This window comes from Paenibacillus zeisoli, from assembly GCF_003994465.1.
In the GTDB taxonomy this organism is placed as follows: Bacteria; Bacillota; Bacilli; order Paenibacillales; family Paenibacillaceae; genus Fontibacillus; species Fontibacillus zeisoli.
This window is the reverse complement of the sequence record NZ_RZNX01000006.1, coordinates 1-57671: the sequence shown is the minus strand read 5'-3', so window position 1 is coordinate 57671 and position 57671 is coordinate 1. Positions and strand designations below refer to the sequence as shown.

Below are 57671 nucleotides of genomic sequence, written 5' to 3'. Positions count from 1 at the left end.
CGATTAATTTCTCCATCCAGTAATCCTCAAAATAAAGGTGACCCGAACAAAATATACACACCTTACCTCTGGCTATCTCCGCACCGCGGTTTCTGGCCTCTGCCGGCCCAATGCTGCCAGTCCTGATATAATGAACCGGTGCCGAAATACGGTACCCATACAGAAACTCACAACAGCTGTCAATCGACCCATCATCAACAATAATAATTTCATAGGGGAGCGCGGTCTTGGACACTTTCAGTGACTCTAGCGTGGTTAGAAGGTTCATACCTTCATTTCGCACAGCAATAATAAGCGATACGATGGGTTGTTCCGCTGTCATAACGTTTATCCTCTCTTACTTTGGTCATACTTATAGCATTACTTTCTGATCCGTTTTCCATTTTAAACCAAATAAAACTATAAGTAAATATATATAAAACTTACAGTATATTAAATTCACCTCTCATATTATCTACTTTTATACTAGGAGGGGTTATATGAATTATGATTCGCTCGGCAAAAGATTGCGGCAGGAACGCCGCAAGATGCACTGGACCCAAGAAAAGCTGGCAGAGAGAATCGATGTCTCCGACGCATACATAGGACAAATTGAGAGAGGAGAGCGCAGTCTATCTCTGGATACTCTAATCAGACTGGCTAATGAACTCGGGGTCACCGTTGATTATTTGCTTCACGATTCCATTGAGATCACGGATGATCAATTCGTGGATCAAATTCGCCAGATCATGATGAACCGTTCCGCCAAAGAGAAACAGATGGCTCTGGATATGATCAAACTGATGTTCACTCATCTGGACGATCTCTCGAAGACCAAAGAATAAGTAATGCAAGCAGCCCTCTTCCGGTAGAATCAGCCAAGATTCTGCCAGAAGGGGGCTTTAAGCTTCAAGCCAAGCTGTTGAATGAAATTAAAGTTTTAGACTGAGTATGTTGGCCCCACGCTGCTTGTCGAATAATAAAACCGTAAGATAATGTAAATAAGTATCAGACTTGGCCCAACTATAAAAACAGCGGTAGCCTTTGACGAGAAAATAAAGTCCTAGACTACCGCTGTTTTGTTGACCTATCCGTTCAACTAACGTTCTCCGTTAGTTGAACGAAACTATTGTTAATCTTCACTTTTGATTACTCTTCTACCTGTCCCAAAATGACCACTAAAATAATCAAAGTTAAATAATTTTCCAGGACTATTAGTTTCGAACTTAGTTTCGCTTAATTGTGCACGCTTAATACTGCTTGGACTTGTAAAATCATAAGGAAGTGCTTCGTCAGAATTAAAGGTTAATGTAATCTTGGGGTTACTTTCAGTAACAATAAAGACCGATGCGTAAAAATCGGCTAGAAATGAAAGATAGCCTCCACATATGCATACTACATTTCCTTCACTGAGTGTATACGGCCACGTATAATATTGCTCCCGAACAGCTCGGTTATTTATTTCTTCTAACAGCTTAATATCTGCTCCCTTCACCCTTGTTATTAGCACCTGCATTTTCCCAAAAACAAAGAGTGAATCACTATCAAATTGAAGCCCTTGTGAGGCTAAGTGGTCTTTAAAATCGAAAATATTAATGGTTGAATTCATGAATTCAAACTTATACTCGCCTTTAATTTCACTTTGAAAACTAAGAAATATCGTTTGTTTAAGATGAGGCTCTTCGCCAACTATACCATCAAACTCTTTACTACTTATATCAAGTGTAATTTTCATTTGTAGCGGCACTCCCATTCAATAGCTTTTACACATATTTAGTTACTTGGTTCAATTATCCTGCCCTTAAGCTTAACGAAGCTGCCGTACATATTCGCGGCAGCTTCGTTAACTTCCTTTATTTCACTGTCGTATCCCGATAGCTTAATGATCTATGCTTGTCTTTGTGTTCTAATCCATTCACTTGTCTAATTGTCTCTCCATGACGATCCAACCAAGAGGAAGGTCAGAGAGTTGAGCCAAGCTGGGATCAATATTGACCATTTCTTTTAACGACAATAGACGCACATAATCTTCCTTTACTTCCTCGCCATCAAGAAATTGCCACATTCCATCGTCTTCGTCATGTGTTACATATAAAATCGTGCTTTCACGCTTCAGGATTCTATCGATGGTTAGGACAGCTACATTTTCTGCATCTTCAAATGGCCATAGTTATTTCGACATATTTCCACCTTTTTCTTAAGACTATCGTATCCCGTTAGCTCAATGGAGCGGCAGCTAAATTTAACTCTGAACTGTACAGTTTGTTTTCTTTAAGAAAGGACTTCAAATTGTGGTATCGAATATGGACGGCAACAAAACGATTATTCTTAGTAAATACGAGCAGGGTTGGATAATAGTTTTTGGACTTGCCGACAAACATAATTACTTCGGTCACAGTTCCGTTAATCCAATTATTTGTAATACTAAACGGGGGGGTGAGTGGTATCTTAATCGCAATCCCTTCGGTCGGCTCAATTTTGAACGAACCAACAATACCAATTATTGAGGAGAGCCAATGCTTGGCTTGGTTTTGTAATATATTTGAATTGGGAATTAATTGTACGACTTCGCCTTTTCTAATATCGAATACTTCTGCTCCCTCAGTTGCCACAACTGTTTGAGGAGTAGAAAGACTAATTGCCCCGAATACAAGCAACAAACAAATAAAAATCTTCAAGCTGAACCCTCCCCTTTTGATGAAGGTATTGTTTCCCAACTGAATAAATTAAACGCATGCAACCTAAACATCACACGAAACTACCCGTTTAGTAAAATGAGCAGGCTGCGATAGCCTGCTCAACATTAAGTCTTATTCAACAGGGTTTCCCGTTATAATTCTCTTACCGTTGTCACAACAAATCCTGATTCGTAATTATGATTGAATGTGATTGTATACTTCTTGACCTTCTTGTCTCTTTTATTTTCAATAACTCCTTGGACCGTTGCCAATACATCTAATTCGTAAAAACCACCCTCGACTTCTCTCATACCCGTTACTTGAAATGGGTCAAACCAGTAGACGTATTCCTTTCCTCTCTTCAAGTAACCTTTTTCTTGTAGGGCTAGTAGTGCTCTTCTTTGCAACTCTGTTGTTAACATACGTTCCAGTTGTTCTTCTCTTGTTTGAGGAAATCCCCATAAATGGACCCATTCAATTGAATCTTTTTCTTTAGACACTTCGCCATTCGGTTTAGCAGCGGTTACTGACTGTATGGATAGTATAGTCCCAATGGAAAGGACCAGAATGGACATAAATTTTCTATTCATATCATCACCTACCCATAGTTTCCCACTGTTGAATTTGTTTTATGTATCCAATATATTGTTACGTTATCCTGCCCTTTAGCTTAACAAGGCTGCCATATATATTCTTGGCAGCCTCGTTAATTTCCTTATTCAATTATCCTTCACAGTTAGTTTCATCTCACCGTTTAACTGCTTTAAGAAATGCTTCCTCCGTTTTTATTGCATCGTTTCCTTCACGTCTAGTCCTTTTATTTGATGAAATTGAGAAAGGGACTGTTCGTGGCTGCATTGGGGCAGTAACCCCTGCCCCCTTCCTATGATAGTCAAGCGGAAGGGGCTTTCCCTTTTGGCGGGAATCCGAGGTCAATCGTCCGAGGAATGAGGATGCCGGCTTGCTCGTTCATTGTAAAGCTCGCCCCATTCTTTCATCAGCAAAATAATTGGGTTCAAAGTTTTACCAAATTCGGTTAGAGAGTATTCTACCTTTGGCGGCACCTGATTGTACGTTTTGCGCTCAATGATCCCTTCACGTTCGAGTTCCCGCAATTGCAAGGTAAGAATATGATGCGTGACCTGAGGGTAAATTCTGCGAAGCTCGCCGAACCGCTTCGTTCCGCTCATTAAGTGATAAAGAATCACCCCTTTCCACTTTCCACCAATAACATCAAACGTCGTTTCGACTGGACACTTTTTTTCTGGAGCATTTGCCATCCCATTATCCCTCTGCATAGTATTATTTTTGATACTAGGTATTATTAATTTGCGTACTATAAGTATATTACTAACTTAAATATAATGAAATAGTCAAGGCATCCAATATGTGAAGGGAATGATTTCAGTGGGGAGAGCGGAAGACATAAAGAAATTTGAGGGTCAGACAGCGATTGTTACTGGAGGCGGCACCGGAATGGGCCGTGCTGCAGCGCTAAGGCTCGGCAGGGAAGGCGCCAATGTCGTCATAGCGGGTCGACGAACGAAAGAGCTTCAAGAAGTTTATGAAGAAATTGTCTCTCAGGGAGGTAGTGCCCTCGCTGTTCAAACTGACGTTGCCGATCCTCGTCAGGTCGAAGCGCTTGTAAATAAGACGCTGGATGTGTTTGGAAGTTTGGATATCGCTTGGAACAACGCCGGCATTCTTGGTGCTTTTTCACCTTTACACCAACTATCCTTTGAAGATTTTGATACTCTGATGTCGGTCAATCTGCGTGGTGTGTTCGCCTGTCTGAAATACGAGATCGCAGCAATGCTCGACCTTGGAATCCGGGGCTCGATCGTTAACACATCTTCGTGGACAGCGCATGGAGCAATGCCGGGTACTTCAGGCTATGCAGCCTCCAAGGGTGCACTCGATGCAATGATGAGAACCGTGGCGTTGGAGGTTGGTCCTAGTAACATTCGAGTGAACAATGTCAGTCCTGGAATGATTGCAACCCCAATGTCACAGGAGGTTCTAAGTGACGAGGCTACGGCGCGTCCCTTTATCAAGCAAACACCCTTACAGCGGGTGGGCCAATCCGAAGACGTGGCGGATGTCGTAGTCTGGCTTCTCTCCGACGACGCTCGTTTCGTTACTGGCCAGAGCATACTCGTAGATGGAGGTTACACGATCGGCGGATTACGCCCGTGACTGAACGAAGCGATATATTGAAGCCAAACGGCAGCCAAATGATTAATTCCCGGCTGCCGTTTGGTCGTTCATAGATCCATATACATCATGGCTGTTGTACAAGTAGTTGATGGACTGTGAGTTTTCTTACAAACAGCACTAATTGAATTGTGATGCCCGTTAAATCAACTTCTAATCTCTAACGTCTTAACCTTCTTGTTCTCTTACACCTAAACTACAATTGAGAAAAACTGAAGAAAACTGCCCGTTAGCTTAATGAAATACCGTCAGCCTAATACTTATTTTCTCAGTTTAACACTTAATTTTTCTAGTCCAAGACTTTATTTTCTTCTGATACCAGCGACTCAAAAAAGCTGCATCCCCAAATCTGGAGATACAGCTTTATGTATAATGGAGCTTAGATTACAGTATTGAAGACCATGAAGTACACGATAACGACAATAATTATAGCAAGCACGGAGCTGAGTGTACGAACTTTTCCGATATGATCGGTAACTTCGTTCTTGGCACGAATGCCTTCCACAGCCAATCGAAGCGGCTTGCCGATAATTCCACTAAGCGCTCCCGCCGCAAGGAAGAGTACGATAACAACAACTATCCAGGGCATGGAGTAATTCCCCTTGCTGATTAAGTAACCTCCTGTCAGGAACTGAAGAATCAGTCCGTATTGACCGAAACGGTTAAGCGTTCTCACTGCAGAGACGGTTCCTTCCTGTGCGGAAAGAGACAGGCTGCCAAGACGTCCCAGCACAAAAGGCAGCAGGATGTAAAAGCCGAGTGCCAAGGAACCCAGAACGTGCAAAAAAATCATTGCGTTTGTCACAACTGAACCACCTTTCATTATTTAGATTAATTACAATCTATTATATCCATAATTTTGATTAAAGAAAAGGAAAGCTAGCTATCATTCACGGTAATTTAACCAATTCATAGGTAGAAAGCATACCTACTTACAAAAAAGCCGGCCTCTACGCTGCGATTCACAGGTAAAGACCGGTTTTATTCCAGCAGATTGCCATTTAATTAACCTTTAACAACCTTGATTACACTTCGTACGGATTCAGCGGATTTATCAAGAGCCGCCTTCTCCTCAGCCGTTAATTCAAGTTCAAATAACTTCTCAATCCCGTTGCCGCCCAGAACAGCCGGGACACCCAGGAACAAATCATTGTACCCGTATTCGCCCTCTAGCAGTGCGATAACCGGAATAATGCGTTTCTTGTCCTTTAACACGGCCTCTGCCATCTGTACAAGGGAAGCTGCCGGAGCATAATAGGCACTGCCGTTACCAAGCAGGTTAACGATCTCGCCTCCGCCTACACGGGTACGCTGGACGATCGCGTCAATACGTTCTTGTGGAATCAAAGTATCGATAGGAATCCCGCCTACGCTGGAGTAGCGTACCAAGGGCACCATGTCATCCCCATGTCCACCCAGAACGAAGCCGCGGACATCTTCTACAGATACATTAAGCTCTTGAGCGATAAAGGTGCAATAACGCGCTGTATCAAGCACACCCGACTGGCCGATCACCCGATTCTTGGGGAAGCCGAGCGCCTGATAGGCCGCATAAGTCATCGCGTCAACCGGGTTGCTCAAGATGATCACAATAGAGTCCGGGCAATATTTCTTCACATTCTCACAGACGGAAGCAACAATCCCCGCATTTGTACTCACAAGGTCATCCCGGCTCATGCCCGGCTTCCTAGCAATTCCTGCTGTAATAATTACAATATCAGAGCCTGCAGCATCCTCATAGCTGGAAGTTCCTACAATGCTGCTGTCAAAGCCTTGAACCGGGCTTGCTTCGAGCATGTCCAGAGCCTTACCTTTAGTTGGGTTCTCAAGTTGTGGGATGTCAAGCAGGACAACATCGCCAAGTTCCTTTTGCGCAAGCATCAAAGCGGTAGTCGCACCTGTAAAGCCGGCGCCAACCACAGTAATCTTTTTGCGTTGGATTCCCACTATAGATAGCCTCCTACATGTTTTTAATAACTTGATCCGCGAACTCCGAGCATTTCACTTCAGTAGCGCCTTCCATCAGGCGGGCAAAGTCATAAGTAACGGTCTTGTTATTGATGGAGGTCTCGAGACCTTTGTAGATCAGGTCAGCAGCTTCCTGCCAGCCAAGGTGTTCAAGCAGCATTACGCCGGACAGAATAACAGAACCCGGGTTAACTACGTCAAGATCCGCATATTTAGGCGCTGTACCATGGGTTGCTTCGAAGATCGCATGACCTGTCAGATAGTTGATGTTCGCGCCCGGTGCAATACCGATACCGCCAACTTGAGCCGCCAATGCGTCAGACAGATAGTCCCCGTTCAGGTTCAGGGTAGCGATCACATCAAAGTCTGTCGGACGAGTAAGTACTTGCTGCAGAGCAATGTCAGCAATTGCATCCTTGATCAGGATTTTGCCTGCATCCAAAGCTTCTTTCTGAGCTGCATTTGCCGCATCCGCACCGGATTGTTCCTTGATCTGGTCATACTGTGCCCAAGTGAATACTTTATCGCCGAACTCCTGTTCAGCTACTTCGTAACCCCAGTTCTTGAAGGCTCCTTCTGTAAACTTCATGATATTGCCTTTGTGCACAAGCGTTACGCTCTTGCGTCCATGATCAATGGCGTATTGAACAGCCGCACGAACCAGACGCTTGGAGCCCTCTTCGGATACAGGCTTGATGCCGATACCGGACGTTTCCGGGAAGCGGATCTTCTTAACGCCCATCTCATTCTGCAGGAAGGAGAGAACCTTCTTCACTTCCTCCGTACCCTCTTGATATTCAATACCTGCATAAATATCTTCTGTGTTCTCACGGAAAATAACCATATCCACCAGCTCCGGACGCTTCACTGGAGAAGGAACGCCGTCGAAGTAGCGCACAGGACGAAGACACACGTACAGATCCAGCTCTTGACGCAGGGCTACGTTAAGAGAGCGGATACCGCCGCCGATTGGCGTAGTCAAAGGCCCTTTGATGGCTACGATATATTCACGAATCGCTGTAAGCGTATCCGCTGGAAGCCACTCGCCGTATGTATTGAACGCTTTCTCTCCCGCGAAGACTTCATACCATGCGATCTTCTTCTCTCCGCTGTATGCTTTCTCAACAGCAGCATCAAGAACACGTACGGATGCTTTCCAGATGTCGCGGCCTGTACCGTCACCTTCGATAAATGGAATAATAGGACGGTTAGGCACATTAAGCTTACCGTCTTGAATTTCGATTTTATCACCCTCGGTAGGCAGGTTAAATTTCTCAAAGTTCGGCATAATTACATGTTCCTCCTTAATAATTATAGGTCCGTTTCCGGTATGCATACATGAAGAGGGGGACGACCGCTAAAGCTCCCGGGTCCACCTCTTCCGCTTATTCTATCATAACTTGCCAGACTATCTTAATTCAATCGGGATATATCTTTGATTGTAAAGACCCGTATACTCTGCACGAGGACGGATGATCCGGTTGTTATCCAGCTGCTCCACAATGTGGGCCGTCCACCCGGACAGGCGGCTGATCGCAAAGATTGGTGTGAACAGATCTTTCTCGATCCCGAGAAGGGTGTATACAGAAGCTGAATAGAAATCCACGTTCGGCTTGAGGCCCTTTTGTGAAGTAACCAGGGATTCGATCATGACAGACATCTCATAGAGCGAAGAGTCGCCTTTCAGCTCACTCAGCTCTCTGGACATTTGCTGCAGGTGTTTGGCACGCGGATCGCCATTCTTGTATACGCGGTGGCCAAAGCCCATAATCTTGTCTTTGTTATCCAGCTTCTGCTGAATGTACTCCTCTGTCTTCTCCAAGGAACCAATCTCCGTAAGCATCTGCATAACCGCCTCATTAGCACCGCCATGCAGAGGTCCCTTCAGAGTTCCGATTGCCGAAGTCACCCCGGAGTAAATGTCAGACAGAGTTGCTACGGTAACCCGTGCAGAGAACGTGGACGCATTAAGCTCATGATCTGCATGAAGAACCAGAGCGGTGTCCAGCGCTTTAACGGCAACCGGATCCGGCTCATCCCCAGAGAGCATATACAGGAAATTGTAAGCCAGACTTACTCCCTGCTTAGGTGCTACTGGCTCCTGACCTTTACGGATGCGGTCAAAGGCTGCAATAAGTGTCGGAATCTGTGCTTGCAGCTTAATCGCTTTGTTCTGGGTAGAATCGTGGCTGATATCGCCTGCAGTCTCATCATACAAAGCGAGTGCAGACACACCGGTACGAAGTGCAGCCATTGTGTTCGTATTCTTAGGAAACAGCTTAAGCTGCTCCACAACCTCGGAAGGGATGGCAGCATATTCACTGAGTTGTTGCTGCAGAGCACCAAGCTCAGACTGCGTCGGCAGCTTGCCATACCAGAGCAAATAAGCCACTTCTTCAAAACTGGCATGCTGGGCGAGCTCATCGATATTAATTCCACGGTAAGCTAGCACGCCATCTTCAATGGAACTGATAGAAGAAGTCGCAGCCACAATACCTTCCAGGCCTTTGGTAGCTGTCATAGTACATCTCTCCTTTATTGGACATAATTAAGGCAGAATAAAGCCAATGTAAACATTTACATTTTGAAAGATTGGAAGAGTAACGGTGTGCAATGATAGATGTTACACCTGATGAAACCTTATTTCATCATACTGGATTTTGGGGAGCAAGGGAACATCTTAGCGCCTACTGTCTAAATCAAATTGTTTTATCGGAATCATAAAGATTTTTTTGGAAGCGATTTCAGGTGTGGTTAATTCGGCCTTCTATTGCCTTTACACGGTCTTTTCCCGCATACTATAACATAATTAATAGATGAGGATGAGCTGCGGTCCATAGTCTCCCAGTTCATTCGTAGAATACTCGACATCACATGGAGGAGATTGATTTCTTGGACAATATTGTGGTCAAAAGGTTACTTCGAGGGATTTGGGTCATTGCCGTTCTCATTCTTATCGGACTAGCATTCTACTGGCTTATTCCGCTGGTATACCCTTTCCTGATTGCCTGGCTGATTGCCTATGCTATGAATCCATTCACACATTTTCTTCAAAAGAAACTTAAGATGCCAAGATGGCTGGCTGTCACGCTAGGCCTTCTGGTGTACTTCGGCGGAGCCTTTATTATCCTATCCGCAGTGGTTACCCGATCGGTGAAAGAATTGATTCATCTTACCCAGTCGTTCGATCTGCATATCGAAAAGTGGAAGTTGTTCTTCACCAATTGGGCTCAAAGTGATGGAATCCAGAATATCATCGGAGAGATCAACAAGTTCATTCAGAATAATCCGGATTACCAGCATACCATTAATCAGAATATCAATCGGACCACGGAGACGATCAGCTCCATGGTGACCCGAATCGTCACCGGCTTCCTGAATGGGATTGTGAACCTGCTAACCTCACTCCCTAACCTGGGTGTTATCCTCATCGTGATCATGCTGGCTACGTTCTTCATCGGTAAGAACTGGGAACGTCATATGCGCACCATGACAGGTTGGGTCCCGCTTCCGTTCCGCAAGACAGCGAAGGACGTATGGGGGGATCTTCAAAAAGCCCTGTTCGGCTACCTGCGTGCCCAGTTCATCATGATCTCCATAACCGCTGTAATCGTGCTTATAGGGCTGCTTATTCTAGGTGTAGACTCTGCATTTACCTTTGCCTTGTTAATAGGCTTTGTTGATCTACTGCCTTATCTCGGGGTTGGAACGATTATGGTTCCCTGGCTCGTATATGCTTATCTTTCAGGAGATATCCGGCTTGGAATCGGCCTATCCATCCTTTATGGAATTATCTTAATAGCCCGCCAATTGATTGAGCCAAAGGTATTGGCCAGCAGTGTGGGGCTGGATCCGCTGCCTACGCTTATTGGGATGTTTGTAGGCCTTAAGCTCTTCGGAGTGCTGGGACTCATTATCGGGCCTGTCACTTTTGTCGTGATTTCGGCTGTGAACCGCGCGAATGTATTCCGGGATTTAAGAAATTATATTGTGAATGGCCGTCTCCATTGATGGATGTCCATCAAGCTCATTACACAAAAGCCCTCAGCTTCTACCTAACCGGGAAGCTGAGGGCTTTTCTCTTAGCGCCGAAAAAATGTTATAGTACCATCCTTCATTTTCTTGGCGACCCATTTGACTAAAAATATTTTATACAAAGGCCGGGTTAATGGAAATACCATCGTGAAGCCAATTGCATCCGTTATGAATCCAGGAATCAGCAGCAGCAGGCCTCCGATTAATATACAAAGTCCATCAACAACCGTTCTTCCGGGAATCTGTCCATTGTTCATCTGTCCTTTAACCGACTCAAGTACCTTCCGGCCCTCAAACTGAACCATAAGTCCGCCGATAATGGACGTAGCGAGAGTCAGAAATAGGGTTTTGCCCACGCCAATCCGCTCTCCTACCTGTGAATAGACCCAAGTTTCAACAAACAACAGAACTACAATCCATAGGAATACCCATTTACGCATGAGATTGCTCCTTCTCCTGAAAGCCATACTCCTTACATGAGTTATACCTCATCTCTGAAGCTTATGCTCTTAATAATATGCTATCAAGAGCATTGTACAGGTTCGGAAGCTTTTTATCCAGCCTTACCGGCTTCCAGTCCTTCGTGACCCAGACGTGACTCGTAGAACCCGTCACAAGCAGTTCACCAGGCAGCGGTTCTGAACCGTCGATGGCCCCCTCTATGTCGTTCTCAGCAGGCAGGATGCGTCTAATTTCATAAGCGTAGCCCAGCCTCAGTGGAGAGAATGAGGTTACCCGAGTAAAGACGGTGATCTGATCATCATAGTGGGCAGGCAGCTTGAACTGCAGATTCGCATCAATAACCGGAAGAAGAACACCTTCCTGCTCAATCGCCCTGTAATCAAATCCCAGCTGACGAATCATCTCCGTCCTTCCCATCTCGAACCAGCCCAGATAGTTGCTGTGATAGACGACAGCCATCTGGTCCGTCTCCTGATACCGTACCCGAAGTTCTGCCTTGAACCAGCTGCTGCTTCTTCCCTCGCCTCGATGTTGTGTACCCATATGCGCGCTCCTATCTGATTGATCTTAGATTTCAGGTCCATCGTATCATAACAAAAAGCAATGGTTCGCCGCTGCCGGTTGCTCCATTGCTTTGTGTAAGTTCCAAATTCAAAATATAAGATTAGCCCCGGATTTGACTGATTTTCACCAGATTGGTTGAACCGGAACGACCCAGTGGAACACCTGCAGTAATGACTACCAGATCTCCCTCTTTAACTAGACCGGATTCTACTCCGCCCTTCATAGCGCAATCGAACAGCTCATCTGTAGAAGAAGCTTGTTCGCCTTTAACTGGTGTTACGCCCCATGCCAGTGCAAGACGACGCAATGTTTGGTCAACCGTTGTCACTGCAATAATTGGAGATTGCGGACGATATTTGGATACCATGCGAGCTGTGTATCCTGTTTCGGTTGAAGTGATGATCGCTTTCGCGTTCAAGTCGAGAGCAGAATTCGCTACCGCTTGGCTGATTGCTTCAGTCACTGTAGTCTGTTGAGCATGGCTTTGTTTCTCGAAAATTTCGCGGTATTTCAAAGCGGACTCAGCCTTCTCAGCAATACGGGACATGGTAAGTACAGATTCAACCGGATATTTACCGGCAGCTGTCTCACCAGACAACATGATGGCATCCGTGCCATCAAAGATTGCATTGGCCACGTCACTCGCTTCTGCGCGTGTTGGTCTTGGGTTGCGCTGCATGGAATCCAGCATTTGAGTTGCAGTAATTACCGGCTTGCCTACGCGATTACATTTCTCAATCATAGTCTTCTGAGCCAAAGGTACATCTTCAGCCGGGATTTCAACACCGAGGTCACCACGGGCTACCATCAGTCCGTCGGACACTTCCAATATTTCATCCAAGTTATCGACACCCTGCTGGTTCTCGATTTTGGAGATGATTTGAATATAAGTCGCGTTGTGCTTCTCAAGAAGCTCACGAATTTCAAGAACGTCACTTGCTTTACGTACGAAAGAAGCCGCGATAAAGTCAATGCCTTGCTCGATACCGAAGATGATATCGTTCGCATCCTTCTCTGTAATACCCGGCAGGGAAATATGTACGCCCGGTACATTAACACCCTTCTTGCTCTTGATTGTTCCGCCGTTAACAATGCGGCATTTGATCTCAGTACCTTGAATGTCTACTACGGTAAGGCCGATCAGACCATCATCGATAAGAATCGTGGACCCTACTTCTACGTCATTTGGAAGCTCACTGTAAGTTACTGAAATACGGTCCTTGTCGCCAAGAATTTCTTCAGTAGTCAGAGTGATGAACTCGTCTTGTACCAATTCAATCGGTTCAACTGCCAATTTGCCGGTACGGATCTCAGGACCTTTGGTATCAAGCAGAATTGCAACAGACTTTCCAAGCTCCTTGCTGGCTTGACGAATCGTCTTGATTCGGTTGCCGTGCTCTTCAAAATCTCCATGAGAGAAGTTGAGACGGGCTACGTTCATTCCCGCAAGAATCAGTTTCTTCGTGTTCTCCAAAGACTCACTGGAAGGACCGATAGTACATACAATTTTCGTTTTACGCATTTGGGTTTCCTCCGTTTTAGGGTTTCTCTCTTTATCTTCTTTTTCCAACAATTAAATCTACTACAGAATCAAGAATTTGTATAGGAACTTTGTCATATTAAATCATTACCCAGCTGGACAAAATCTATAATGATTTTTGCTTTATTTCTTGGCGACGCCAAATTTCCCGATTTTACGGAACTTCTGGTAGCGTTCTTCGCGAAGCTCATCCGCAGTTTTAGAACTTAATTCATTCAGATGACGGACCACCGAAGATTTAATGCTCTCGGCAGCAGCTTCGTAATCTTTATGAGCACCGCCCTTGGGTTCAGGAACAATTTCTTCAATCACTTCCATCTCAAGCAGATCCTGCGCGGTAATCTTCATCGCTTCTGCCGCCTGATCGGCCTTAGAAGCATCCTTCCACAGAATAGAAGCAGCTCCATTAGGAGAGATGGCGGAATAGATGGCATTCTCAAGCATCAGTACGCGGTTGCCTACGCCCAGAGCAAGTGCACCGCCGCTTCCGCCTTCACCAATGACCACACAGATCACAGGCACACGAAGGGAAGCCATATCCCGAAGGTTGCGGGCGATCGCTTCAGACTGGCCTCTTTCTTCTGCCGTAATTCCGGGATAAGCTCCTTTGGTGTCGATAAAGGTAATAATTGGACGACCAAATTTCTCGGCCTGCTGCATCAGACGCAGCGCTTTACGGAACCCTTCCGGATGCGGACTGCCGAAGAAACGGGCAATGTTATCTTTGGTGTCCTTCCCGCGCTGTTGGCCCAGAACGGTAACGGGAGTGTCATTCAGCTTGGCAATGCCGCCTACAATGGCAAGGTCATCCCCGAATAGCCGGTCTCCATGAAGCTCAATGAAATCAGTGAAGATCAATTGAATGAAGTCAAGTGAAGTCGGACGCTGATGATTTCTGGCCAGATGCATCTTCTGGGAAGGGGAAATTGCACTATAAATCCCCTCTTCGAGCTCGCGGTATCGTTCTTCCAGACGGGTGATCTCATCACTGAAATCAATCCCTTTCTCGTCTCCGAACTGCTTCAGCTCGTCTATCTTCTTGCGCATCTCTACCAGAGGTGTTTCAAAGGGCATTTCTCCCGCCACTTAATCTCCTCCTTTCACTGTGTGCAGCTCCAGCAGCTTGGCTAATACACTCTTCATTTCCTTGCGGTGCACAACCAGATCCAGCTGGCCGTGCTGCAGATTGAATTCCGCTGTCTGGAAGTCATCCGGCAGCTTCTGGCGGATGGTCTGCTCGATGACAATTCGTCCGGCGAAGCCAAATACGGCTCCCGGCTCGGCGATAATAATATCTCCAAGCATAGCAAAGCTGGCGGAAACGCCTCCGGTAGTCGGATCCGTAATCACCGAGATATATAGACCGCCCTGCTCGTTGAAACGGGCGAGTGCTGCACTTGTCTTCGCCATCTGCATAAGACTGAGTATACTTTCCTGCATCCGGGCACCGCCCGAAGTGGAGAAAATAATAAGCGGAAGTCGGCTTTCTGTTGCAGCTTCAATAGCTCGGGTGATCTTCTCCCCAACAACAGAACCCATACTTCCGGTGAAAAAGTCAAAGCTCATGACAGCCACAATAACAGGAAGTTCCGATATTGTGCCCTGTCCGGTTACTACGGCTTCACGCAGTCCTGACTTGAGGGTCTGCTGCTCCAGCTTCGTTGCATATCCCGGGAACCCAAGCGGGTCTTCAGACACAAGATCTTCATCGTATTCTACGAAACTGTCTTCATCCAGAAGATAACGAATCCGTTCCATGGCATTTAGGCGCATATGATAACCACAGTTAGGACATACCTTCAGGTTCTTGTCCAGTTCTTTGCTGTATTGAATAGCTCCGCAGCTGCCGCATTTGTTCATCAGCCCTTCGGGAATCTCACGCCTCGGGCGATCTGCTTGATCTGCGGTCATATCACGACCATGTCTTTCTGACGGAAGGGTCGCGTACTTCCTTTTTTTCTGGAATAAGTCTTTAAACACAACTACACCTCTCCAGCCATTAATTTGCTCTGCCGTGTCTTGCACAGTTAATCCTATATAGCATCATCCTGCTTCACCCTGATCTCATGGATGCAAGATGGAATTCAGTACTTCTTGTACCTCTTCAAGTTCTCCGGAAGGTACCAGAATTTCAAACTGCTGTTTGGATAAATTGACAGGACGTGTTTGGACAAGAAAGCCTTCTTCCATAAGCTTGTGCTTAATCCTGTCCGCAATTCTTGCGGTAGGCGCAATATAGATTACTGTCCACATGTCCTATTCCAAAGCCCCCTAACCTTCAGTTTCGAGCCCGTATAATAGAGTAATGATAACATAATCTTCAATTTTCCCGCAACAGAGGGAGATAGCGGCGGAGCCAAGGGAGCATAGGCTTTCGCCGCTATATGCAGGTACACGAACATTCTATGTTGGCTTGACTGGAATTATATTCCTTAATGATGCCAATCCAGGAGAGTCTCTTATTTGGTAATATACCCTAAACCTACCTTACTCTTACAGTCTCCGGGCCGAGCAGCCGCTCAATTTCACGGAACAGCTCTGGCGAGGGCTTGATCCGGTAACGATCGCTCAGCGCCAGCAGCTTCTGGGAGCTCTCATAGAACAGCACCGTGGTCATGGACCCGGGGTGCTTCTGGAGCAGCTCCTTCAGCTGCTCCAGCATGGCCGCATGCTCCGCCGCGGCCGCAATCTTGATGAAGACCCGCTGCCCTGCAGGGGTCTTCCCGGCACTGCCCGGCGCCCCCGAAGCGGCGCCGGGTGAACCTGCCGCTGCCGCGCTGCTGCGCTGCGGCTGCGGAGGTTCCGGGCGCCGCGCTGGCTTCGCTGCGGCGCTGCCCTGCGCGGACGCGTTGCCCGGCCCGCGGCCTGCGGCTGCGCTGCTGCGTGCGTTCGCCGGCGCGTTGCCCGGCTGACGTGCGCCCTGCGGCGCGCGCGTGCGCCGGGCAAGGCGCAGCTGCCCGAGGGCTTCTTCGCTCAGCGGGGCGACTTCGTCGGCCAGCAGCTTGAAGCCCTCGTCCTGCTGCTGCACGGTGGCACGCAGGGCTAGCAGCGCGCCCTTCTCGACCAGGGCGCGGCTGCGGTTCCACACTTCCGGGAACAGCACGACCTCGCTGCGCTCGATCTGATCCTCCAGTTCCATGAAGGCCATGGCTTTGCCCTGCTTGGTCGTGATGGTCTTGATCGACACGACCATCCCGGCAACCACTGTCTTGCTCTCATCCGGGGCTTCCGCAAGGTTCATCAGCCGGTCGATCCCGTCTGCGTCCAGCAGATGATCATAATCATCCAGCGGGTGACCCGACAGGTAGAGACCCAGCAGCTCACGCTCGAAATCCAGCTGCTGCACTGCACTGAACTTTGGAATATCCGGATACTCAATTTCCCAGTTGGGTGTCTCTACGAAGTCAAATAACTGAATTTGCAGATCATCGCGCTCTTTACGCCACTTGAGTGCGGCCTCTACCGTCTCGTCCAGCATGGCCAGCAGCTGCGCCCGGTGACCCGGAAGCGCATCGAAAGCGCCGCCCTGAATCAGAGACTCAATGACACGCTTGTTGCAGACTCTAAGATCTACCCGGCGGCAGAAATCAAGCAGGCTGTCGAAGGGACGCTCCTTGCGGACGCGAAGAATGCTCTCCATCGCCTGGGTACCTACGTTCTTGATAGCTGCAAGGCCGAACCGGATGACCCCGGGAGCCCCCGGCTCATCGGCGGGCTGCGGAGTGAACAGCACTCCGCTGTAGTTCACGTCAGGAGGCAGCACTTTAATCTCCATTCGCCGGCATTCGACGATATACTCTGCCACCTTCCTGTGGCTGCCCATCACGGCGGTAAGCATGGAAGCCATGAAATGAACGGGATAATGGGCCTTCAGGTAAGCGGTCTGGAAGGCAAGTACGCCATAAGCCGCCGCATGGGCACGAGGAAATCCATAGTCCGCAAAACGGACGATCATATCGTAGACCGCATTTGCGTCTTCCTGATTGTATCCTTGCTTCAAACTTCCGGATACAAAGTGTTCCCGCTGCTCGTCCAGCACTTCCCGCTTCTTCTTCGAGACAGCCCTGCGAAGCAGATCCGCTTCCCCGAGAGAAAAGCCGGCCATAGACGAGGCGATCTTCATAATCTGTTCCTGATATACAATAATCCCGTACGTATCGGCGAGCAGCGGTTCAAGATCTGGATGCGGATACTCCACTTCCACAAGGCCATGCTTCCCTCCAATGTATTTGGGGATAAACTCCATAGGACCAGGACGATACAGAGCCAGTACCGAAATAATATCTTCAAATTCGGATGGCTTCAGGTCCCTGAGCACACGCCGCATCCCGGCAGATTCCAGCTGGAACACCCCGGTCGTCTCTCCGCGGCCAAGCAGCTCGTAGGTGAGTGGATCATGATCGGAAATGTGATGGAAATCCAGCTGCTCTCCGGTCTGCTCCTGAATCCAGCGCAGGCACCGCTCGATAATCGATAAGGTGCGCAGTCCCAAAAAGTCCATTTTCAGAAGGCCTATCGACTCCAGACTTTCCATCGTGTACTGCGTCAGCGCCGTCGTCTCGCTGCCTTCCTGCAGCGGAACGGCATCGGTCAGCGGATCACGGGAGATCACTACACCTGCCGCATGGGTTGAAGCATGGCGCGGCATGCCTTCAACCTTCTTCGCCATGTCCAGAAGCCCTCTTACCCGGGGCTGCGATTCATACATGGCTTTCAGATCCGGACTGAGCTCCAGAGCACGCTGGATGCTGATTCCAAGGCTTCCTGGTATGAGCTTGGCCGCCTTGTCCACATCTCCGAACGGCACATTCAGAGCCCTTCCGACATCCCGAACCGCTGCACGGGCCGCCATCGTACCGAAGGTAATAATCTGGGCCACATGCTCCGTACCGTATTTGTCCACGACGTAAGCGATGACCTCATCCCGCCGTTCATCACTGAAATCAATATCGATATCCGGCATGGTTACCCGCTCCGGATTGAGAAAGCGTTCAAAGAGCAAATGATACTTCATCGGATCCACATCTGTAATCTTGAGAACATAAGCCACCAGACTGCCCGCTGAAGATCCGCGGCCCGGTCCTGTAGCAATTCCGGTTCGGTGCGCATAAGCAATGAAATCCCATACGATCAGGAAATAATCGGAGAACCCCATTCGTTCAATAACACCAAGCTCATACTCCAGCCTCTCTTCGAGCTCTTTCCTAAGCTCTGCGTCAGTCCAGCGAGGAGAGCTGCTGTAGCGGGCGGACAGCCCTTCCCGGCAGAGCTCGGCCAGATAACTTCCTGCGCTCTTTCCTTCCGGGATCGGCTGATAGGCAGGAAGAATATGACGGCCAAATTCAAGCTCAAGATTACATTTATCCGCGATAACCGAAGTGTTGGCAATCGCGTCCGGGATATGCGGGAACAAAGCTTGCATTCCCTGTGCGTCTTTTAGATACAGCTGATCCGTAGGAATCCTGAACCGCTCTTCATCCTCTACGGTCTTCCCCGTACCGATGCAGATTAGCACATCCTGGACCTCGGCATCCTTCTTCTCCAAATAATGAACATCATTCGTGGCGACCAGACTGACGCCCGTCTCTTCAGCCAGCTGCACAAGCAGCGGATTGACCTTCTTCTGCTCAGTTAGTCCGTGATCCTGAAGCTCCAGGTAGAAGTCTTCCCCGAAGGCGGACTTATACCGAAGCGCCGCTCTCTTGGCCTCTTCATATCTTCCATGCAGCAGATGCTGGGGAACTTCTCCGCCAAGACAAGCGCTTAGCGCGATGATACCCTCGCTGTATTGATTCAGAACCTCCCAATCGATTCTCGGTTTATAATGAAAGCCTTCCAGATGGCCGATCGAGCACAGCTTCATCAGATTCTTGTAGCCGGTCATATTCTTGGCAAGCAGGATCAAATGATAGATAGGCTGATCTTTGCGGCTGCCCCGCTCCTTGCGTGAGCCTGCCGTAAAGTACATCTCACATCCCAGGATTGGCTTGATCCCGTGTGCCTTGCATAATTTATAAAAGGGCACTGCCCCATACATCACCCCATGATCGGTAAGCGCAAGTGCATTCATCCCAAATCCGGCTGCTGTTTTGACCAGATCTTCCACTCTGGCCGCTCCATCCAGCAGGCTGTATTCACTATGCACATGCAGGTGAACAAAGTTGTCCATATGCAGGTTCCTTCCTCCGTCACATCAGGGCGGGTTCTCTTCTTAAAAAATTAATATTTATAATCAATATTTTATCATAGACGGCTTCGAAGCGCCCATACAATGGTATAGGAGCGGCCGGACAAGCGAAGCTTGGGACAGCCCCCGGAATGTATACAAGAAAGCGAGGGGCAGGGGCATGAGCACCTTTATAAGCAAAGCACTGCTGGACTTTTTTATAGCATTCGGAATTGTACTGGGGGGGTCGCTGCTGGGAGGCATCGGGGCAGTCGTCTCGCTTCAGCCGCCAACCCAGACGATGCTGGATGTATCCGATCGCATCAAGATCTGGGCGCTTGCTGCAGCCATCGGCGGAACCATTGACCCGATGAGGGTCATAGAAAGCAATTTTTTTGACGGAAATCTGTCTCCGGTAATCAAGCAGATCCTCTTTCTGCTGTTTGCCTTTATCGGGGCCCATCTTGGATCAGAGCTTGTGAAATGGGTCTGCGGCGGAGGGAAAGGGTGACGGATACGATGAGCAAGAGCCCCCGCGAACGGGTTCGTTCCTTCGCCCAGCTTACTTCTATTTTTATTATCGGCATGGTCATTGGCGCAGTCATCTATAACAGCATCTTTCATCTAAGCTACAATCAGCTCTGGATCGAGAACAAGGATCTTCAAATCGAGCTGAGCCAGTCTCAGGACGAACTGAAGACCATGAAGAAATTCAGCAAACGCCAGACGATTATCAAGTCGATCAAAATCCGGGTTGAGGAGGGTGATCATACGCTCGATCCCGTAGCCTCCAAAGAAATCGTCCATAAATTGCAGCAGGAGCTGCTGGTTCTCCGTGGTCGCAGCATGTTCGAAATTGACTCGGATGCCAAGATGGCAAGAACTTTCCTTAACCGCAAAATCTATATCGTCCGCGACAAGGAATACGCCGTACAGATCAAGACGATGCTCGTCAGCGAGGGGATTCTCCAGATCTGGATCGAGGTGAAGCCTTACATCCGCAGCTAAATGATGAAATCCGGAGACAAAGCAATCTTATGTTCATTCCCTATCCGCATTCATGTTACAATCAGAACAGAATGTCCATGGATAAAGGAGCTGCTCTTCTAAAATGATTCAAGCCATTGAATACGTACTTTATGCTGTATTGATCATTGCTTGTGTATGTTCTGTATATTTCAGCTTTCGGTCCCGGCGCTCCATCGACCCCGCTGTACGCGGAATGAATGCAGCCAAGAACAACGTCAGTATGGGTGTAATGCTTATTGTGCTGGCGGTCATCCAGATGTTCATGTTCACCGGATCATCGCTGCGCGTCGTCATCGGTGCTTTGTTCATGGTTCTCGGAGCTTTTAATATTTTTGCCGGGCTGCGCAATATCGGTTTCTACACCCGCAGACAATCCTAGAGCCTTACGCATGATCAATAGACTGGAGCGTCATTACCGCCTTGGCGACAAGACTGTCCTGATGGGTCATGGCGATTTCCAGCTTGCATGCGCGCCTGCTAACCTCAAGAACGACCGGTGAGATGACAACCGGGTACTCAATCTGAACCGGCCGCACGAAGTAGGTGGTCAGATTGTCCACAATATGGTCATTGCCGTTCACATCCTTTGCTGCACTAAGGCCTGCCTGACTTAGCAGCGCTGTTAGTACCCCCTGCGAGATCGTCCCCAGATTCGTAGACATTTGGGGCGTAATCATCCCGTGAAAAAATAACCGTCCGTCCTCTCCCCGCTCTTCTGCAAATCCATTCCACATCAAATGCTCAAATGTCTCGCCCAGTTGGGGCTGATTCTGTGCATCACGCATCGCCTGCAGGACTTCCTTGCGGGTCACCGAAGAGATCAGCTTGCGATTGCGGTCCACAATTGGCAGGAAATCAATGCCTTCCCACGTCATAATCTGTGCAGCTGAAGCCAACGAGGTATGCATGCCCGCTGTGATCGGGTGACGTGTGAGCAGCTTCTCAATGCTTGATTCCGCCGGAATGTCTTCAACATCCTTGCGGCTGATAATGCCGATAACCCGATTCCACTCATCCACGACCGGAAAGCGCTGGTAGCCCGTCTCTCTGGCCAGCTCTTCGAAATCAGACACATTGCTGTTGACCTTCAGCGTGCTGACCCTGACTCTTGAAGAAATAATATCTTCTACCAGCATGATCTTCTTCTTGATCAGACGGTCGAAGATCGCTCTATTAATCATGGAAGCTACCGTGAACGTGTCGTGTCTGGAAGAGATAATGGGCAGCGACAGCTTGTCAGCCAGCTGCTTCACCTCCCGGCTGGTCCCAAAGCCTCCCGTAATCAGCACCCCCGCTCCCTGCTCCAACGCCAGAAAGTGGGCGTCCTCCCGGTTCCCGACGATCAGCAGGCTCCCAGCATCGATATAACGGGCCATAGCGTCAATCTTCATGGCGCCGATCACATACTTATGCAGCGTCTTCTGCAGGCCCTGCTCTGCTCCTCCAAGTACGTGACCTTCAACAATATCCACTACGTCCCCGAATGAAAGCTGATCTGTAATGTTCCGGGGTTTCTTCTCCACACGAACTGTACCGATCCGCTCCTTGGTGATTACAATCCCCAAGTTCTCAGCTTCCTTCACCGCCCGGTAGGCGGTCCCTTCACTCACCCCAAGATTCTTGGCCAGCTTGCGGACCGAGATTTTGGTCCCTATCTTTAGCCCTTCGATATGCTGAAGCAGCTGTTCATGCTTAGTAATTGACTCTTCATGCCCTTCCAACTGTTATACCCTCCGATCAAATCTGTACTATTCTGTATCTATTATACATCGTTGTTTTATAAAATACACATCGCAGTCTTCAAAACAAAAAGGATGGCCCGCGGGAGCCATCCTTCTTCGTCTATGAACCTCATTACGCAATTACAAGCCTTGACTCTCTTTCTTCTCACCAGCCCACTTCCGCTGCCAGTCCATCAGCTTCGCCTTGCGGATCTGGTCCAGCGCCCGCTGCTTCTCCGCATCGACACCGAGCAGGAAATGCAGATGGGCGCCGATAATCAGAAAGGCGAACGCCGCCCAGACCATGCCGAACACGGATACCCAGCCCGCACCGGGCTTAAATGAAATCATGGGCAGGGCATAGATAAGCATTGCCAAAGCGATCAACATATAAATCACATTTTTCCATTTGCTCTGTCTCATCATTACAGCAGCATCTCCTTCGCTCTCTTAATCTATATTTCTACTCTATGAAGGAGATGCCCGAAATATGAGACAAGCGGCACAAAAATATTTTACATTTGAGCGCCGTACAAATGCTGAAGGCTGTCCGCAATAATTTTGTTCACGTCCTGGATAATCACGCTCAGACGACGCTCAGCGTCGAACAACCGGCGGATGTTCAGGTTGAGGCTAAGCACTTCGAACTGCTTCTCCATGTTCTCCATCTCTTCAGGCGAAGGCATGTCACCGGACATCATCCGCTGCTGAAGCTCATTCTGACGATTGCGGAATTCATCCAGCATTCTCTTGCTATCTGAGTCGGCATCAATAAGCTTCACTGCCGCAGTGATCTCCTGTACCTCCTGGCTGTCCTTCAGAGCTTGTGCCAATTCATGAGCCTTATCGTAAATATTCATCTGTTCATTCCTCCTGATTTGTCTTCAATGATTTCATGCAAAACAGTTTGTCCTTTGAAAAAGGGGCAATCACCAAGGGGTTTATGTCCTCATATAGTGAATTACATGCATTCCGCAGATACCCTTCTCCGGCAGAATGATTGCGATATCCCTTCATTCTGCACGTTCATCTACCCGTTGCGGTTGGAAGGAGATCCACTTCATGTCCTCCAAAAAAGTATCGGTACAGATCATGAATCCAGGATTACTGGACGAAGATACCATAATCCTCGGGGAAATGATGGTTAAGCGGTGGAAGATTCCAACAAACCGCTATCTTCAGCTTTCTTTTGGATCGTTCAAGCAAAACGTCAAGGTTCTATCTCTCCCCAGGTATGCCGGTATCCGAATCAGTCAAGGAATGGCGCATAAAATGGGCCTTGCACCAAGGTCCTCCCTGCATCTTTCCTTCAAGCGGGGCACTTCCCTGCTTCGGCTCGGACCGCTCATAGGAGTACTGATCAGCCGGGATTATCCGGATTCACCTGACAGACCCTTTGGTTCAATAACGATGTTCTGCCGGGAAATGATCCATGCCTGCAAGAAGCAGGGAGCCTATGCTTACTTCTTCACCACCGATCACATTGGACCCGATCCTGATCACATCCAAGGGTGGGTATATAGTGACGGCTGGCGCCAGGCAGATCTGCCCGCTGCCGATGTCTTCTACAATCGGCTGACTTCCCGCAAGCTTGAGAACAAACCTAGCGTACAGCATTTCATGAAAGAAGTAAAATCCCGTTACGGCAGCCATTTTTTTAATGAAAAGTTTCTGGACAAAACCGAAGTTTTCGATGCATTGAAGACGGACCAGGCCTTACTTCGTTATCTCCCGGAATCTCATTTGTTCCGTAATTACGCCATGCTCAAAGCGATGTGCAGCCGCTATCCTGTCGTGTTCCTCAAGCCGATCAGAGGAAGTCTTGGCAAAGGAATCATTCGGATTTCGAAGAATCCCGAAGGCACCTATCAGACACTGGCTACCCAAGTCGGGGGTGCACGCAGACAGAATTTCGAGTCTTTAACAAAGCTCTTCTCTTCGCTTTCCGGGAAAATGAAAACCACCCGCTATCAGATCCAGCAGGGACTTACTCTCATCGATCTGTCGGGAAGACCTGTTGACTTCAGAGCTTTGGTCCAGAAGAACCGGCTCGGCAAATGGGAGATCACCTCCATCGTGGCCCGTATCGCAGGAACCCAGCACTTCGTATCCAATCTTGCCCGGGGCGGATCTTTAAGCACCGTCAAGGACGCAGTGAGCAAGACCTCGCTCCCAGCAGAGGTTAAGGCGAAGGCGGGCCTTCGTCTGAAGAAGGCCGCACTTGATATTGCCGGGGGCATTGAAGCTCATATCCCGGCCCATTTTGGAGAGCTTGGGATTGACCTGGCCATGGATACTTTCGGGAAGGTCTGGCTGATTGAGGTCAATTCGAAGCCGTCCAAGAATGACAATACCCCGCTTGCCACCGGTAAGATTCGTCCATCCGTCAAGCGCATGATTGACTACGCCACCTATCTGTCCGGTTCATAAAGGAGGAACCTGTTATGAATCAAAGGTTCACTCCAGCAGCCGGTGCCGTGATGGGGGTCATGGTATCCGGGAATCTGAATTCATTCCCCCCATTTGGCGAGACGGTCTTCTGCCGCAGGCTGACCTTGGCGGGAGCCAAGCACAATTTAAAAGTCTACGTATTCACGGCTGAAGCAGTGCCTGAGGATGGAACCATCTTTGAAGGGTATCAATACAGCCGGGGTAAGTGGCTTTCCGTTACTTTTCCAGTGCCGGACATTATTTATGACCGGGTGAATTACCATGATCCCTGCCAGCTTCAGACTATTCGTCAGAGGCTGACCCGCATAACAGAAGACGGCCATCATTTCCAATACTTGGCCAGGGGCCTCTCCGGGAAATGGAATGTATATCAAAGTCTAAGGCGTGCGGAGATCTTCCGTCCGTATCTCCCGAAGACGACGAAATACAAGAATTCCAGGCAGCTCGCCAGATGGCTGTTACACCATGATCATGAAGTATTTCTAAAGCCTCACAGCGGAACACATGGCAAGATGACCCTGCATGTGCGTCTTGCTGATGATGATCATCACATGATGCTGATCGGCAGAGACAACAATAATGTTCTGTTCCATAAGCATTTTCATGAATGGGAGACAGGTGCAGCCTGGATTGAACGTTTCATGGGAGAGCGTGCCTTTATCATCCAGCCCTATCTGCAATTAACTAACGCAAATGGCAGGCCCTTCGATGTACGTGTCTTGATGCAAAAGAATGAATCCGGCCGTTGGGGCTTAACCGGAATGGCCGTCCGGCTCGGTGAGCAGGACTCGGTGACTTCCAATCTGCATGGAGGCGGAACCGCGGTTGAAGCAGGTCGTTTTATGAACCTGGAATTTGGTGAGACCGCTGCTTCCTTGATATTCGGCACCATCCGGCGTCTGTCCGCGGAAATCCCTGAATATCTGGAAAGCTGCTTCGGACGGCTTGCCGAGCTTGGCATTGATTTCGGGGTCGACCGGAAAGGCCGCGTGTGGATTATCGAGGTAAATTCCAAACCCGGACGTTCCGCTTTTTTTCAAATCGGAGACCCAAGGAGCGCGCGTAAATCGGTAGAGAATCCCGTGATGTATGCCCGCTATCTATGGCTCCGGCAACTTAGGAGGGTAAATTCATGAGCATGACCTTTTGTAATGTTCACTTCACGCAGCAGCCCCAAAAGATCGTCTATGTCTCCGGCGCACTGATGAAGAGCCTCAAGCTTTCCGGCAAAAAGTCAGTGAAGCTCAGACTTGGAGGCGAGCGTATCCCGGCTCTCGTGAAACCGATCAACAAACAGGGTAACCACCTGTATCTTGCTTCAGGCGTAAGGAAGGGCATCAAGGTCCCGATGTCAGGCGGCGTCTTTCTGCGTAACCTGGATGCTGGCGAGGTTCAGATTGGACCGCTGATCGGTATACTGTCTGACGGCACCAGCTCGCTGATTAATCCCTTTGGTTCTCGGACCGGGTTCATCAAGCAATTGCTGCGGGAAGGCAGTAACCAATCTTATATTTTTGCTTTTACACCCCGGGATATTGATTGGCAGGATGAGTCCGTCAACGGTTATTTCCTGACAGAGACGGACCGGTTCACAAGAAAGCGGGTTCCGCTTCCTGATGTTGTCTATAATCGTCTCCCCAGCAGACGGGCTGAGACATCCACCTCGATAAATCAGCTGAGAGAGCGTTTTATAAGAAAGAAAATCCCTTTCTTCAACTGGAGCTTCTTCAACAAATCGGATATTTACCGCTTGCTTGAGAATGATCCTCTGGCCGCTCAGCATATCCCGGAATCTCATATGAATCCTACACCCGAGCAAATCAAGGATATGCTTGACCGGCACTCTTTCGTGTATTATAAGCCTTCGGCTGGAAGTCTTGGTAAAGGAATATACAGGTTATCTTATGTACCCAAACGAGGCTATTATGCCCGTTACCGCAACACGAAGGGAAATGTGCTGCAGCGTTTCGCCACGTTTAGCAGCCTGATCAAGACCCTGCAGACCCGGCATGGCCGTACGCTGCGCAGCTACGTAGTTCAACAGGGGATTCGTCTCATTGAGATTGATGCCTGCCCGCTAGACTTCCGTTTTCATATGCACAAGAATGGGAAGAACCAATGGGTTGTGGTTGGAATTGGCGCCAAGAAAGCCGGTAAAGGCAGTGTAACCACCCACCTCAAGAATGGGGGTTCCCTGCTTACACCTCAGCAGGCGCTCAGCCGTGTGTTTGGCGCTAGAGGCGAGGAAGTGCTGAACAACGCCAAGAAGACCGCCATTACGATTGCAGAAGCCATTGAGGCCCGCGATCAGCATCTCATCGGTGAGATCGGCTTTGACTTTGGTATCGACAAAGACGAGAACATCTGGATGTTTGAAGCCAATGCCAAGCCTGGACGTTCGATCTTCCGACACCCCTCGCTCCGTGCTGAAGGTAAAGCCTCGGTTGAGCACATATTGGAACACTGCTTATACTTGAGCAAATTCCGCCGGAGGGAAGGCGTATGATTGGCCTGCATGAGGAACCTAAACCGCTCATTGCCATATTAACAAGCCACGATAAATACAAGCGATTCCAAGGCAACCGCAAAAACTTTCGTGATATCGCCAAAATGGGCAAAGATCTGGATATCCCCGTATTTGTCGTGACCTCCAGGGATCTGAAGCTGTCCGGCAATAAAGTGCTCGGTTATGCATTCATACAGGAAAAGAAGCTTTGGGAGGAGCAGTGGTTCCCTCTCCCCAATGTCATCTATAACCGGATTCCACAGCGAAAAGCAGAAGAAAGGCCTGCTGTTCGGAGAAAAATCGAGTCATGTCTGGCTCACCCGGACATTCATTTGTTCAATCCATTCTTCTTCAATAAATGGGAGCTGTTCGCCTGGCTGAGGAAATCCCACTCGACCAAATCATTCGTCCCGGCCACCAAGAGGCTGACCGGATATAAAGCCCTCTCGGCTATGATACGGAACTATCCGAACCTGTATCTCAAGCCTGAAAGCGGCAAGGCAGGCAAAGGCATCATGCGGCTGAAGTATGTCGAGAATGAATCCAATCCTTTGCAGCTCACGATTCAGTCTCCCCGCAAAATCATGGTGGTTAAATCCTCTTCCCTCTCTGAGATCTGGAAGAGAATCCGCAATGAGATAGGTATGACAAATTATATCGTTCAGGAAGGGATCGAGCTGGTGTCCCATAACGGACGGCAGTTCGACCTACGTGTCCTCGTCCAGAAGAACGGAAAAGGACAATGGCTTGTTACCGGAATCGGAGCCAGGCAGGCAGGCCACCGCAGAATCACCACACATGTTCCGCAGGGCGGCAGTGTGGAGGATCCTGAGGAGCTGCTTGCACTTGTCTTCGGCCGGGAGCTCACTTCCGGCATGATGAACCGTGTCAAATCCAATGCCCTGCTTATCGCTCGGCAGATCGAGCGTGGATCAGGACACATGCTTGGTGAAATGTCCATGGATCTGGGCGTGGACATGGAAGGGAAGATCTGGTTCTTCGAGGCCAATGCCAAACCGATGAAATTTGATGAACCTCATATCCGCAAGAAATCACTGGAGCGTATTTTTCAATACAGTCAGTATCTTGTCAAGCAATCCTATAATTCTTAAGAGGATAACGAATATGGATATAACTTTAATCATGCCTGATCAGGACAGCTCCTGGAGCAGAATGCACAGCTCTGTTCTGGGCTTCACACGAAAGTATGGAGGCAGCCGGATCACCCGGGGTGCCTACCGCGAAGTTCAAAAGCTCACCCCGGCCGCCCTTAGGCAGCCGGGGTGCGCACTGTTCATTGCCACCGTCTCTACTGAGGATGGAAGCCGCCTCGCTGGGCTGTCCTTAATGACCGGATATGGTGAACAGGCCGGCATTGTCATCGTCCATCCTCTATACCGGGGCCGGCACATCGGAACCAGACTGCTTCAGGCTCAGCAGCTGCAGCTGGGCAGACTCAACTGCAGGGTAGCTCTGGATAATCCCTCAAGCCTCAAAATGTGCTTCAATGCCGGACTCACAGCCACAAGGATGATCCAGGGACCAACCGGTAAGCCTACTCTGGTTCTTGAAGCAGGGCAGCAGGTATATCCGCATACAGATGCGGCGGCAGTACCCCAAACTTGATCTGAAGAGGGTGAGCTCAGTTGTCACAACCTGTCTTAGGAATTCTTACGTTATACCTTAATGAGAAGAAGCACCTGGAGGAGCGCTCCATCTACCAGCGGATGATTACGGAAGGCCAGAAACTGGGAATGGATGTCTTCGTCTTTACCCCTGCGGATGTTCATCAGAACAAAGATATAATTCATGCCTTGATCTATGATCCCCAGAGCCGAAAGTGGTCTAGAAAGTGGCGCAAATTCCCGGATCTGATTTTTGATCGATGCCGCATACAGAAGAGCAAGCGATTTGAACAGCTGAAGCAGTTCAGGTCCAAATACGGCCATCTTCACTTTCTCAATCGCCCGCTCCGTGATAAATGGACGATTCACCAAGTCCTGTCCAAGAGGTCGAAGTTCCGAGACCATCTGCCTGATACCGTGCTTTTTAATAACCTAAGTGATGTATACAAGCTGCTTAAACGGTGCAATCCCATCTACCTCAAGCCGATAAATGGTACAGGAGGACGGGGCATTCTGAAGATTGAGAAGATCGGTCCCAAGTTATATCAGATTCAAGGGCGTAACCCCCAAAGAAAAATCATTTCTCCCCAAAAGCTGCATCCCTCCCGCCTGGGTCCTTATCTGCTGGGCTGGAGGTCATATAGCCGGTATATTGTACAGGAAGGAATTCGGATTCAGCTGCCTAATGGGCGGGTTCATGATTACCGGGTCCTTGTTCAAAAGAACGGATCAGGCGAGTGGGAGGTAACCGGCGGTGCGGGACGTGTCGGGGTCCCTCGAAGCGTCACCTCCAACATTCACGGCGGCGGGCATGCCGTGCCTATGAACACCCAGCTCAAGCATTGGTTCCCTTCGGAAGAAAGAAGAAGCGAGATCCGCAAGACGACAGACCAACTATGTCTGGAGATTGCCAAATATCTGGAAGACACCTATGATGCTCTGTGCGAGCTGGCTCTGGATATTGCCATTGATAAGCAGGGCCATATCTATGTGCTTGAAGTGAATCCGAAGCCGGCCCGTGAAGTATTTGCCCTATCAGGGGATATGGAGGCCTACCGTAAAGCCATTACCAGGCCGCTGGAATACGCGCTATGGCAGTATAATAAGAAGAACGACAATAAGGGTGACATTAAGAATGACATTAAGAACGACAAACAGACCGCCGCTGAATAGCGAGGGTCTGTTCGTCGTTTAAGTTAAAATCGCTCCATCGTCTTACACAGACTGGCTGTACAGATCCAGCAGTTCGCTGAAGGAATGGATGATCGTATTCGATCCTTCCAGTTCATCTTCACCGCAAAAGCCCGCATAGGCACACCCAACGACCGTTAGGCCGTTCTCCTTGCCTGCCTTCACATCCGAGGAACGATCCCCGACCATCCACGCACTCTTGATTCCATGCTGACGAAGCAGAAGTTCAACCAAGTGCACTTTGGAAGCTGTCTGGTATTCTCCTGCGCTGTATATATGTTCAAATAAAGGCATGATTTGATGTGCGTCAGAGACACCTTTTACATAAGCCTCCAGACCATTACTCGCCACAAAAAGCCGCACTCCCTGCTCCTTCAGCCGCCTTAAAGTGTCGGCAACACCCGGATACAGCTCTGTGGGATCTTCCTTAAGCCCTTTAATCTCGTTCTCCAGGAACAGCTTATCCGCCCGCTGCTGAACCGATTTGTCATGATCCGGCAGAACTCTGGCCCAAATCTCATCCATTACCATGCCCACACTGTCCATTAAGCGCGATACGGGAGGCTCATCCCCTTCATACAACCCTCCCTGCGAAGCCCTTCAAACATCCGGTGGTAGGCGGGTACGAGCAGGGTCTCGGTCTTAAACAGCGTTCCATCCATATCAAAGATCATCGCTTCCGGCTTGTTCAGTCGTCTGGTTGTATCCATGGTCCAGTCCCTTCGCTACATGGAATTGAATAAAGTTCCTTTCTTAATTCAATTCCATACATGTATTTATTTCCTGAACCTATGATATACGACAGGTTTGCTCAGTTGCAAATGACCTAGTAATTAAAAAACTCTAAAATTGATCTATTAAGAAATGCTGCTTACAATTTGACTTAGGCCTTCATGAATCGGCGTTGCCGGCCGGCCAAGCAGCTTCTCGAAATCATGGCTCTCAATTTCCAGTGTACCTTCTCGAATTCCTTTCTGAATGCCAATAAGCATAGGGATGAGGAAATCCGGGAGTCCAGCACCTTTCATGATATCTGCATAAGCCGTATCATCAACCTGCTGCAAAGGCACTTCCTTACCTAAGACATGACCCAGAGCCGATGCAATCTCGTTCTGAGTTAACAACTTGCCTGACAGCTCGTAGATTGTATTGTCGTGCCCCTGTCCGGATAATACAGCGGCAGCTGCTTCTGCGTAATCCTGCTGCATCGCCCAGCCTACTTTGCCATTTCCTGCTGATGTTACCCACGGAGCTCCTGCGATTACACCCTGAATACTTGGAATCTCATTCTCCAGATACCAGTTATTGCGCAGAAAAGAGTACGGAATCCCAGTTTTAAGAATCGCCTCTTCTGTTGTTTTATGCGTAGGAGCAAGGAAATTCTTACTTTCATTGGCGTTCGCAATACTCGTGTACGCAATGAATTTAACCCCAGCACGCTCTGCAGCAGCTACAGCAGCTTGGTGTTGGCGAATTCTTGTGTCATTATCCACATCTGTGGAGATCAATAACAACCGGTCAATTTCGGCAAATGCCGAATCCAAAGACTCTGGACGATCAAAATCACCCAAACGCACGTCAATCCCTTGGGCGCGAAGACTTTCCGCCTTTTCCGGATTCCGAACGCTGACAGAAATCTGACTTGCCGGAATGGATTTCAATAGCTCCTCGACCACTTTGCTTCCCAGTTTGCCTGTTGCCCCAGTCACTAATAATTTCATTTGTTATTCCCTCCTAAAATCATATCTGTCATAACCATAACGGTTACAACGAATGTATAAAATAAGAGCTCTCGAAGGAGCTTTATTTCTCAAACTTATTAACCAGCTGACCTATAGTCGTATGGGCCAGCCTTTGTTCCATAAGAGACTGAGCATCTCTCAATTCATCTTGAAGAACATTCTCTATATTCCTTCCAACTAAACATCCAATATTGGGATTCTCGTGGATTCGGAACAGCTGGTTCTCTTCGGTCACATTCACAGCACGGTAGACGTCCAGCAGTGTAATCTGGTCGGGGTCCTTGCGTAAAAAAGCACCGCCTACTCCGGGACGTACATCTACTAAACCAGCCTTTTTCAGCATCCCCATAATTCTTCTGATTATGACCGGATTTGTATTAACACTGCCTGCAATAAAGTCTCCGGTACAAGCATCCGGATAGACCGCAATAAGAGAAAGAGTGTGCACAGCAATGGAAAAGCGTGTACTGATTTGCTTCATGTTAGTCACCACCGTTGTAACCATTATAGTTCTAACCAAGGCATAAGGTCAATATCTAATATGCATATCAAATACCAAAAGTGGTCCGCACTTTGCGAACCACTTTCCTGCTGTCAGAAAATTTTCTTGTTATCCCGCTCATCCTTCAGAATCTCCACCGCTTCACGGAACCGAAGCGAATGGATAATCTCGCGCTCCCGCAGGAACTTCAATCCATCCTGCAGATCCACGTCGTCCGTCATGTCGATCAGCCATTGGTATGTAGCCCGGGCCTTCTCCTCTGCAGCGATATCCTCATACAGGTCTGCGATCGGGTCACCTTTGGCTTGAATGTAAGCTGCTGTCCAAGGAACACCGGCCGCGTTCTGATAGAACAGGGCGTGATCATGGGCGACATAATATTCGCCTAAGCCCTGTGCATCCATCTGCTCTACTGTAGCGTCTTTGGTCAGCTTATAGATCATCGTGGCAATCATCTCAAGGTGGGCGAATTCTTCGGTCCCAATATCGTTGAGCAGCCCGATAACCTTATCAGGGATCGTGTATCGCTGATTCAAATAGCGCAGTGCCGCGGAAAGCTCACCATCCGCGCCCCCATACTGCTCAAGCAGATATTTTGCCATCCGCGGATCACACTTGCTTACCCGCACGGGATACTGCAATTTCTTCTCGTATACCCACATGGTGCACATGACCTCCTTCAGCTTGAACTCTCACTGTCTAATAACAGTGTAGGATTACTTGCATCGTTCAGATCAGCTACACGGCCGCATCAGAAAGAGAGGCAGGTGTTACACCTGCCACGGCCAGGGACTCTCCGACCACTGCCATGGATATTTGGAATAGGCACGGCCAAAGTTCTGCAGCGGTCCATACAGCCGCTGAAAATGTTCGGCGAGCTGGGTTCTTTCCTGGGTTAGAATATTGAACTGCTGAATGGCCTGCAGATCATCCGGGTGCGTATCCAGATATAGGTTCAGTTCCACAAGAACAAAATCAAGGGATTGAAGCTTCTCCAGCAGCTCATAGTACTGCGGATCACACACTGGTTTTTCAGGTGCGCTCATGCTCTCACCGTCCTTTTCCCCACTTAGATTCATACGGGCTGTACAGGGCTGGCCATAAGGTGCCATGAAAAAGAGCCTCTCTTGGACTGAACTGGGGCATATTCGGCGGCTGGAACTGCATAAAAAGATGCGGCGGAGTGGAATATGTTTTGCAGGTAATTGGCGGACAAGGATCACAAGGGCCTATGAAAGGATACCAGGCAATTTCCTGTGGATGCATCACGCATTTTCCTCCTTTTTTTAGAAAATCCATATTCTTTAACACGTCGAAAATCCATACCAAGCCAAAGCCCTTCCTTTTTTAACATATGTCATTCGCCCAGAATATGAACCTTTAATTCCTGATGGAACAAAAAAACTCCCTTCAGAACGAATCTTCATCGTTCCAAAAGGAGTCCTACTCTTTACGTCTAAGTTTAATTATCTTTCTCTTGCTCCAGATTCTCTTCCGGCACTGGTATTTTCACAATTTGGCGGATATGAATGCGGGTAATTCTAAGCCGGGTTGCCTCGGCAACCTCAAATACTACCCGGCCCATCTGTACTTTTTTCCCCTTGACCGGAGCCCCCTCCAGTTCCTTGAAGAGCCAGCCACCGATCGAATCGACCTCATCATCCTCAATTTCGATTCCGGTTAAGTCATTCACTTCCTCCAGCAGAATTCTTCCGTCTACCGAATAGCTGCCATCAGGCAGCCGTTCAATCTCCGGACGCTCATCCTCAAATTCATCGTGGAGATCTCCAACGATTTCCTCCAGAATTTCCTCTGCGGTCAGAAGTCCAGCCGTGCCCCCATACTCATCCACAACAAGCGTAAGCTGGGAATGCTTCTTCTGCATAAGTCTCAGCACTTGACTGATCTCCATCGATTCCGGGACATTCAGGATAGGCCTGATCAGCTGCTCCAGATTATTCCCATGTCCGTGTTCAGGCAACAGCAGATCTGTAATGTGGACAAATCCAATGATCTGATCCTTGTCCTCAACAGCCACAGGATATCTGGAGTGCTTGGTCTCACTCACAATTCTCAGGTTCTCTTCCCAAGACAGGTTGGTATACAGACAATCCATATCTGTACGCGGCAGCATAATCTCACGAGCAAGCAGATCCGAGAAATCGAATATATTATCCATCAATTTAATTTCGTCTTTGTCAATTACCCCACTCTTCGCACTCTGATTCATCAGAATCCGAATTTCTTCTTCGGAGTGGGCGGCCTCCGCTTCACTCGCAGGCTCAATCCCTGCAAGTCTAAGCATACCGTTAGCGGCCGAATTCAGGAGCCAGATGACCGGCATAAAGATTTTATAGAAGTACAGCAGAGGAGCCGACAACCACAGGGTGGTCGATTCTGTTTTCTGGATTGCCAGTGATTTAGGAGCAAGTTCTCCAAGAACGATATGTAAGAACGTAATAATACAGAATCCAAGCGCAACAGATACCGTAGTGATTAAAGTGCCATCTGTGATACCCATTTTATACATAAGGGGTTCAATAAGTAATTCCGATATGGCCGGCTCCCCTACCCAGCCGAGTCCAAGCGAAGCCAGTGTGATGCCGAGTTGGGTAGCTGACAGGTAAGCATCCAGTCTTTGGTTAACCTTCAGTGCAAATCCGGCACGTCGGTTCCCTTCGCTAACCAGCTGTGTCAAGCGCGATTGACGCATCTTTACCAGCGAGAATTCAGCTGCAACAAACACTCCGTTTAAGAAAACCAGAATAAACACCAGCAGCAAATTTAAGAATAGTTTCCCTACTTCAATATCTGAGTGCAACACCAACGCCCCGTTTCTATAATGTGATCGCTGAGCGCGATTTGAAATCAATGTCTTTATAATACATATCCTTCACAAGCAAATTCGGACCACAGCACCCCGCAGCATCGCAGTAACAATTCACCGTCTTGTTGAGCGGATGGGTATGAAGCCACTTGTTAAAGATCTGATCAAGACTCTCTGTATCCACATTGCCAAACGAAGGAATGGCTGCGAAGTCTGTCACGAATACCTCTCCTGTGAACATGTTTACATTGACACGATTTCTCCCATCCGGATCATTCCGGACAGTAACCATCGGCTCATCTCTTAAGCGCTGAATCAATTTTTGTTCCGTCTCGCTTGGGCTGCATGCGAAGAATGGGAGCGTTCCGAACAGCATCCATGTGTCCGGATCTCGTGCATCCAGCAGCGACTCCACGGACATGCAGATGTCCTCCAAAGACAATAAAGGGAGTCCCTCGGCAAAATCAGCCGCATACATAGGATGCACCTCATGTCTTTTACAGCCCATTTCCAGAATCATCCGGTGAATCTCTGGTAATTTGCGGTAAGTGCGGTAATTGATCATCGTCTCGGCCGAGACGAACATTCCCGCCTGACTGAGCCTGATTGAGTTCTCCATCATGGTCTCATACATCCGCTCAGCCACTTCCCGTTTCACGGAATGCCCACTGCGGGCAAAGCCAATTTCATGGAAGTCATCTGCACTCGTATAATTGAACGAAATATGCATGACGTCCAGATAAGGAAGCAATTTCTCGTAACGCTCATAATCCAAGGTCAGATTCGAATTAATCTGGGACTTGATCCCCCGTTCTTTGGCATAACGAAGCAGCGGAATAATCTTCTCGTCTACTGTCTGCTTGCGGAAGGTAGGCTCCCCGCCAGTAATACTGATCGTCTTCAGATGCTCTACTTCATCCAGCCTCTTCAGTACAAGAGACAATGGAATCTGCTCCGGTTCCACCATGACAAGGCTGTCTCCAACCGCACAGTGCTCGCATCGCATGTTACAAAGATTCGTGATTGTCATCTCTACACTCGTAAGCACGTGTCGTCCGTGCTGCCGAAGGGATGCAATCGGATCCCAAGGATCATTACCCGGATGAATGACATTCTGAGGATCTAGTGGAAAATTAGCTATACTCATGATTTACACACCTTATTTCTTTTATTAACCGCATTCTCAATTTTCTTAATCTTCATCATATCATGATCTTGTCAAGTGCGCACGGCACCCACAGCACAAAGCCCGTCCACAAAGGACGGGCTCAGCTCCGTGACTATGTAATTAAACATACGCAAGTTCCGGTTCGGTGCCTTCCACATAGGTAATTACGACAGATAGTTTGACGGCCAGGTTGACCTCATAGGGTACCTTAAGCATTTCGCCTTCAGGCCCCGAGAACACCCGAATCACCGGCCGCTGTGGAACCTCGTGATTGATTCTCACGACAACTCCCTGCTCCCCTGTACTAAGGCCCACGGTAATTCCAAGCGGATAGATCGCCACGTGATCCCGGAATACCTCCAGTTTCTCTTTCTCATACAATGTTCCGCAGCCCGCATACAGCATTTCTGTAGCTTGATGAGGAAGCAGTGCAGATCGATATATCCGGTGGGTGGTCATGGCATCATACGAATCAGCAATAGCAATCCAGCGCGCATATTCGTGGATCTCATTCTCTCTAATCCCTCTAGGGTATCCGCTGCCATTGATCCGCTCGTGGTGCTGCAGGGCACAATGGGCCGCAACCAGGGGAACTCCAGGCTCATCCTTAAGCAACTTGAATCCGATCTCGGTATGCAGCTTCATTTGATCGAACTCATAATCCGTCAGTTGATCCGGCTTCATTAGAATGGACGACGGAATCTTCGTCTTGCCGATATCATGCAGCAGTGCACCCAATCCAAGCACAGAAAGCGCGTCATTATTGTAGCCGTGAACCTTTCCAAGCAATAAGGTGTAGACGCAGACGTTCAAGGAATGGCGATATAGATAATGATCTGTGCTGTTGATATTCATCATCATAATCATAACGTCTTCCCTGGAGGACAAATCCGACAATATTGATTCCACCACTTTAAGGAAAGACTTGCCGAGGAACGGGTAGACCCTCCCTTTTACCGAAGATTCCGTAATCTTGCGAAAATTCGTACGGATCTCCTGCATAGCCCGGCGCCGGGTTTCCTCAGAAATCATCTCAGGGATCTCCACGTCTTCAGTCAGACGGTCTGCAATATAGACTTGATTCAGGCCGAGTTCTTTCAAGCGCCGAATAAGGCTGTCGTTAAGTTCGGCATTTTCCGAGAGGAGAATGAGCCCTTCATCGTTGTAAATTTTTTTGGCCAGCTTCATTCCCGGCTGGAGCGAGGTAACAGATATTAGCCGCAAGTGGGTCACTCCGTCTCTTAAGCAATTTTACTCAGTTGTCAGACCCCTTGCTCCCGTATTGGGGGAGTACCGATAGACCAACCGATTAACGCATAATAAAAATCCAGAATACTGCCGCAAGTACAAAGCGATAGTAAGCAAAGTGTCTTAATTTAATTTTTTGCAGAAGCTTAAGGAAGGCCACAACCACAATATAAGCTACTACAAAGGAAACGATGAATCCGAGGATAAAGTATCCCAGGGTGCTTCCGGTAATATATTTGTAGGAATCAAGCAGTTCATATCCAGACGCAGCACACATCATCGGAATTGCGATCAGGAAAGAGAAGTCCGCAGCCGCTTTATAGCTTGCTCCGCTCAGCATACCTCCGGCAATGGTCGAACCTGATCTTGAGAATCCCGGCCATAGAATAGAAATACATTGATAGAATCCGATTAGCAGAGCCTGACCGTAGGACAGATGGTCGATCTCTTTGGCAGTTACGCGGGCTTTGTTGTTCCCGAACCACTCGGCAAAGATCATGAACACACCGCCGACTACCAGCGCCCAAAGGACTGTACTTGTACTGAACAATTCCTTAATCTGGTGGCGGAATATAAATCCGACAGCAAGGCCTGGAAGACAGCCGAGGATGACATGGACCAGATTAAGCTTGCGTGTTGGAACCTGCGTCTTGAAGAGCTGCTTATCTTTCTTCAGTCCAAACAGATTCAAGATACGCTCACGATACACAATGGCGATAGCCAGAATAGCACCAAGCTGAATAATGATCTCGAAGGTCTTCATCTCCGGAGACTGGTCGTTATACCCCATCAGCTTAGCCGAAAGAATCATGTGTCCTGTAGAGGAGACCGGAATAAATTCGGTTAGTCCTTCAACGATACCTAAAATAATTGCCACAATTAAACTCATAACATCCTCCTAATTATATCGGGTGAAGCTCGTTATTATTTTACCTCACCCTGAATTGTTACCCATCTCTTATAAAAACTGCTGTCCACTGCTCCCGGCTCCTGAAGCTCTGTCCGAAGTAAATCCCTGATGAATTCCGGCAGCATATATACCTTATCCGTTCCCTGTGTCAGCCGCTCGTAGCCAATCCCGAACGTGAACATATCCAGAGTGCCTACCACATATTCTTGTTCAGGCTCTATCGGAACCCCGGCCAGATTCGCTTGGACGATTCTATGATAAGGCTTTGCTGCTGGATTGTACAAGACTTCAAGACCATCAACGCATAAATTCCCAAGTACCTTTCCACGAAACCCGTAGCCATAAATAACTTTTTCTGAGATTTCAGGAAGAAGCGACTGCTCAAGGCTGTACAGAATATGCTCGCCACGCAGACGCATCCGGCAGGGGTTAATCGGTGAAGGACAGCGTGCGTGCAGCATGCCTGCGCTAATCTCACCTGCAGGAAGACTATCCAAGAGTTGTCCAGAATTCACTAGAGAGAGCTCCCCACCCGTAAATCTCCTGACCGCCTGAGCCAGCAGGTTCCCGAGCGGGGACTCCCCGGTATACTCAATGCGCAGCTCCTGTGTCGTTATGGCCACCGTTTGCATCAGTCTCTCCTTGGCATGCCGGCCATGAATTTCAATGGCTTCGCTAACCTCTGAGTTCTCTATGCCCGGTTGCACAGGCAAACAGCAGCCTGACAAGAGCCGCAGATTCCCGCTATGAGAGTCTTGAGCCAAGTTAATCTTGCCAAGATAATGACCAAATTTCTCCGCGCAGGCAAGATAGGTTTCTCTGATCCTTAGCGGCTCTTCGAGCAGATGATGGGTATGCCCGCCAAGAATTAGATCCAGGCCATCCACCTTCTCTGCCAGCTCTTTATCCGTATGAATGCCAAGGTGTGATAGCAGCACGATGTAATCCGTCTGTGGCTTCAATATCTCCACTTGTTCAGCGATTTCAGCTGCTGCATCAAGCACATCCCATCCAAGCAGCCTGTAAAATTCAGCATAAGGGGCTGTCGCTCCAATAACTCCAATCTTAAAACCTGCCTTATGTAGAACCGTATGCTTCTTCATCCATACCGGAGCCTGCCCGGTATCCCGCTCTCTAATATTACAGCACACTACCGGGCAAGTCAGACCTGCATAGGCCTGTGCGAGCAGTTCTGGTGTAAAGGTCAGCCCTTCATTATTACCAATCGTCACCGCATCGTAACCCATTAGATTAAGCACGTCCACATTGGCTTGTCCCATTGAACCTTCGGTTTCTACAGCCATTCGGTCCATATGATCCCCAATATCGAACAGTAGGAATTCTCCTTCACCTTTACGTTCCTCATTGATCATGGAGGATATCCGGGCCATAACGCCAAAATGACTATGTAAATCGTTAGTGTGGAGTATCGTCAACTTGTTCTGATTCGATTCCGGCGGCATGAACGCCCCTCCTTTTTCCTAATCTGGCTTGTAACCTTACTTCCCTATATCTATGATATATTAAAAGAGTTTAGAAAGCATTCCGAGGTGATAAATCATGCAATTAACCGTAAAACTATTCGCCGGTCTTGTTGACCGAATAGGTTCTTCCGTGATCGAGTTTGAACTCTCAGGAGAATCACCAACCACTTCCGATCTGAAACAACAGCTGGCTGATACCTACCCTTCAGCCGAAGATCTTATTGCCGTCTCCTTCGTAGCCGTCAATCAAGAATATGCGACTCCTCATCAGCCTATTACGGCCGAGGATGAGATTGCCCTGATTCCACCTGTATCTGGTGGTGATGGCCAGGAGCCGAATGAAACTTATCGTTCCCAAGATGGGCAGTATGTTATTACACGGCACCCTCTATCTGTGGATGAGGTGACTTCTAAAGTAATCAATGCTAACCACGGGGCAACCCTGTCCTTTGTAGGAACCACACGTGAGATGACAGGTGCCCAGCGGACCGTCCACCTCGAATATGAAGCCTATATTCCTATGGCACTATCTGGCCTTCAGACTATTGGAACGGAAATTCTGGAGAGATGGCCGGATACGAAATGTGCGATCAGTCACCGGATCGGTCATGTGGATATCGCAGAGACCAGTGTGATCATCGCCGTATCTTCTCCGCACAGGGACATTTGCTATGAGGCCAGCCGATATGCAATTGAGCGTCTGAAGCAGGTTGTCCCGATCTGGAAAAAGGAAGTCTGGGAAGATGGGTCCGAGTGGAAAGGTCATCAACAGGGACCATGGAATCCCACTCTCCCCCTATAGACACCTATCAGGGTGTCTTTAAGCCTATTAAAATTATTGTCAGTCCAAATATTTCCTGCTAAAATGAATAACAAATAGCAAATTAGGTCGAATGAGGGGGAAATTTATGCGTCGCCACGTGATGGAGCTGGCTCCAGGTGATCGGATAGAGAATGATATTTTTAATAACAACGGGGTATTTGTCCTGAAGAAAGGCACGATACTTACCGATGAATCGATCGTAAAGCTCGTACAGCATAGCATTGACTATGTCGATGTTGAACTGTCTGTCGCCGAAGAACCTCCACTGAGAAATATAGAGAAGATGGAGCTTCAGTTCAATGACGCCATTGATGCCTTTGAGAGTATTTTTCTGGAATCGCTAACAACCGGCAAATTCGACGAGAACGATGTGGATGACCTTCTAAACCCGTTATTGCGCGATCTCACCTCTCAAAAGGATGTCGTCTCCCTTCTTCTACTGCTTGATAAGAAAGACAACTATACATACAACCATTCCATGCAAGTAGGTATGCTGTCTTACTATATTGCCCTCTGGTTAGACTATCCACATGAAATGGCATACAAAGCAGGCAAAGCCGGATTCCTGCACGATATCGGCAAGAGCATGATTTCTCCAGAGATCCTGAACAAACCGGGCAAGCTCACCCCGGAAGAATATGAAGAAATTAAACGCCACACCATTTATGGATCTGAGATTATACGTAATTCCACCAAAGACGAAATATCCGCACTCGTAGCCCTTCAGCACCATGAACGCGAAGACGGCACTGGGTATCCAAATGGCCTGACCAGTTCAGAGATCCACCCTTTTGCCAAAATCACTGCGATTGCAGACGTCTACAGCGCCATGACCTCTAACCGGGTATATCAGAACAAGCAGGAACTTATCACAGTACTGCATGAACTCTACAGACTTAGCTTTGGCAAATTCAGCGCTGAGCCGACCCAAGCTTTCATCCGCCATATGCTGCCTAACTTTATCGGCAAGCGTGTACGTCTCTCCTCCGGAGAACTGGGCTCCATCGTTATGACTAATCCTTCCGATTTCTTCCGTCCACTCGTGAAGACGGATACTAGATTCGCGGATCTCTCACGCGAGATGAATATTGATATTCAGGAAGTATTCATGGAGTAGTACTTGCTAAACGTATTGAAAGAGTATCCACATGGATACTCTTTTTCATTTGGGCTGCTGATAGCTCAACATGGGCCGATATACAAATATAGGTAATTATTTTATAATAAAATCTAAATTTTGGTTTAATCATGCTTTCCGAAAGAAGGGATGTAATTAGTGGAAATTATTAAGCTCTGTCTCTATTTAATGGGCAGCTTAGGTATGTTATTATTAATTTCTCATGATATTACAGCTAAGAGGTCCAATAAAACTACCTACCTTTCCAAGAACACTGTTCTTCTTGCCCTGCTCCTAATTTGCTATATTTTTGTTTCTATAAGTTCAATAACTGACATTATTTCTTATTTTAATCGTTAAGGACTCCAATTCTAATACAAATCCTCCTTAGTTCCTCCCTAACAAAAACGTGCCCGACTGGCTTAATCACGCAAGCGTGAAAGTCAGTTCGGACACGTTTTATAATTTAATCTCAGGTTGTAAAGACCTATTAATAAGGCTTAACCAATTGAACCTTCCATTTCGAACTTGATCAGACGGTTCATTTCCACCGCATATTCCATCGGCAGTTCTTTGGTGAACGGCTCAATGAAGCCCATAACGATCATCTGAGTCGCTTCAGCCTCAGTCAGACCACGGCTCATCAGGTAGAAGAGCTGCTCTTCCGAAACCTTCGATACGGTCGCCTCATGCTCAAGGACAATGTTATCATTCATAATTTCGTTATAAGGAATTGTATCCGAAGTGGATTCGTTATCCAGGATCAGTGTATCACACTTGATATTGGATTTAGCCCCCTCAGCTTGGCGTCCAAAGGAAGCCAGACCACGGTAAGTTACTTTACCGCCATGCTTACTGATGGACTTCGAGACAATGGTAGACGTTGTGTCAGGAGCCAGGTGAATCATCTTGGCACCTGCATCCTGGTGCTGGCCTTTACCTGCTACAGCGATCGAGAGCACGCTGCCTTTAGCGCCGCGGCCTTTAAGAACTACGGCAGGGTATTTCATGGTCAGCTTGGAACCAATGTTACCGTCTACCCACTCCATAGTCGCATTCTCTTCAGCTACCGCACGTTTGGTAACCAGGTTATAAATGTTAGGTGCCCAGTTCTGAATCGTGGTGTAACGAACGCGAGCATTCTTCTTACAGATAATTTCTACAACCGCACTATGCAGGGAGTTCGTGCTGTAGATAGGAGCTGTACAGCCTTCTACATAGTGTACGAAGCTGTCTTCGTCTGCAATAATCAACGTACGCTCGAACTGACCCATGTTCTCGGAATTGATACGGAAGTACGCTTGCAGCGGAACTTCACATTTCACACCTTTAGGAACATAGATGAAGCTTCCTCCAGACCATACCGCACTGTTCAGTGCTGCAAACTTGTTGTCAGCTGGCGGGATAACGGTTCCGAAGTATTCACGGAAAATTTCCGGATGCTCGCGAAGAGCCGTATCGGTATCTGTGAAGATAACGCCTTGATCTTCAAGATTCTTCTGCATGCTGTGATAGACTACCTCAGACTCATACTGAGCGGATACACCCGCAAGGAACTTCTGCTCAGCTTCAGGAATACCCAGCTTGTCAAAGGTTTCCTTGATCTCGGAAGGAACTTCCTCCCAAGTCTTACCTTGCTTCTCCGAAGGACGAACATAGTACTGGATATCATTGAAATCAAGATCATCCAGATCTCCGCCCCAACGAGGCATTGGCATTTTCTCGAACTGCTTCAGGGATTTCAGACGGAAGTCCAGCATCCATTCCGGTTCATTTTTGATCTTGGAAATCTCGGTAACGATCTCAGGGGTCAGTCCTTTACCAGACTGAAAAACCGCCTTGTGCTCGTCACGGAAGCCATATTTATACTCTTCCATATCCGGGGCTTTCTTGGCCATTGTAATTACCTCCTATAGGTTTGTAAGCTATATATTAATCGTTGTGGTCGATGCCTTTGCGCAGAGCATTCCATGCAAGTGTGGCACATTTGATACGGGCAGGGAATTTATTCACACCGGACAGGGCTTCCAAATCCTCGTAATCATCAAAGGTAACCTCTTCACCCTTCATGAGCGAAGAGAATTTGTCGGCAAATTCCAAAGCTTCATCAAGCTTCTTCCCCTTAACGGCTTCCGTCATCATGGAAGCTGAAGACATGCTGATGGAGCAGCCTTCACCCGTGAACCGGGCATCTTCTACGATTCCATCTGCAAGTTTAAGCTGCAGCGAGATTCGGTCACCGCAAGTAGGATTGTTGAGGTCCACAGTAACCGTATCGTCATCGAACTTTCCACGGTTACGCGGATTCTTATAATGATCCATTATGACACGCCGGTAGAGATCGTCAAGTTGTGTCATGCGAAATACTCCTTTGTCTGGACTAGAGCCGAGGCCAGTCGGTCTATATCTTGTTCTGTATTATACAAGTACAGACTGGCTCTTGCTGTAGAGCTCACATTCAGCCAACGCATCAGCGGCTGACAGCAGTGGTGACCTGCACGTACGGCGACACCAAATGAGTCCAGTACTGTGGCAACATCATGAGGATGCACATCCAGCAAGTTAAAAGTGACTACGCCGACATGGCGCTCATTGGGGCCATAAATGTTGATCCCGTCAATCTGGGAAAGCCGGTCCATCGCATAAGCAGCCAGCGTTCTTTCGTGGCGCTCGATTTCATCCATCCCAACTTCCTGGAGGAAATCAATTGCGGCAGCTAGGCCAACGGCTCCAGCAATAATTGGAGTGCCTCCTTCAAACCTTGCAGGCACATCCTTCCATGTGGACTCATACAGTCCCACATCGTCAATCATTTCACCGCCAAACTCAATCGGGCTCATGGAGTCAAGCAGCGCTTTTTTGCCGTACAATGCACCGATCCCGGTTGGACCGCACATCTTGTGGCCTGAAAGGGTATAGAAGTCACAACCCAGCTCCTGTACATCCACTTTCAAATGCGGCGTGCTTTGCGCTCCATCCACCACTATAACTGCACCGTGACGGTGCGCAATGTCTGCAATTTGCTTAATGGGATGAACAACTCCCATTACGTTGGAGACATAGGCAATCGCCACGATCTTGGTAGCAGAGGTGATCGTTGCCTCCGCAGCTTCTACGGTCACTGTTCCATCCTGTTCAAGCGGGATGAACTTGAGGGTTGCCCCTGTCCGCAGTGCGAGCTGCTGCCAAGGGATGAAGTTGCTGTGATGCTCCATTTGGGTAATCACAATTTCATCACCTTCGCTTAGAACAGAAGGTCCATAGGATGAAGCTACCAAATTCAGTGCGGTTGTCGTCCCGCGAGTAAACACAATCTCTTCCGGGCGCTTAGCCCCGATGAATTTGGCTACCTTCTCACGAGCACCTTCATAAGCATCGGTTGCACGGCTTCCCAGTGTGTGTACGCCGCGGTGAACATTTGCGTTATCCCATTCATAATAGTGCTTTATCGCATCAATAACAGCACGCGGCTTCTGTGAAGTAGCCGCACTGTCCAGGTATACAAGTGGATGGCCATTGATCTCTTGGTTCAGGATTGGGAACTGTTCCTTGATCCATTGGCTGTTCATTGTCCTAGCTTCCTTTCAACCAAGCTTTGCAGTTGGTTTTGCAGCTGCTCCAAAGGAATATCAGATACAACTGGAGCAAGGAATCCATATATGATCAGGCGCTCGGCCTGGGCTCTTGAAATCCCACGTGACATTAAGTAGTAAATCTGTTCTGCATTTACTTGTCCGACGGAAGCAGCATGACCCGCAGTTACATCGTCTTCGTCAATAAGCAGAATTGGGTTTGCGTCTCCGCGCGCTTTCGGGCTGAGCATCAGTACTTTCTCAGTCTGCTCTCCGTTCGCTTTGGTCGCACCCTTTTCGATTTTGGTGATCCCGTTAATAATCGCTGTTGATTCTTCGCGCATAACCGCACGGGTAATCATCTGACTATCCGAGCTTTTGCCGAAATGAACCGCTTTGGTAGTCAAATTCAGCTTCTGTGAACCTGAACCTACTGCAATCACTTTAGCATCGGAAGTCGAACCATTCCCTCTAAGAACGCTCAGTGTTTCGCTCATGGCGTCTCCGGCGTTCATCTCACCGATGATCCACTCGATGCTGCCGTCATTCTCAACAACTGCACGGCGGTAAGTCAGATCCGTGATTTGTCCGGCCAAGTGATGCACAGATGCGAACTGGACTTTAGAGCCCGCTTTTACAAATACCTCTGCTGCTCCGTTATGAACAATGGCTTGGTTCAGATCACCTGAAATGTAATTATCCACGTAAGTCACACGGCTGTTACTGTCAGCTACAATCAGAACGTGCGGGGTGAAGGAGGCACTTGCATCATCAATCAGGAATACGGCCTGAAGCGGAACTTCAACCTCTACATTCTTAGGCACATACAAGAATACGCCACCGTTCCATAGAGCCGCATGAAGCGCAGTCAGCTGATTCTCTTCAGCTGGAATGGCAGTGAACAGATGCTTCTTAACCAGATCGCCATGCTCACGCACTGCAGTCTCCAGGTCTGTGAAGATCACTCCTTGAGCGGTGAGCTCAGGAGACAGCTTGGTAAATACCACGCCCGAGTTACGCTGCACAATCAAATTGCTGTGCTCATTAATATCAATTAGGCTGGACAGACTTGCAGGAAGCTCTTCAGACGTTTGAGCGCCTTGACGAAGCTTTCCGTAGTTATCCAGTGTCCAACGATCCAATCTTGTTTTCTCCAGTTTAGGCAGTTCAAGTCCTGCTGCTAATTCCAAAGCTTTCGAACGAATCTCGGTTACCCATGCAGGCTCACCGCTCGACTTTGAGAATGCCGCCAAGGCTTCATGATTAACCGGAAGAATGGTTTGTGTAGTCATATGTTCTCCTCCTTCCTGCTTACGCCTCTTGACCAACAGTCTCGTCTTCAATACCCAGCTCTTCTTTAACCCAATCGTAGCCTTCTTTCTCCAGACGCTCTGCAAGCTCAGGGCCGCCGGATTTCACAATACGTCCCTGCATCATAACGTGTACAAAATCAGGGGTAATGTAGTTAAGGAGACGCTGATAGTGGGTAATAATCAAGAAACCGCGGTCTTCACTGCGCATGGTGTTCACACCATTAGCCACAATACGAAGAGCGTCAATATCCAGACCGGAGTCGATTTCATCAAGAACCACAATTTTCGGATCAAGCAGCATCATTTGCAGAATTTCATTCCGTTTCTTCTCACCACCGGAGAAGCCTTCATTCAGATAACGATGGGCAAACTCAGGATTCATTTCGAGTTCCTTCATCTTGCCTTCCATTTGACGAATGAATTTGATAAGGGATAGTTCGTTCCCTTCACCGCGACGTGCGTTGATCGCACTGCGCAGGAAGTCGGAGTTAGTTACACCTGTAATTTCACTTGGATACTGCATAGCCAGAAACAGGCCGGCACGTGCGCGCTCATCCACTTCCATCTCAAGTACATCTTCACCGTTCAAAGTTACATTTCCGTCCGTAACCTCGTATTTAGGATGCCCCATCAAGGCAGAAGCCAATGTACTTTTACCAGTACCGTTCGGGCCCATAATGGCATGAATTTCGCCACCTTTTATGTCAAGGTTAATGCCCTTTAGGATTTCCTTGCCTTCGATTGTTGCTTTCAAGCCTTCAATAGTGAATTGTGTAGCCATGTTTAGTCTGCTCCCTCCATTTAATCAATAAAATAACAGTGTGTTCCACGTATATAGTTAATCGGGACGTCTCCCTCACTGCCTGCGATTATACCATAATGAGTATCTGATTAGAATTATTCTAACTGATTCTCATTGATTCTCATTTCATTTTACCCTACTTCGAAGGGTTTATCAATCTGCCCAAGCTTCCTTATATCGTCGATAAAAGCCTTTTATCCCTGTAAATCAACACTCTTCTTGTCTAATCGATCCCTAAAAAAGGAACAGGCCTGACTGTATTCAGTCAAGCCTGACAATTTACGATCTGCTCGGCAATCGCATAATAGCTCCTGCCTTCTCTGTTCTGCCCCATAAATATGGAGCAGCATCTTCATCTGCCGTCTTATCCGAGATAAGAACGAAGCATCCACATATGCTTCTCAAGCTCACCCTTGAATCCTGTCAGCAGGTCGCTGGTAGCTTCATCTTCAGCTTGATCAGCCAGTTCAATGCCTTCGGAGAAGGATTCCGACAACGTTGCAAAGTCTTCAATCAGATTCTGCACCATTGCATTTGGATCTTCCTTACCTGTTGCTTCTTGAATTGTAGCAAGATCCAGATACTCTTTAAGCGTAGCTGCAGGGCTGCCTTTAATCGCAAGCAGGCGCTCGGCGATCTCATCCATTTTCAACGCAACTTCATTATAAAGCTCTTCGAATTTCACATGCAGCGTGAAGAAGTTGTTTCCTTTAACATACCAGTGGTAATTATGAATCTTTACATACAATACATTTAAGTTAGCTATCTGCTGATTAAGGACTTGTTCCAATCCTGATGTTTTAGTTTTGCTGGTGGATTTTGCATCGGCTTTTGCCATGTTCATTCCCTCACTTTTCATTTCGGAATTAGGATGATGATCATTCCATCGGGACAGGCCCGTGAATGATAGTTATCTTGTCCAGAACGTTACCGCTCCATGACTACATTTTACCCTTTCCAGTCCCGTGCGAAACAACCATCTTCCTTTTAAAAAAAGATACAAAAAGGAGTACTTTTCCGATATACTAACTTAAAGAAATTTGATCCATTTGTTGATTGAATAATGTATCTGCGGAGGTGTTCCACTGATGTCTGAGTATCATCCCCTGTCTCTTGAAGAGGCAGTCGCTTTAGCCAGAACTATTCCAGACCATTTCCGTCAGGATGCAGAATTGTCTGTAGAGGAAATTGGTGATGGTAACTTAAATCTGGTATTTCGGATTACCGATTCCACTAAAGGAAAAGGCCTTATAATCAAGCAAGCTCTTCCATATGCCAAAGTCGTTGGGGAGTCCTGGCCTCTGAGCCTGGACCGTGCAAGAATAGAACGTGAAGCTTTGGAAATTCAGCATTCTCATGTTCCAGACCTTGTGCCAGCCATTTACGCTTACGACAACGAACTGGCTATTACAGTCATGGAAGATTTAAGTGATCATACCATTATGCGCAAAGGGTTAATTGAAGGACAGGAATACCCACACTTTGCTAAACATATCGGTCGATTCATAGCCTCAACTTTATTCTATACTTCTGATCTGGGCATGGATCAGCAGGCCAAGAAAGAACAGCTTGGGCGGTTCATTAATCCCGATTTGTGCAAGATCACAGAAGACCTTATTTTTGAAGACCCTTACCGGGATTCACCTAATAACAACTTCAGTGAAGATATTCGTCCTGATGCCGAAGCGCTTTGGCACGATGATGAGCTGCGGCTGGAGATCGCTCTGCTGCGGGAGAAGTTTCTGACCCATGCGGAAGCTCTGCTTCATGGAGATCTGCATACAGGCAGTATATTTGCGACCCGCGAATCCACGAAAGTTATTGACCCCGAGTTCGCATACTATGGACCCATGGGCTTTGATATCGGGGCTGTCATTGCCAACCTGCTGCTGAATTTCGCTGCCCAGCCAGGATGGAGCAGCAATTCTGAGGAACTCCATGCGCGCCGGCTTCGTCTGCTGACCATGGCCCAAGGAGTATGGAAGCATTTTGAGACTCATTTCCGTGACCTGTGGAACCGTGATCTTGTGGATGTAATGGCGAAGACACCTGGTTATCAGGATATGTATGTTCAGAAAGTCCTCCGGGACGCCATTGGATTTGCAGGGGCCAAAATGATACGCCGTATCGTCGGTCTGTCCCATGTGGCGGATATTGACACGATTCCAGGTGCAGAGCTTCAGCATCAAGCCAAGCTAACTGCTCTGAAAATAGGTAAAGCACTCGTAAAGCGCGGCCGTTTTGCTAGCTCGATTGATGAGATTACAGGCATTGCAAGACAAGCAGCCAAAGAAGAAGAGGTATCGATATGAGCCCAAATAACGATATAACTACTTCCTCATTACAAAATATAGACAATAACGGACCCCTTCTCAGTCTGCGGTGGGCGGAAGATCGGCTGTTCCTTCTGGATCAGCGTCTTCTCCCTGAGCATATTGAGTTTCTTGAACTAACAACACCTGAAGAGATTTGGGATGCTATTGCCTCGATGAAAGTAAGGGGAGCTCCGGCAATTGGAATTTCAGCCGCCTATGGCGTGGTTCTTGCTGCCAGAATATACGATGGAGAACCTTCCGGGTGGCTGGCGCATGTGACCAAGGCTGCCGAGTATTTGGCAACATCAAGACCAACAGCTGTGAACTTGTTCTGGGCGCTGAATAGAATGAAGGACCGAGCTGCGCTCCTCGCCGAGGAACAGCCAGAGATTGAGACCCGTAATTTGGGGCTAATGGCCGAAGCTGTTCTCATCCACCAGGAAGATGAGGAGGTATGTCGTCTGATCGGGGAGCATGCCCTTCCTTTATTTGAAAGCGGAATGGGTGTGCTTACGCACTGTAATGCCGGCGGGCTCGCGACGGCCAAATACGGAACTGCACTGGCTCCTTTTTATCTGGCAAAAGAACGCGGAATTCCACTTAAGGTATTTGCGGATGAGACACGGCCAGTGCTGCAGGGAGCAAGATTAACCGCATTTGAACTTCAACAGGCCGGCATTGATGTTACCCTATTGACCGATAACATGGCTGCAGTAGTCATGTCCAAAGGTTGGATTCAGGCGGTCATTGTAGGTACAGACCGGGTTGCTGCCAACGGCGATGTTGCCAACAAGATCGGTACCTACGGGGTAGCTGTACTTGCCAAAGCTCATGGAATCCCGTTCTATGTAGCTTCGCCTTTATCAACAATAGACTTGTCTACCGCCACGGGTCAGGATATTCCAATTGAAGAGCGGCCTGAGAGTGAAATTACAGAAAGCTTCGGGAAACGCACGGCTCCTGTCGGAGTAAAGGTATTCAACCCTGCCTTTGACGTAACTCCTCATGAGTATGTAACGGCGATCATTACAGAGAAAGGGATTGTGCGTCCCCCTTTCAATACGAATCTTCCAGCTCTCTTTGATAAATAACCGGCTGTTATAAATTGGTACAACGCTGTGTCCGCAAGGACTATGCTCCTTTACAAATTAATGTTATGATTTAAGAAAATGCAGGATATGAAGGGGCCTATGACTAACACGAACCATAACGAGCAGCTTGCCTATTTGTTCAATGTCGATATTTTAATCAAAGATAAATCTAATGCTATGGCCCTTCAAGCTCTAATTCAGCTGCTTAATTCAGGCAATCTTGTGGATTACCGGATTAAGTCAGGTGTCGAACTTGGAGAGATTATTGAAGCAACTCTTAGTGCCAAGAGACAAGCCATGATTTCCAAGGCTTTTCGCCATCCTGCTGAAGAGCTTGCTTCCAAGGCACAGGTCAAGGAAGAACCTAAGGCTCCCGCAGCCAAATCTGCACCTGATTCCGGGAAAGCGAACAGCAATCCCATGGAGAACATGAATGATGCGGCCATTCAATCGTGGATTCAAGACTATGTTACGAACAATAAGCTTGTCCGGCTCTCGATCGAACGGAATCGTGAACGGACCGCGATTCCCTGCCGCATTTTGAACTATGCTCCTGATACAAGGACTCTTAGTGTTTATCACGTGGATGAGAAACAGGTATACACCTTCAGACTCAATGAGATTATTGATTTAGTGGATGCCTAAGAGACCAGATAAGACCAGCTTATAAGAAAGGGCGTTTTTCGGTTTCCTACCGAAGAACGCCCTTTGTTCATTTCTTGTTATTGAAAGCTTCCAAAGCCAACAGCAGCCAGCCTCCAATAAAAGCCACTCCGCCGAAGGGAGTAATGGCCCCCAAGATTTTTATACCAGTAATACTTAATACATACAGACTTCCTGAGAACAGTATAATACCAATGACCATAAGACGCGCAGCCCATTTCAGCTTGGCAGTTTCTCCCCATTGACCTGCTGCCAGAGCGATCAGGATTATACCTATAGCATGGACCATATGGTAATGAACACCTGTCTCATAAGTTGAAGCATGAACTCCGAGTACCTTTTCAAGTGCGTGCGCGCCAAAAGCCCCGATTGCAACTCCTAACAATAACAGTATGGCTCCAATTCCAACATATCTGCGATGCATGACTTATGTTCAGCTCCTCTAAGTTCTATGTGTAATTCCGGACCTACTCAGCTGCTATCTTAACGTATTCTTGGTCCCTTTTGCTACAAAAAGGAATGTATTTCACAAAGTTTCCTTGATTTTTTCTGGATTTTATGAAAAATTAATACGAGATTAAGTTCTATTTCAATCAAAAAAGGAGCATTACTAATGGAATTCAATACAAGCGAAATGAACACTTCACCTGATCCAACTTATAAACATTCTGGACCTGGTATAGCCTCATTTGTAATAAGTCTAGTTGCTTTGATTGCCTATGTAGCAGCCATTGTGACTATTTTGGTCACCACCCGGGATCTGGTCCATAGCGGTCTCCCCATCACCAATGATTTGATTATTAATCACGCCGGATTTTTGGAAGCCGGATTGATTGTGATTGCCGCAATTATTCTCACCCTGGTCGGCTGTATCCTTGGTATAATAGGTCTAGCGCTCAAAAACCGCAAGAAGGTATTTGCCATACTCGGAGTCGTTATATCTGCGCTGCCACCCGCTTTTATGCTAATTCTTGCCCTCATCCGAACTAGCTAAATGCAGGTATAGCGTCCTTAAAGTCAGAAAGTCAGAAAGGTGAATACTATGGGACAAATAAAGATTTTTACAGACAGCACCTCAGATCTCCCACCCGATCTTATAGCCAAATATAGTATTGGAGTAATTCCATTATATGTTGTATTTAATGATCAGAATTTTCGGGATGGTATTGATCTATCGCCGCCAGAACTGTATTCCAAAGTTACTCAGACAGGTAAATTACCTAAGACAGCCGCACCGTCTCCTGCGGATTTCATTTCAGCCTTCTCTCCTTACGTAGAGGCGGGCGATCAAATCATTTACATAAGTCTTTCTTCTGAACTGTCTTCAACGTATCAGAATGCGATTATTGCTTCTGGAGAATTTCCCGAAGGAAGTGTACATGTCTTCGATTCTTTGAATCTGTCTACCGGAATCGGAATTCAGGTTCTCAAAGCCGCTAAAGCAGCTGAATCAGGGCAGTCCGCGGATCAGATCCTGTCACTGCTTGAGAAGATCCGGCCTAATGTGGATACCGAATTCGTGATTGATTCGTTAGAATACTTATATAAAGGCGGCCGGTGCTCAGGTATGCAGAATCTGGTTGGCAGTCTTTTGAAAATCCGCCCAGTTATTAAAGTTCTTCAAGGGAAAATGACACCAGCCTATAAAGTGCGCGGAAGCCGCGATAAGGCCCTCGATCAAATGGTCAATAATGCCCTCTCTAACATGGACAAGATGGACAAGGATACTCTCTTTGTAGTTCATACCCTGGCTGAGCAGGATGCCATCGCAATGAGCCAATTAATTAAAGAACGAACCGGAGTTCGGGAAGTGCTTCTTAGTGATGCCGGATGTGTAATTTGCAGTCACTGCGGACCCAAGACGATTGGAATCATTTATATAACTGAAGAGTAGGATTGATCTAAAAAAGCTCCCTAAAGGCATTACATCTGCCTTAGAGGGAGCTTTTTTTAAATAAACTACTTTATTTTAACAAGCTATCTCCGTCGTTCCTCGAGTGCGCTGCTCCATTCAATCAGTTTGGCCTTGATATCCTGAAGCTTGAATGGCTTTCTGATATAGTCTTCTATTCCACTAGTCAAGCCGAGCTGTATATCATCATAATCAGCCTGTGCCGCCAAAGCGATAATAATCGGCTTATCTCCCTGAGGAACCACCTGACGGATAATTCTTGCGGCTTTAATTCCGTCCATAACTGGCATTTTGATGTCCATAAATATCATGTCGTATCGCTTACGGCTTACTTCTTCTACCACCTCGACGCCGTTATGAGCTACATCCGCAGTGATACCTATCCGTCCAAGCATCTGTACAAAAATTTGCCCATTCACGGGGTGATCTTCGGCAATCAACACTTTCAACTCTTTAAACTGTAACCAATCCTCAGACTCCGGCTCTCCATCAGAAGGCACTATTTTCGCTAAATCTCCTTCGCATGCCTTCTCCTGCAGCGTTAATTCCTCATCATGACTGATCAGTGTGAAACTAAATGTAGATCCGACTCCTTCTTGACTTTCGGCTGAGATCGAACCCCCCATGAGCTCAACCATTCTTTTGCAAATAGCTAGTCCAAGACCGGTTCCCCCATACTTGCGGTTAATCACAGGATGCAGTTGGGAGAAAGTCTGGAATAGTCGATCAATCTTATCCTCAGCGATTCCTATTCCCGTATCTGAAATTCTGAACTCAAGCAGCAAGGATGGGCCAGCAACGGCAGGTATCCGGTGAACTGAGATCGTAATACTGCCTGTGTCCGTAAACTTCAATGCATTGCTTACTAGATTAATCAGGATTTGCCTCAAGCGGGAAGAATCACTTCGAATTGTCCGAGGAATGGCAGGATCAATCCACCATGTTAAGCTTATATTCTTCTCCATGGCAGCCGGTGTAAATAAATCAATCACACTGGTTAAAGAGGCCGAGAGATCAAACCAATCATAATCCAGAGCCATTTTGCCGGCTTCCACTTTACTGAAATCCAGAACGTCATTAAGAATGCCAAGCAGAGCTCGCCCGCTATCGGAGATAATATCCGCATACTCGCGCTGCTCCTCTTGAAGTTGTGTCTCCAGCAGGAGGTCTGTCATACCGATTATTCCATTAAGCGGCGTCCGAATTTCGTGACTCATCATAGCCAAAAATTCTGACTTTGCTCTCGTTGCCCGCTCTGCTGATTCCTTCGCCCTTACGATTTCACGTTCATTCGTTATATCATTAAATACGACCACCACACCAACGATTTGCTCACGGTCATACAAAGGCGTTGCACGGTAATTAACAAGAAAGCTTGAGCCGTCTTTTCTCCAGAATACTTCTTCATTAACGGTACGGGGTCTTCCGTCCCTGAACGTCTGATGAATCAGACATTCATCAACCGGGTATGGGCTTCCGTCACTTCGCGAATGATGAATCAATTGATGATTATCGGTTCCAATAAACTCTGCAATATCATAGCCCAGCATTTGAGATGCGGCCGGATTAACAAAGATTGTTTTACCCTCTTCATCAAGTCCGTATATCCCTTCAGAGACCGAATTTAGGATTAAAGAATGCTGATAGCTGAGCTTCTCAATCTGTTCTATATACCGCTTGCGTTCCGTGATATCTGTAGCAATTCCGTATACGCCCACAATGTGCTGATCTACAATAATAGGAACATTCGTTACATTAAGTTCCACTGGGGTACCGTCCTTATGCAGAATTGTCGTCTCGTAAGATTGAGGTTTCCCTTTCATGGATAATTGGAAATAGTTAACCGTCTTACTCAATTCTGAACTGCTTATAATTTGGCTGAAGTTCATACCCAGTAGTTCTTCCTTACTGTAACCCGATAGAACTTCCAGGTTGGAGTTCAGAGTTACATAGTTGCCTTTGAGATCAAGGGAATACACAGCCGACGGGCTGTATTCGAATAATGATTTATACCGCTGCTGACTCTCCTGCAGGCTTCTTTCACCATTCTTCCGTTCGGTTACATCACGAGATACCGCAACAACCTCAAGGATCTCTCCAGTCATATCATCAAAAGTATACCTTCCCGTGCTTTCAAACCAGATGTACACACCATCCTTACGTCTGATGCGGTAAGTAACCGTATATTCGGAGTGAAATTGCAGCTGAACGGACAAGTAATCTTGTACTACCTTCACGTCCTCAGGATGAAAATAGTCAAAGGCGCTAGTGCCAACAAGCTCTTCCGGTTGGTATCCAAGCAAGGTGATACAAGCAGGGGAGGCATAAGAGTAAGTACTTTTCTCATCCGATTTGTGTTTAGAAATCAGATCAAGCGAGTTCTCAGAGATAAGCCTATACTGCTTCTCGCTCTCTCGGAGTCTCCTTTCCATCTGGTTGCGATCGGTAATATCCTGTACGATCCCGAACATTCTCCGGATTCGGCCTGTTTCATCGAGTTCTATGTCCGTTTGGCTGAACAGAACTTTATCCTTATCTCCAATCCCTATAACCCTGAACTCTAACTCAAAAGATTGAACAGCCTTCGATGAGACAGCTTCTAATGCCTCGGTAATCATTAATTTATCATCGGGATGAATAACCTTCAGCCACTCTTCAAACGGAGAGGAGAATTGACTGAAATCCTGTTCGTAGATTCTTGTGAACTCATTGGAACATGTGAATCTTTGTTGCTGGACGTCCCATTCCCATGAGCCGATATGAGCAATTTTTTGAGCACGGGTAAGACTCTGTTCACTCCGGCGCAAATGCATCTCAGCCTGCATTCTTGGCGTAATATTCCGGGCAATAATTAGCAGCTTGTCTGCTTGAGTACCGGAGTCCTGAACTTTCTGAATACTCGCTTCGACCCATACCTCACTTCCATTCGCATGGCGAAGCCTTCCCGTTAAAATACCCGTAGATGCAATTAGATCCTTGTTCTCCCAAGTCCCCTTATCTGCGAACAGCTCCTTAAGCTGTGTTCCGACCAGCTCCTCAGGTGTGTAGCCAATAACGTTATGAATAGCCGGAGAAATAGATAGACATATCCCTGTTAAAGTAGCAAATGCAATTACATCCTTAGCATCATTAGTAAGCACTTGATATAATTTGTCGGACTCCATTAGACGCCTCTGCATTTCTTTCGTTAAGGTGACATCTTTAAATATAGAATGAACACCCACAACTTCTCCCTCAGCCGTAATCGGCACATAGGTTACATCTAAATCAAGGATTTGACCATCCAACCGGGTGAAATTCAACTCAAAACTGTTCGTCTCCCCTTGCAATGCCTTGTTCAAATAGTAACTTCTTAACGTATCCCCATTATTATTGAACAACCGATGTGCAGGAGTATCTCTGAATCGCTCCAGCGTATACCCGGTCAATCTTTGCGCCGCCGGGTTAGCCTTTATATAGTAACCATTCACATCCAAAACACAAATGGCATCGGGATGATTCTCATAAAGGGACTGATAGGTGCTCCCCTCCACAATCAGCTGCTTTAACAGCTCGTTCTTATGGTCCATCATGGCCGCTTCCTTTCTACGCATGAATATCATTAAATATTTGCGCTAAACAGATAAACGTTAGGTGTGAAATAGACGGGGGGCTATATCTAAGAGACCTGGTGTATTTAATCTTTGGTTCAATCATTCAATTAACAAATTAGTTTAATTCTAACCTATCCCTTTGGAGACTACTAGTGAAGCTCATACCTGAATATTCCAAGAAAGCTCCTATATAAGGAAAAAGAACGTTATGATTGAATCATCATAACGTTCTTTACTCGTTCAAAGCGGGTGATGGGAATCGAACCCACGCTATTAGCTTGGAAGGCTAAAGTTCTACCATTGAACTACACCCGCAAAATTTATGGTCGGGACGACACGATTTGAACATGCGACCCCCTGGTCCCAAACCAGGTGCTCTACCAAGCTGAGCTACGTCCCGTAATACTTACCACTCTACATTAATTACAAAATTACAATCGGGACGACACGATTTGAACAT

Annotated in this window: 56 protein-coding genes, 2 tRNA genes and 1 pseudogene (1 of these 59 running past the window's edge); 19 read left to right on the top strand and 40 right to left on the bottom strand. The window is 47.6% G+C overall.

Annotation, left to right across the window (positions count from 1 at the left end; all coding sequences use genetic code 11):
• Positions 1-322: the 5' portion of a glycosyltransferase family 2 protein gene (locus tag EJP77_RS14285; RefSeq protein WP_127199926.1), read on the bottom strand. Its footprint begins 569 nt before the window's first position; the window shows 322 of its 891 coding nt (coding positions 1-322); it begins with the start codon at positions 320-322; its stop codon lies off the left edge, out of view.
• Between the two features lie 157 nt (positions 323-479).
• On the opposite strand from EJP77_RS14285, the gene EJP77_RS14280 reads away from it, so the two are divergent.
• Positions 480-824, top strand: a complete 345-nt coding sequence (locus EJP77_RS14280; protein ID WP_127199925.1) for a helix-turn-helix domain-containing protein — start codon at positions 480-482, stop codon at positions 822-824.
• Between the two features lie 287 nt (positions 825-1111).
• On the opposite strand, the gene EJP77_RS14275 is transcribed toward EJP77_RS14280, so the two are convergent.
• The 4 genes from EJP77_RS14275 to EJP77_RS14255 all read right to left on the bottom strand — a co-directional run bounded on the left by EJP77_RS14275 (position 1112) and on the right by EJP77_RS14255 (position 3937).
• On the bottom strand, positions 1112-1714 hold the full coding sequence (locus EJP77_RS14275; RefSeq protein ID WP_127199924.1) for a hypothetical protein: 603 nt from the start codon (positions 1712-1714) through the stop codon (positions 1112-1114).
• Positions 1715-2195: 481 nt separating this feature from the next.
• Positions 2196-2657 (bottom strand): hypothetical protein, encoded by a 462-nt coding sequence (locus tag EJP77_RS14265; RefSeq protein WP_127199923.1) that lies wholly within the window; start codon positions 2655-2657, stop codon positions 2196-2198.
• 152 nt (positions 2658-2809) lie between these two features.
• Positions 2810-3247 carry a hypothetical protein gene (locus EJP77_RS14260; RefSeq protein ID WP_127199922.1) on the bottom strand — a complete coding sequence of 146 codons (438 nt, stop codon included), beginning with the start codon at positions 3245-3247 and terminating at the stop codon, positions 2810-2812.
• Between the two features lie 342 nt (positions 3248-3589).
• A complete protein-coding gene (locus EJP77_RS14255) occupies positions 3590-3937 on the bottom strand; it encodes a winged helix-turn-helix transcriptional regulator (RefSeq protein ID WP_127199921.1) in 348 nt (115 codons plus the stop codon).
• Positions 3938-4055: 118 nt separating this feature from the next.
• On the opposite strand from EJP77_RS14255, the gene EJP77_RS14250 reads away from it, so the two are divergent.
• Positions 4056-4853: an SDR family NAD(P)-dependent oxidoreductase gene (locus EJP77_RS14250; RefSeq protein ID WP_185897363.1), complete on the top strand. Its 798-nt coding sequence runs from the start codon at positions 4056-4058 to the stop codon at positions 4851-4853.
• A 397-nt stretch (positions 4854-5250) separates the two neighbouring features.
• Here EJP77_RS14250 and EJP77_RS14245 read toward each other — a convergent pair whose 3' ends face one another.
• From EJP77_RS14245 to EJP77_RS14230, 4 genes are all read right to left on the bottom strand, one after another.
• The gene (locus EJP77_RS14245) at positions 5251-5676 is read right to left on the bottom strand and encodes a hypothetical protein (protein ID WP_127199920.1); all 426 of its coding nucleotides are present in this window, start codon (positions 5674-5676) and stop codon (positions 5251-5253) included.
• A 200-nt stretch (positions 5677-5876) separates the two neighbouring features.
• On the bottom strand, positions 5877-6818 hold the full coding sequence (gene mdh / locus EJP77_RS14240) for a malate dehydrogenase (protein ID WP_127199919.1): 942 nt from the start codon (positions 6816-6818) through the stop codon (positions 5877-5879).
• Positions 6819-6831: 13 nt separating this feature from the next.
• A complete protein-coding gene (gene icd / locus EJP77_RS14235; RefSeq protein WP_127199918.1) occupies positions 6832-8127 on the bottom strand; it encodes an NADP-dependent isocitrate dehydrogenase in 1296 nt (431 codons plus the stop codon).
• 120 nt (positions 8128-8247) lie between these two features.
• The gene (locus tag EJP77_RS14230) at positions 8248-9360 is read right to left on the bottom strand and encodes a citrate/2-methylcitrate synthase (RefSeq protein ID WP_127199917.1); all 1113 of its coding nucleotides are present in this window, start codon (positions 9358-9360) and stop codon (positions 8248-8250) included.
• A 371-nt stretch (positions 9361-9731) separates the two neighbouring features.
• On the opposite strand from EJP77_RS14230, the gene ytvI reads away from it, so the two are divergent.
• Positions 9732-10850, top strand: coding sequence for a sporulation integral membrane protein YtvI (gene ytvI, locus EJP77_RS14225; protein WP_127199916.1), 1119 nt, complete (start codon positions 9732-9734; stop codon positions 10848-10850).
• A 71-nt stretch (positions 10851-10921) separates the two neighbouring features.
• On the opposite strand, the gene EJP77_RS14220 is transcribed toward ytvI, so the two are convergent.
• From EJP77_RS14220 to EJP77_RS14190, 7 genes are all read right to left on the bottom strand, one after another.
• Positions 10922-11314: an FxsA family protein gene (locus EJP77_RS14220; protein WP_127199915.1), complete on the bottom strand. Its 393-nt coding sequence runs from the start codon at positions 11312-11314 to the stop codon at positions 10922-10924.
• Positions 11315-11375: 61 nt separating this feature from the next.
• Entirely contained in the window at positions 11376-11879 is a 504-nt protein-coding gene (locus EJP77_RS14215) for an acyl-CoA thioesterase (protein WP_127199914.1), read from the bottom strand.
• 121 nt (positions 11880-12000) lie between these two features.
• Positions 12001-13422 (bottom strand): pyruvate kinase, encoded by a 1422-nt coding sequence (pyk, locus tag EJP77_RS14210; RefSeq protein WP_127199913.1) that lies wholly within the window; start codon positions 13420-13422, stop codon positions 12001-12003.
• Positions 13423-13563: 141 nt separating this feature from the next.
• Complete coding sequence (locus tag EJP77_RS14205; RefSeq protein WP_127199912.1) at positions 13564-14526, bottom strand: acetyl-CoA carboxylase carboxyltransferase subunit alpha; 963 nt, start codon at positions 14524-14526, stop codon at positions 13564-13566.
• Positions 14527-15420 (bottom strand): acetyl-CoA carboxylase, carboxyltransferase subunit beta, encoded by an 894-nt coding sequence (gene accD, locus EJP77_RS14200; RefSeq protein ID WP_127199911.1) that lies wholly within the window; start codon positions 15418-15420, stop codon positions 14527-14529.
• Positions 15421-15504: 84 nt separating this feature from the next.
• Entirely contained in the window at positions 15505-15693 is a 189-nt protein-coding gene (locus EJP77_RS14195; RefSeq protein WP_127199910.1) for a glutamate decarboxylase, read from the bottom strand.
• Between the two features lie 229 nt (positions 15694-15922).
• A complete protein-coding gene (locus tag EJP77_RS14190) occupies positions 15923-19609 on the bottom strand; it encodes a DNA polymerase III subunit alpha (protein ID WP_127199909.1) in 3687 nt (1228 codons plus the stop codon).
• A gap of 178 nt (positions 19610-19787) precedes the next feature.
• On the opposite strand from EJP77_RS14190, the gene EJP77_RS14185 reads away from it, so the two are divergent.
• The 3 genes from EJP77_RS14185 (at position 19788) to EJP77_RS14175 (ending at position 21014) form a co-directional block, all read left to right on the top strand.
• Entirely contained in the window at positions 19788-20117 is a 330-nt protein-coding gene (locus EJP77_RS14185; protein ID WP_127199908.1) for a YtrH family sporulation protein, read from the top strand.
• Between the two features lie 8 nt (positions 20118-20125).
• Positions 20126-20614, top strand: coding sequence for a sporulation membrane protein YtrI (locus tag EJP77_RS14180; protein ID WP_127200063.1), 489 nt, complete (start codon positions 20126-20128; stop codon positions 20612-20614).
• A 103-nt stretch (positions 20615-20717) separates the two neighbouring features.
• Positions 20718-21014, top strand: coding sequence for a YtpI family protein (locus EJP77_RS14175; RefSeq protein WP_127199907.1), 297 nt, complete (start codon positions 20718-20720; stop codon positions 21012-21014).
• Positions 21015-21018: 4 nt separating this feature from the next.
• On the opposite strand, the gene EJP77_RS14170 is transcribed toward EJP77_RS14175, so the two are convergent.
• The 3 genes from EJP77_RS14170 to EJP77_RS14160 all read right to left on the bottom strand — a co-directional run bounded on the left by EJP77_RS14170 (position 21019) and on the right by EJP77_RS14160 (position 23216).
• A complete protein-coding gene (locus EJP77_RS14170; RefSeq protein WP_127199906.1) occupies positions 21019-22356 on the bottom strand; it encodes a DRTGG domain-containing protein in 1338 nt (445 codons plus the stop codon).
• A gap of 141 nt (positions 22357-22497) precedes the next feature.
• Complete coding sequence (locus EJP77_RS14165) at positions 22498-22782, bottom strand: hypothetical protein (RefSeq protein ID WP_127199905.1); 285 nt, start codon at positions 22780-22782, stop codon at positions 22498-22500.
• A gap of 89 nt (positions 22783-22871) precedes the next feature.
• A complete protein-coding gene (locus tag EJP77_RS14160) occupies positions 22872-23216 on the bottom strand; it encodes a YlbF/YmcA family competence regulator (protein WP_127199904.1) in 345 nt (114 codons plus the stop codon).
• 202 nt (positions 23217-23418) lie between these two features.
• Between EJP77_RS14160 and EJP77_RS14155 the strand changes: the two genes are divergently transcribed.
• Genes EJP77_RS14155 through EJP77_RS14130 form a run of 6 tightly spaced genes read left to right on the top strand, consistent with a single transcriptional unit; the run spans position 23419 to position 30111 of the window.
• Positions 23419-24786, top strand: a complete 1368-nt coding sequence (locus tag EJP77_RS14155) for a YheC/YheD family endospore coat-associated protein (protein WP_127199903.1) — start codon at positions 23419-23421, stop codon at positions 24784-24786.
• Positions 24787-24800: 14 nt separating this feature from the next.
• Positions 24801-25943 carry a YheC/YheD family endospore coat-associated protein gene (locus EJP77_RS14150; RefSeq protein WP_246021893.1) on the top strand — a complete coding sequence of 381 codons (1143 nt, stop codon included), beginning with the start codon at positions 24801-24803 and terminating at the stop codon, positions 25941-25943.
• Complete coding sequence (locus EJP77_RS14145; protein WP_127199902.1) at positions 25940-27313, top strand: YheC/YheD family endospore coat-associated protein; 1374 nt, start codon at positions 25940-25942, stop codon at positions 27311-27313. Before EJP77_RS14150 ends, EJP77_RS14145 begins: the two co-directional genes overlap by 4 nt.
• Positions 27310-28425: a YheC/YheD family endospore coat-associated protein gene (locus EJP77_RS14140; RefSeq protein ID WP_127199901.1), complete on the top strand. Its 1116-nt coding sequence runs from the start codon at positions 27310-27312 to the stop codon at positions 28423-28425. Before EJP77_RS14145 ends, EJP77_RS14140 begins: the two co-directional genes overlap by 4 nt.
• A 13-nt stretch (positions 28426-28438) precedes the next feature.
• Complete coding sequence (locus tag EJP77_RS14135) at positions 28439-28939, top strand: GNAT family N-acetyltransferase (protein WP_127199900.1); 501 nt, start codon at positions 28439-28441, stop codon at positions 28937-28939.
• Between the two features lie 20 nt (positions 28940-28959).
• Complete coding sequence (locus EJP77_RS14130) at positions 28960-30111, top strand: YheC/YheD family endospore coat-associated protein (RefSeq protein WP_127199899.1); 1152 nt, start codon at positions 28960-28962, stop codon at positions 30109-30111.
• 42 nt (positions 30112-30153) lie between these two features.
• On the opposite strand, the pseudogene EJP77_RS14125 reads toward EJP77_RS14130, so the two are convergent.
• From EJP77_RS14125 to EJP77_RS14075, 11 genes and pseudogenes are all read right to left on the bottom strand, one after another.
• Positions 30154-30839 (bottom strand): annotated as a pseudogene (locus EJP77_RS14125) (HAD family hydrolase).
• A 147-nt stretch (positions 30840-30986) separates the two neighbouring features.
• Positions 30987-31850, bottom strand: a complete 864-nt coding sequence (locus EJP77_RS14120; protein ID WP_127199898.1) for an SDR family oxidoreductase — start codon at positions 31848-31850, stop codon at positions 30987-30989.
• A gap of 82 nt (positions 31851-31932) precedes the next feature.
• Positions 31933-32352: an Rrf2 family transcriptional regulator gene (locus EJP77_RS14115; RefSeq protein ID WP_127199897.1), complete on the bottom strand. Its 420-nt coding sequence runs from the start codon at positions 32350-32352 to the stop codon at positions 31933-31935.
• Positions 32353-32465: 113 nt separating this feature from the next.
• On the bottom strand, positions 32466-33035 hold the full coding sequence (locus tag EJP77_RS14110; RefSeq protein WP_127200061.1) for a manganese catalase family protein: 570 nt from the start codon (positions 33033-33035) through the stop codon (positions 32466-32468).
• A gap of 108 nt (positions 33036-33143) precedes the next feature.
• The gene (locus EJP77_RS14105; RefSeq protein WP_281278497.1) at positions 33144-33485 is read right to left on the bottom strand and encodes a spore coat protein CotJB; all 342 of its coding nucleotides are present in this window, start codon (positions 33483-33485) and stop codon (positions 33144-33146) included.
• The gene (locus tag EJP77_RS14100; RefSeq protein ID WP_127200060.1) at positions 33424-33639 is read right to left on the bottom strand and encodes a spore coat associated protein CotJA; all 216 of its coding nucleotides are present in this window, start codon (positions 33637-33639) and stop codon (positions 33424-33426) included. Before EJP77_RS14100 ends, EJP77_RS14105 begins: the two co-directional genes overlap by 62 nt.
• 196 nt (positions 33640-33835) lie before the next feature.
• On the bottom strand, positions 33836-35194 hold the full coding sequence (locus EJP77_RS14095; protein WP_127199895.1) for a hemolysin family protein: 1359 nt from the start codon (positions 35192-35194) through the stop codon (positions 33836-33838).
• A 16-nt stretch (positions 35195-35210) separates the two neighbouring features.
• Entirely contained in the window at positions 35211-36347 is a 1137-nt protein-coding gene (gene yfkAB, locus EJP77_RS14090; RefSeq protein ID WP_127199894.1) for a radical SAM/CxCxxxxC motif protein YfkAB, read from the bottom strand.
• A gap of 141 nt (positions 36348-36488) precedes the next feature.
• Positions 36489-37592: an HD-GYP domain-containing protein gene (locus tag EJP77_RS14085; RefSeq protein WP_246021892.1), complete on the bottom strand. Its 1104-nt coding sequence runs from the start codon at positions 37590-37592 to the stop codon at positions 36489-36491.
• 85 nt (positions 37593-37677) lie between these two features.
• Positions 37678-38505 (bottom strand): undecaprenyl-diphosphate phosphatase, encoded by an 828-nt coding sequence (locus EJP77_RS14080; RefSeq protein ID WP_127199893.1) that lies wholly within the window; start codon positions 38503-38505, stop codon positions 37678-37680.
• A 35-nt stretch (positions 38506-38540) separates the two neighbouring features.
• Positions 38541-39989: a bifunctional metallophosphatase/5'-nucleotidase gene (locus EJP77_RS14075; protein ID WP_127199892.1), complete on the bottom strand. Its 1449-nt coding sequence runs from the start codon at positions 39987-39989 to the stop codon at positions 38541-38543.
• Between the two features lie 97 nt (positions 39990-40086).
• On the opposite strand from EJP77_RS14075, the gene EJP77_RS14070 reads away from it, so the two are divergent.
• Positions 40087-40812: a molybdenum cofactor biosynthesis protein gene (locus EJP77_RS14070; protein WP_127199891.1), complete on the top strand. Its 726-nt coding sequence runs from the start codon at positions 40087-40089 to the stop codon at positions 40810-40812.
• Positions 40813-40918: 106 nt separating this feature from the next.
• Complete coding sequence (locus EJP77_RS14065; RefSeq protein WP_127199890.1) at positions 40919-41950, top strand: HD-GYP domain-containing protein; 1032 nt, start codon at positions 40919-40921, stop codon at positions 41948-41950.
• A gap of 500 nt (positions 41951-42450) precedes the next feature.
• On the opposite strand, the gene sufB is transcribed toward EJP77_RS14065, so the two are convergent.
• From sufB to EJP77_RS14035, 6 genes are all read right to left on the bottom strand, one after another.
• Positions 42451-43848, bottom strand: a complete 1398-nt coding sequence (gene sufB / locus EJP77_RS14060; protein ID WP_127199889.1) for a Fe-S cluster assembly protein SufB — start codon at positions 43846-43848, stop codon at positions 42451-42453.
• Positions 43849-43882: 34 nt separating this feature from the next.
• Positions 43883-44308 (bottom strand): Fe-S cluster assembly sulfur transfer protein SufU, encoded by a 426-nt coding sequence (sufU, locus tag EJP77_RS14055; protein WP_127199888.1) that lies wholly within the window; start codon positions 44306-44308, stop codon positions 43883-43885.
• Positions 44305-45519, bottom strand: a complete 1215-nt coding sequence (locus EJP77_RS14050; protein WP_127199887.1) for a cysteine desulfurase — start codon at positions 45517-45519, stop codon at positions 44305-44307. Before EJP77_RS14050 ends, sufU begins: the two co-directional genes overlap by 4 nt.
• On the bottom strand, positions 45516-46814 hold the full coding sequence (gene sufD / locus EJP77_RS14045; RefSeq protein WP_127199886.1) for a Fe-S cluster assembly protein SufD: 1299 nt from the start codon (positions 46812-46814) through the stop codon (positions 45516-45518). The genes EJP77_RS14050 and sufD overlap by 4 nt, the downstream gene beginning before the upstream one ends.
• 19 nt (positions 46815-46833) lie before the next feature.
• A complete protein-coding gene (sufC, locus tag EJP77_RS14040; protein WP_127199885.1) occupies positions 46834-47616 on the bottom strand; it encodes a Fe-S cluster assembly ATPase SufC in 783 nt (260 codons plus the stop codon).
• 385 nt (positions 47617-48001) lie between these two features.
• Positions 48002-48475, bottom strand: a complete 474-nt coding sequence (locus EJP77_RS14035) for a Dps family protein (RefSeq protein ID WP_127199884.1) — start codon at positions 48473-48475, stop codon at positions 48002-48004.
• 250 nt (positions 48476-48725) lie between these two features.
• On the opposite strand from EJP77_RS14035, the gene mtnK reads away from it, so the two are divergent.
• The 3 genes from mtnK (at position 48726) to EJP77_RS14020 (ending at position 51688) form a co-directional block, all read left to right on the top strand.
• Entirely contained in the window at positions 48726-49949 is a 1224-nt protein-coding gene (gene mtnK, locus EJP77_RS14030; protein WP_127199883.1) for an S-methyl-5-thioribose kinase, read from the top strand.
• Complete coding sequence (mtnA, locus tag EJP77_RS14025; protein ID WP_127199882.1) at positions 49946-51043, top strand: S-methyl-5-thioribose-1-phosphate isomerase; 1098 nt, start codon at positions 49946-49948, stop codon at positions 51041-51043. Before mtnK ends, mtnA begins: the two co-directional genes overlap by 4 nt.
• A gap of 99 nt (positions 51044-51142) precedes the next feature.
• Positions 51143-51688: a hypothetical protein gene (locus tag EJP77_RS14020; protein WP_185897353.1), complete on the top strand. Its 546-nt coding sequence runs from the start codon at positions 51143-51145 to the stop codon at positions 51686-51688.
• A 67-nt stretch (positions 51689-51755) separates the two neighbouring features.
• Here the strand turns inward: EJP77_RS14020 and EJP77_RS14015 are convergent, their stop codons facing one another.
• Complete coding sequence (locus EJP77_RS14015) at positions 51756-52130, bottom strand: DUF423 domain-containing protein (protein ID WP_127199880.1); 375 nt, start codon at positions 52128-52130, stop codon at positions 51756-51758.
• Between the two features lie 189 nt (positions 52131-52319).
• Between EJP77_RS14015 and EJP77_RS14010 the strand changes: the two genes are divergently transcribed.
• Positions 52320-52700, top strand: a complete 381-nt coding sequence (locus tag EJP77_RS14010; protein WP_127199879.1) for a hypothetical protein — start codon at positions 52320-52322, stop codon at positions 52698-52700.
• Between the two features lie 48 nt (positions 52701-52748).
• Entirely contained in the window at positions 52749-53600 is an 852-nt protein-coding gene (locus EJP77_RS14005) for a DegV family protein (RefSeq protein WP_127199878.1), read from the top strand.
• A gap of 83 nt (positions 53601-53683) precedes the next feature.
• On the opposite strand, the gene EJP77_RS14000 is transcribed toward EJP77_RS14005, so the two are convergent.
• The 3 genes from EJP77_RS14000 to EJP77_RS13990 form a co-directional block, all read right to left on the bottom strand.
• Positions 53684-57190, bottom strand: coding sequence for a PAS domain S-box protein (locus EJP77_RS14000; protein WP_127199877.1), 3507 nt, complete (start codon positions 57188-57190; stop codon positions 53684-53686).
• A gap of 265 nt (positions 57191-57455) precedes the next feature.
• Positions 57456-57526, bottom strand: a tRNA-Gly gene (locus EJP77_RS13995).
• An 8-nt stretch (positions 57527-57534) separates the two neighbouring features.
• Positions 57535-57611, bottom strand: a tRNA-Pro gene (locus EJP77_RS13990).
• Positions 57612-57671 lie beyond the last annotated feature (60 nt).

Excerpts from the sequence above, each read along its gene's own strand:
- EJP77_RS14115 (WP_127199897.1), bottom strand. The coding sequence starts at position 32,352 with ATGAAGCAAATCAGTACACGCTTTTCCATTGCTGTGCACACTCTTTCT.
- EJP77_RS14260 (WP_127199922.1), bottom strand. The coding sequence starts at position 3,247 with ATGAATAGAAAATTTATGTCCATTCTGGTCCTTTCCATTGGGACTATA.
- EJP77_RS14000 (WP_127199877.1), bottom strand. The coding sequence starts at position 57,190 with ATGATGGACCATAAGAACGAGCTGTTAAAGCAGCTGATTGTGGAGGGG.
- sufC (WP_127199885.1), bottom strand. The coding sequence starts at position 47,616 with ATGGCTACACAATTCACTATTGAAGGCTTGAAAGCAACAATCGAAGGC.
- EJP77_RS14160 (WP_127199904.1), bottom strand. The coding sequence starts at position 23,216 with ATGAATATTTACGATAAGGCTCATGAATTGGCACAAGCTCTGAAGGAC.
- EJP77_RS14250 (WP_185897363.1), top strand. The coding sequence starts at position 4,056 with ATGATTTCAGTGGGGAGAGCGGAAGACATAAAGAAATTTGAGGGTCAG.
- EJP77_RS14275 (WP_127199924.1), bottom strand. The coding sequence starts at position 1,714 with ATGAAAATTACACTTGATATAAGTAGTAAAGAGTTTGATGGTATAGTT.
- EJP77_RS14155 (WP_127199903.1), top strand. The coding sequence starts at position 23,419 with ATGTCCTCCAAAAAAGTATCGGTACAGATCATGAATCCAGGATTACTG.
- EJP77_RS14105 (WP_281278497.1), bottom strand. The coding sequence starts at position 33,485 with ATGGCACCTTATGGCCAGCCCTGTACAGCCCGTATGAATCTAAGTGGG.
- sufD (WP_127199886.1), bottom strand. The coding sequence starts at position 46,814 with ATGACTACACAAACCATTCTTCCGGTTAATCATGAAGCCTTGGCGGCA.
- yfkAB (WP_127199894.1), bottom strand. The coding sequence starts at position 36,347 with ATGAGTATAGCTAATTTTCCACTAGATCCTCAGAATGTCATTCATCCG.
- EJP77_RS14070 (WP_127199891.1), top strand. The coding sequence starts at position 40,087 with ATGCAATTAACCGTAAAACTATTCGCCGGTCTTGTTGACCGAATAGGT.
- EJP77_RS14165 (WP_127199905.1), bottom strand. The coding sequence starts at position 22,782 with ATGATGAGACAGAGCAAATGGAAAAATGTGATTTATATGTTGATCGCT.
- icd (WP_127199918.1), bottom strand. The coding sequence starts at position 8,127 with ATGCCGAACTTTGAGAAATTTAACCTGCCTACCGAGGGTGATAAAATC.
- EJP77_RS14100 (WP_127200060.1), bottom strand. The coding sequence starts at position 33,639 with ATGCATCCACAGGAAATTGCCTGGTATCCTTTCATAGGCCCTTGTGAT.
- EJP77_RS14005 (WP_127199878.1), top strand. The coding sequence starts at position 52,749 with ATGGGACAAATAAAGATTTTTACAGACAGCACCTCAGATCTCCCACCC.
- sufU (WP_127199888.1), bottom strand. The coding sequence starts at position 44,308 with ATGACACAACTTGACGATCTCTACCGGCGTGTCATAATGGATCATTAT.
- EJP77_RS14230 (WP_127199917.1), bottom strand. The coding sequence starts at position 9,360 with ATGACAGCTACCAAAGGCCTGGAAGGTATTGTGGCTGCGACTTCTTCT.
- sufB (WP_127199889.1), bottom strand. The coding sequence starts at position 43,848 with ATGGCCAAGAAAGCCCCGGATATGGAAGAGTATAAATATGGCTTCCGT.
- EJP77_RS14190 (WP_127199909.1), bottom strand. The coding sequence starts at position 19,609 with ATGGACAACTTTGTTCACCTGCATGTGCATAGTGAATACAGCCTGCTG.
- EJP77_RS14080 (WP_127199893.1), bottom strand. The coding sequence starts at position 38,505 with ATGAGTTTAATTGTGGCAATTATTTTAGGTATCGTTGAAGGACTAACC.
- mtnA (WP_127199882.1), top strand. The coding sequence starts at position 49,946 with ATGAGCCCAAATAACGATATAACTACTTCCTCATTACAAAATATAGAC.
- EJP77_RS14145 (WP_127199902.1), top strand. The coding sequence starts at position 25,940 with ATGAGCATGACCTTTTGTAATGTTCACTTCACGCAGCAGCCCCAAAAG.
- EJP77_RS14215 (WP_127199914.1), bottom strand. The coding sequence starts at position 11,879 with ATGGGTACACAACATCGAGGCGAGGGAAGAAGCAGCAGCTGGTTCAAG.
- EJP77_RS14195 (WP_127199910.1), bottom strand. The coding sequence starts at position 15,693 with ATGTGGACAGTAATCTATATTGCGCCTACCGCAAGAATTGCGGACAGG.
- EJP77_RS14110 (WP_127200061.1), bottom strand. The coding sequence starts at position 33,035 with ATGTGGGTATACGAGAAGAAATTGCAGTATCCCGTGCGGGTAAGCAAG.
- EJP77_RS14280 (WP_127199925.1), top strand. The coding sequence starts at position 480 with ATGAATTATGATTCGCTCGGCAAAAGATTGCGGCAGGAACGCCGCAAG.
- EJP77_RS14035 (WP_127199884.1), bottom strand. The coding sequence starts at position 48,475 with ATGGCAAAAGCCGATGCAAAATCCACCAGCAAAACTAAAACATCAGGA.
- EJP77_RS14175 (WP_127199907.1), top strand. The coding sequence starts at position 20,718 with ATGATTCAAGCCATTGAATACGTACTTTATGCTGTATTGATCATTGCT.
- EJP77_RS14010 (WP_127199879.1), top strand. The coding sequence starts at position 52,320 with ATGGAATTCAATACAAGCGAAATGAACACTTCACCTGATCCAACTTAT.
- EJP77_RS14255 (WP_127199921.1), bottom strand. The coding sequence starts at position 3,937 with ATGGCAAATGCTCCAGAAAAAAAGTGTCCAGTCGAAACGACGTTTGAT.
- EJP77_RS14020 (WP_185897353.1), top strand. The coding sequence starts at position 51,143 with ATGACTAACACGAACCATAACGAGCAGCTTGCCTATTTGTTCAATGTC.
- EJP77_RS14140 (WP_127199901.1), top strand. The coding sequence starts at position 27,310 with ATGATTGGCCTGCATGAGGAACCTAAACCGCTCATTGCCATATTAACA.
- EJP77_RS14015 (WP_127199880.1), bottom strand. The coding sequence starts at position 52,130 with ATGCATCGCAGATATGTTGGAATTGGAGCCATACTGTTATTGTTAGGA.
- EJP77_RS14120 (WP_127199898.1), bottom strand. The coding sequence starts at position 31,850 with ATGAAATTATTAGTGACTGGGGCAACAGGCAAACTGGGAAGCAAAGTG.
- EJP77_RS14150 (WP_246021893.1), top strand. The coding sequence starts at position 24,801 with ATGAATCAAAGGTTCACTCCAGCAGCCGGTGCCGTGATGGGGGTCATG.
- EJP77_RS14220 (WP_127199915.1), bottom strand. The coding sequence starts at position 11,314 with ATGCGTAAATGGGTATTCCTATGGATTGTAGTTCTGTTGTTTGTTGAA.
- pyk (WP_127199913.1), bottom strand. The coding sequence starts at position 13,422 with ATGCGTAAAACGAAAATTGTATGTACTATCGGTCCTTCCAGTGAGTCT.
- EJP77_RS14180 (WP_127200063.1), top strand. The coding sequence starts at position 20,126 with ATGAGCAAGAGCCCCCGCGAACGGGTTCGTTCCTTCGCCCAGCTTACT.
- EJP77_RS14065 (WP_127199890.1), top strand. The coding sequence starts at position 40,919 with ATGCGTCGCCACGTGATGGAGCTGGCTCCAGGTGATCGGATAGAGAAT.
- EJP77_RS14135 (WP_127199900.1), top strand. The coding sequence starts at position 28,439 with ATGGATATAACTTTAATCATGCCTGATCAGGACAGCTCCTGGAGCAGA.
- EJP77_RS14185 (WP_127199908.1), top strand. The coding sequence starts at position 19,788 with ATGAGCACCTTTATAAGCAAAGCACTGCTGGACTTTTTTATAGCATTC.
- mtnK (WP_127199883.1), top strand. The coding sequence starts at position 48,726 with ATGTCTGAGTATCATCCCCTGTCTCTTGAAGAGGCAGTCGCTTTAGCC.
- EJP77_RS14050 (WP_127199887.1), bottom strand. The coding sequence starts at position 45,519 with ATGAACAGCCAATGGATCAAGGAACAGTTCCCAATCCTGAACCAAGAG.
- EJP77_RS14075 (WP_127199892.1), bottom strand. The coding sequence starts at position 39,989 with ATGCCGCCGGAATCGAATCAGAACAAGTTGACGATACTCCACACTAAC.